Source organism: Aquimarina pacifica, assembly GCF_000520955.1.
GTDB classification, from domain to species: domain Bacteria; phylum Bacteroidota; class Bacteroidia; order Flavobacteriales; family Flavobacteriaceae; genus Aquimarina; species Aquimarina pacifica.
Genome location: NZ_JACC01000043.1, coordinates 1 through 57671 on the forward strand (window position 1 = coordinate 1; position 57671 = coordinate 57671).

At 32.6% G+C, this 57671-nt stretch carries 52 protein-coding genes (1 of these 52 running past the window's edge); 3 read left to right on the forward strand and 49 right to left on the reverse strand.

Annotated elements, in window-relative coordinates:
* Nucleotides 1-299 precede the first annotated feature (299 nt).
* From DZ60_RS0118415 to DZ60_RS24455, 7 genes are all read right to left on the reverse strand, one after another.
* A complete protein-coding gene (locus tag DZ60_RS0118415; protein WP_034230130.1) occupies nucleotides 300-908 on the reverse strand; it encodes a hypothetical protein in 609 nt (202 codons plus the stop codon).
* 253 nt (nucleotides 909-1161) lie between these two features.
* Nucleotides 1162-1695 (reverse strand): OmpH family outer membrane protein, encoded by a 534-nt coding sequence (locus DZ60_RS0118420; protein ID WP_025743493.1) that lies wholly within the window; start codon nucleotides 1693-1695, stop codon nucleotides 1162-1164.
* Nucleotides 1696-2129: 434 nt separating this feature from the next.
* A complete protein-coding gene (locus tag DZ60_RS0118425) occupies nucleotides 2130-6029 on the reverse strand; it encodes an RHS repeat domain-containing protein (RefSeq protein ID WP_025743494.1) in 3900 nt (1299 codons plus the stop codon).
* A gap of 2 nt (nucleotides 6030-6031) precedes the next feature.
* Nucleotides 6032-10999: a hypothetical protein gene (locus DZ60_RS0118430; RefSeq protein ID WP_025743495.1), complete on the reverse strand. Its 4968-nt coding sequence runs from the start codon at nucleotides 10997-10999 to the stop codon at nucleotides 6032-6034.
* Between the two features lie 106 nt (nucleotides 11000-11105).
* The gene (locus DZ60_RS24445; RefSeq protein WP_025743496.1) at nucleotides 11106-12353 is read right to left on the reverse strand and encodes a pyocin knob domain-containing protein; all 1248 of its coding nucleotides are present in this window, start codon (nucleotides 12351-12353) and stop codon (nucleotides 11106-11108) included.
* Between the two features lie 12 nt (nucleotides 12354-12365).
* Nucleotides 12366-13631 carry a hypothetical protein gene (locus tag DZ60_RS25480; RefSeq protein WP_025743497.1) on the reverse strand — a complete coding sequence of 422 codons (1266 nt, stop codon included), beginning with the start codon at nucleotides 13629-13631 and terminating at the stop codon, nucleotides 12366-12368.
* Between the two features lie 18 nt (nucleotides 13632-13649).
* The gene (locus DZ60_RS24455; RefSeq protein ID WP_025743498.1) at nucleotides 13650-15347 is read right to left on the reverse strand and encodes a hypothetical protein; all 1698 of its coding nucleotides are present in this window, start codon (nucleotides 15345-15347) and stop codon (nucleotides 13650-13652) included.
* 419 nt (nucleotides 15348-15766) lie between these two features.
* On the opposite strand from DZ60_RS24455, the gene DZ60_RS0118450 reads away from it, so the two are divergent.
* Together DZ60_RS0118450 and DZ60_RS0118455 are read left to right on the forward strand one after the other, a co-directional pair.
* Nucleotides 15767-16471, forward strand: coding sequence for a 16S rRNA (uracil(1498)-N(3))-methyltransferase (locus DZ60_RS0118450; RefSeq protein WP_025743499.1), 705 nt, complete (start codon nucleotides 15767-15769; stop codon nucleotides 16469-16471).
* A gap of 132 nt (nucleotides 16472-16603) precedes the next feature.
* Entirely contained in the window at nucleotides 16604-17776 is a 1173-nt protein-coding gene (locus DZ60_RS0118455; protein WP_025743500.1) for an esterase-like activity of phytase family protein, read from the forward strand.
* 194 nt (nucleotides 17777-17970) lie between these two features.
* On the opposite strand, the gene DZ60_RS25795 is transcribed toward DZ60_RS0118455, so the two are convergent.
* On the reverse strand, nucleotides 17971-18267 hold the full coding sequence (locus tag DZ60_RS25795; protein WP_394332034.1) for a hypothetical protein: 297 nt from the start codon (nucleotides 18265-18267) through the stop codon (nucleotides 17971-17973).
* Between the two features lie 109 nt (nucleotides 18268-18376).
* Between DZ60_RS25795 and DZ60_RS0118465 the strand changes: the two genes are divergently transcribed.
* Nucleotides 18377-19240 carry a DMP19 family protein gene (locus tag DZ60_RS0118465; RefSeq protein WP_025743501.1) on the forward strand — a complete coding sequence of 288 codons (864 nt, stop codon included), beginning with the start codon at nucleotides 18377-18379 and terminating at the stop codon, nucleotides 19238-19240.
* Here DZ60_RS0118465 and DZ60_RS0118470 read toward each other — a convergent pair.
* The 41 genes from DZ60_RS0118470 to DZ60_RS0118670 form a co-directional block, all read right to left on the reverse strand.
* Nucleotides 19237-19776 (reverse strand): pyridoxamine 5'-phosphate oxidase family protein, encoded by a 540-nt coding sequence (locus DZ60_RS0118470; protein ID WP_025743502.1) that lies wholly within the window; start codon nucleotides 19774-19776, stop codon nucleotides 19237-19239. The genes DZ60_RS0118465 and DZ60_RS0118470 overlap by 4 nt on opposite strands.
* Nucleotides 19777-20079: 303 nt before the next feature.
* Nucleotides 20080-22410 (reverse strand): chondroitinase-B domain-containing protein, encoded by a 2331-nt coding sequence (locus tag DZ60_RS0118475; RefSeq protein ID WP_025743503.1) that lies wholly within the window; start codon nucleotides 22408-22410, stop codon nucleotides 20080-20082.
* 102 nt (nucleotides 22411-22512) lie between these two features.
* Nucleotides 22513-23463, reverse strand: coding sequence for a sugar phosphate isomerase/epimerase family protein (locus DZ60_RS0118480; RefSeq protein WP_025743504.1), 951 nt, complete (start codon nucleotides 23461-23463; stop codon nucleotides 22513-22515).
* A gap of 321 nt (nucleotides 23464-23784) precedes the next feature.
* Nucleotides 23785-24879, reverse strand: coding sequence for a serine hydrolase domain-containing protein (locus DZ60_RS23440; protein ID WP_025743505.1), 1095 nt, complete (start codon nucleotides 24877-24879; stop codon nucleotides 23785-23787).
* A 167-nt stretch (nucleotides 24880-25046) separates the two neighbouring features.
* Nucleotides 25047-25733, reverse strand: coding sequence for an aquaporin Z (aqpZ, locus tag DZ60_RS0118490; RefSeq protein ID WP_025743506.1), 687 nt, complete (start codon nucleotides 25731-25733; stop codon nucleotides 25047-25049).
* A gap of 166 nt (nucleotides 25734-25899) precedes the next feature.
* A complete protein-coding gene (locus tag DZ60_RS0118495; RefSeq protein ID WP_025743507.1) occupies nucleotides 25900-26244 on the reverse strand; it encodes a hypothetical protein in 345 nt (114 codons plus the stop codon).
* Nucleotides 26245-26577: 333 nt separating this feature from the next.
* Nucleotides 26578-26928 (reverse strand): YciI family protein, encoded by a 351-nt coding sequence (locus tag DZ60_RS0118500; RefSeq protein ID WP_025743508.1) that lies wholly within the window; start codon nucleotides 26926-26928, stop codon nucleotides 26578-26580.
* Between the two features lie 149 nt (nucleotides 26929-27077).
* A complete protein-coding gene (locus DZ60_RS0118505) occupies nucleotides 27078-28358 on the reverse strand; it encodes an RNA polymerase sigma factor (protein ID WP_025743509.1) in 1281 nt (426 codons plus the stop codon).
* A 191-nt stretch (nucleotides 28359-28549) separates the two neighbouring features.
* The gene (locus DZ60_RS0118510; RefSeq protein ID WP_025743510.1) at nucleotides 28550-30394 is read right to left on the reverse strand and encodes a glycoside hydrolase family 2 protein; all 1845 of its coding nucleotides are present in this window, start codon (nucleotides 30392-30394) and stop codon (nucleotides 28550-28552) included.
* Nucleotides 30395-30747: 353 nt separating this feature from the next.
* Complete coding sequence (locus DZ60_RS0118515) at nucleotides 30748-31224, reverse strand: DinB family protein (protein ID WP_025743511.1); 477 nt, start codon at nucleotides 31222-31224, stop codon at nucleotides 30748-30750.
* Between the two features lie 90 nt (nucleotides 31225-31314).
* Nucleotides 31315-32457 carry an FAD-dependent monooxygenase gene (locus DZ60_RS0118520; protein ID WP_025743512.1) on the reverse strand — a complete coding sequence of 381 codons (1143 nt, stop codon included), beginning with the start codon at nucleotides 32455-32457 and terminating at the stop codon, nucleotides 31315-31317.
* Nucleotides 32458-32597: 140 nt separating this feature from the next.
* Nucleotides 32598-33053: a hypothetical protein gene (locus DZ60_RS0118525; RefSeq protein WP_025743513.1), complete on the reverse strand. Its 456-nt coding sequence runs from the start codon at nucleotides 33051-33053 to the stop codon at nucleotides 32598-32600.
* Between the two features lie 199 nt (nucleotides 33054-33252).
* Nucleotides 33253-33777, reverse strand: a complete 525-nt coding sequence (locus DZ60_RS0118530; RefSeq protein WP_025743514.1) for a hypothetical protein — start codon at nucleotides 33775-33777, stop codon at nucleotides 33253-33255.
* Between the two features lie 139 nt (nucleotides 33778-33916).
* Nucleotides 33917-34147 (reverse strand): hypothetical protein, encoded by a 231-nt coding sequence (locus DZ60_RS0118535; RefSeq protein ID WP_025743515.1) that lies wholly within the window; start codon nucleotides 34145-34147, stop codon nucleotides 33917-33919.
* A 22-nt stretch (nucleotides 34148-34169) separates the two neighbouring features.
* Nucleotides 34170-34616: an SRPBCC family protein gene (locus DZ60_RS0118540; RefSeq protein WP_025743516.1), complete on the reverse strand. Its 447-nt coding sequence runs from the start codon at nucleotides 34614-34616 to the stop codon at nucleotides 34170-34172.
* Nucleotides 34609-34938, reverse strand: coding sequence for an ArsR/SmtB family transcription factor (locus DZ60_RS0118545; protein ID WP_025743517.1), 330 nt, complete (start codon nucleotides 34936-34938; stop codon nucleotides 34609-34611). Before DZ60_RS0118545 ends, DZ60_RS0118540 begins: the two co-directional genes overlap by 8 nt.
* Before the next feature lie 217 nt (nucleotides 34939-35155).
* Nucleotides 35156-35827 (reverse strand): DUF4386 domain-containing protein, encoded by a 672-nt coding sequence (locus DZ60_RS0118550; RefSeq protein ID WP_025743518.1) that lies wholly within the window; start codon nucleotides 35825-35827, stop codon nucleotides 35156-35158.
* 168 nt (nucleotides 35828-35995) lie between these two features.
* Nucleotides 35996-36493 carry a hypothetical protein gene (locus DZ60_RS0118555; protein ID WP_152537470.1) on the reverse strand — a complete coding sequence of 166 codons (498 nt, stop codon included), beginning with the start codon at nucleotides 36491-36493 and terminating at the stop codon, nucleotides 35996-35998.
* Between the two features lie 11 nt (nucleotides 36494-36504).
* Nucleotides 36505-37719 (reverse strand): C10 family peptidase, encoded by a 1215-nt coding sequence (locus tag DZ60_RS0118560; RefSeq protein WP_025743520.1) that lies wholly within the window; start codon nucleotides 37717-37719, stop codon nucleotides 36505-36507.
* A gap of 277 nt (nucleotides 37720-37996) precedes the next feature.
* Nucleotides 37997-39094 carry an adenylate/guanylate cyclase domain-containing protein gene (locus DZ60_RS0118565; protein WP_025743521.1) on the reverse strand — a complete coding sequence of 366 codons (1098 nt, stop codon included), beginning with the start codon at nucleotides 39092-39094 and terminating at the stop codon, nucleotides 37997-37999.
* A gap of 312 nt (nucleotides 39095-39406) precedes the next feature.
* Nucleotides 39407-39727 carry a hypothetical protein gene (locus DZ60_RS0118570; protein ID WP_025743522.1) on the reverse strand — a complete coding sequence of 107 codons (321 nt, stop codon included), beginning with the start codon at nucleotides 39725-39727 and terminating at the stop codon, nucleotides 39407-39409.
* Between the two features lie 401 nt (nucleotides 39728-40128).
* Entirely contained in the window at nucleotides 40129-40653 is a 525-nt protein-coding gene (locus DZ60_RS0118575; RefSeq protein WP_025743523.1) for a GNAT family N-acetyltransferase, read from the reverse strand.
* A 414-nt stretch (nucleotides 40654-41067) separates the two neighbouring features.
* The gene (locus DZ60_RS0118580) at nucleotides 41068-41706 is read right to left on the reverse strand and encodes a toxin-antitoxin system YwqK family antitoxin (RefSeq protein ID WP_025743524.1); all 639 of its coding nucleotides are present in this window, start codon (nucleotides 41704-41706) and stop codon (nucleotides 41068-41070) included.
* A gap of 86 nt (nucleotides 41707-41792) precedes the next feature.
* Complete coding sequence (locus DZ60_RS0118585) at nucleotides 41793-42716, reverse strand: YHYH protein (protein WP_025743525.1); 924 nt, start codon at nucleotides 42714-42716, stop codon at nucleotides 41793-41795.
* Between the two features lie 534 nt (nucleotides 42717-43250).
* Complete coding sequence (locus DZ60_RS0118590) at nucleotides 43251-43856, reverse strand: hypothetical protein (RefSeq protein ID WP_025743526.1); 606 nt, start codon at nucleotides 43854-43856, stop codon at nucleotides 43251-43253.
* A gap of 136 nt (nucleotides 43857-43992) precedes the next feature.
* Nucleotides 43993-44502, reverse strand: coding sequence for a GNAT family N-acetyltransferase (locus DZ60_RS0118595; protein ID WP_025743527.1), 510 nt, complete (start codon nucleotides 44500-44502; stop codon nucleotides 43993-43995).
* Nucleotides 44503-44583: 81 nt separating this feature from the next.
* The gene (locus DZ60_RS0118600; protein ID WP_081740533.1) at nucleotides 44584-46011 is read right to left on the reverse strand and encodes a S41 family peptidase; all 1428 of its coding nucleotides are present in this window, start codon (nucleotides 46009-46011) and stop codon (nucleotides 44584-44586) included.
* A 109-nt stretch (nucleotides 46012-46120) separates the two neighbouring features.
* A complete protein-coding gene (locus DZ60_RS0118605; RefSeq protein WP_025743529.1) occupies nucleotides 46121-47083 on the reverse strand; it encodes a hypothetical protein in 963 nt (320 codons plus the stop codon).
* Between the two features lie 400 nt (nucleotides 47084-47483).
* Nucleotides 47484-48149 (reverse strand): DUF4386 family protein, encoded by a 666-nt coding sequence (locus DZ60_RS0118610; RefSeq protein WP_025743530.1) that lies wholly within the window; start codon nucleotides 48147-48149, stop codon nucleotides 47484-47486.
* A gap of 194 nt (nucleotides 48150-48343) precedes the next feature.
* A complete protein-coding gene (locus tag DZ60_RS0118615; protein ID WP_025743531.1) occupies nucleotides 48344-48757 on the reverse strand; it encodes a hypothetical protein in 414 nt (137 codons plus the stop codon).
* A gap of 133 nt (nucleotides 48758-48890) precedes the next feature.
* Nucleotides 48891-49568, reverse strand: coding sequence for a hypothetical protein (locus DZ60_RS0118620; protein WP_025743532.1), 678 nt, complete (start codon nucleotides 49566-49568; stop codon nucleotides 48891-48893).
* A 219-nt stretch (nucleotides 49569-49787) separates the two neighbouring features.
* Nucleotides 49788-50477, reverse strand: coding sequence for a hypothetical protein (locus DZ60_RS0118625; RefSeq protein WP_025743533.1), 690 nt, complete (start codon nucleotides 50475-50477; stop codon nucleotides 49788-49790).
* A gap of 192 nt (nucleotides 50478-50669) precedes the next feature.
* Entirely contained in the window at nucleotides 50670-51437 is a 768-nt protein-coding gene (locus DZ60_RS0118630) for a YwqG family protein (RefSeq protein ID WP_025743534.1), read from the reverse strand.
* Between the two features lie 170 nt (nucleotides 51438-51607).
* A complete protein-coding gene (locus DZ60_RS24460; RefSeq protein WP_025743535.1) occupies nucleotides 51608-52228 on the reverse strand; it encodes an HAD family hydrolase in 621 nt (206 codons plus the stop codon).
* Between the two features lie 111 nt (nucleotides 52229-52339).
* The gene (gene bla / locus DZ60_RS0118640) at nucleotides 52340-53251 is read right to left on the reverse strand and encodes a class A beta-lactamase, subclass A2 (RefSeq protein ID WP_025743536.1); all 912 of its coding nucleotides are present in this window, start codon (nucleotides 53249-53251) and stop codon (nucleotides 52340-52342) included.
* Nucleotides 53252-53384: 133 nt separating this feature from the next.
* The gene (locus DZ60_RS0118645) at nucleotides 53385-53846 is read right to left on the reverse strand and encodes a RidA family protein (RefSeq protein ID WP_025743537.1); all 462 of its coding nucleotides are present in this window, start codon (nucleotides 53844-53846) and stop codon (nucleotides 53385-53387) included.
* 114 nt (nucleotides 53847-53960) lie between these two features.
* Nucleotides 53961-54416 (reverse strand): GNAT family N-acetyltransferase, encoded by a 456-nt coding sequence (locus DZ60_RS0118650; protein WP_025743538.1) that lies wholly within the window; start codon nucleotides 54414-54416, stop codon nucleotides 53961-53963.
* Between the two features lie 328 nt (nucleotides 54417-54744).
* A complete protein-coding gene (locus tag DZ60_RS23450; RefSeq protein WP_025743539.1) occupies nucleotides 54745-55644 on the reverse strand; it encodes a YHYH protein in 900 nt (299 codons plus the stop codon).
* 237 nt (nucleotides 55645-55881) lie between these two features.
* Nucleotides 55882-56547 (reverse strand): leucine-rich repeat domain-containing protein, encoded by a 666-nt coding sequence (locus tag DZ60_RS0118660; protein ID WP_025743540.1) that lies wholly within the window; start codon nucleotides 56545-56547, stop codon nucleotides 55882-55884.
* 34 nt (nucleotides 56548-56581) lie between these two features.
* Nucleotides 56582-57187, reverse strand: coding sequence for a hypothetical protein (locus tag DZ60_RS0118665; protein WP_025743541.1), 606 nt, complete (start codon nucleotides 57185-57187; stop codon nucleotides 56582-56584).
* Between the two features lie 172 nt (nucleotides 57188-57359).
* Nucleotides 57360-57671 carry the 3' portion of a hypothetical protein gene (locus tag DZ60_RS0118670; RefSeq protein WP_025743542.1) on the reverse strand. It continues 309 nt past the right edge of the window, so 312 of the gene's 621 nt are visible here — the last part of the coding sequence; its start codon lies off the right edge, out of view; it ends in the stop codon at nucleotides 57360-57362.

The following is a 57671-nucleotide window of genomic DNA, read 5'->3' on the forward strand; positions in this document are numbered from 1 at the left end:
ACTTACACAGTTAATGAGATACTACCATAATTAATCAAATAATAGCTCTACGGGCCAACTAACTTATCTGTCTTTTTATTCAGAACTTCTAGATTAGAATCAATATTCTAATCTAGAAGTATTTGCTATTTTTATTTAGGTAATCTTTTTAGAAAATTGCTATAAAAATCAATATATAAATCACTTCTTTTTGTGAGAAAAAATTACTAACAATTTATAATTAAAACAATAAATAGAGCTATCACTTTGTAAAACCACTTGAATTTAAATAATCAGACGAATGCAATACCAAAAAACTATCAATTATTAAACTTCAGTTGCGGTTCATTATTTATAATCTTTGTCGGAATCTTAAACTTGACCTCTCCTGTATAAAACCCTAAATCCTCTATAGTCAAATTAAAATGGTCTGCATCTACTAGCTTTTCTTCTTTAGGATACACCAACAATATTGTTGTAGCACCACTCATTCCATACATACGTGGGTATATATAATCTGCCATGGCTATAGTATCTTTCTTAGGCGTATATAGATGTATCTTTTGCTTCATCCCAAAAGCCAATTCATTGACCATAGCACCGAACTGCTGCTTATTTCCTGCTACATTACTTAAGAGTTCCTGATTATTTTTGGACATCGATACATTAAAATACATGTATTTTCCATACTTATTACGTAAACTATCGATTTTGGATATGGATCTTTCCTTACCCAATTCCTGCTCGACTAACAAATCTGTGGGTTTATATACTATAGAAAAATTCACCCCATTGATGGTTTTGGTCTGAAGATATTCATGCTCAGGATCTCTTAGGTATTCCCATAATTCTTCTGTCGTACCAAAAATCGTATTATTACAAGAGATTAAAAGTAAAAATCCGGTAAATATTAATATTAGTTTTTTCAAGTCTGTGTTCTTTAGTTGGAAGTCCGATGTAGGATGTCTGAAGTTTTTCATTAATCAATTGTAGGATTCCCAAAGTCGGTTGTCAGATGTCAGAGGTTCGAAGTCTGAGATTCTAGACGGCTAGGTGTCAGAACACGGAAGTCCGAGATCGAATAATGGAAGTTATTATTTTAGAAACTTGTTATTTCACTTCTTCTTTTTAACTTCCGTCTTCCGTCTTCCGTCTTCCGTCTTCCGTCTTCAACCTTTCACTTTATTTACCTTCAAACTCGGCATTTAATTCTTCAAGGACTTCATCAGTTAGATCAGAGGATTCTTCTCCGTACATAATCGTACCACTACCAGTCGCTCCAAAAATAACTTTATAGCCTTTCTTTTTGCCATACTCCTTTACAAAATCATTGATATCATTAATAACCGTTTGAGTTACCTTTTTATCCTCCTCTTGCAATTGTTTTTGTACTGCTTGTTGGTAATTATTGATTTGTTGTTGTTTAGTCCCCAGTAACTCTTGTTTAAGCTCTAATTCTTTCTTACTTAAACTTACACGTTCCTTTTCATAGGTTTTAAGTTCTTTCTGCCAATCAGACATCAGACTGTCCACATTGGCTTTCATGGTTTTGGCTTTTTTGTCAAATTCTGTTTTTACAATTTTTGTTCGTTTATAGCCATCTAATAATTTATTTACATCTACATACACTAAGTCTGATGATGATTGTAAGTAGAAAAACGATCCTAGAGATGCGATCAATGCGATAAGGGCGATGGGTAATGCTAATTTATTCATAGTGTATTGTTTGAAGCCTTATAACAAAGACCTAAAATTGTTTTAATTTTTTGATGATTATATACTCGTAATCAGCAAAGTTACCAACTTCCTTGATTCCAGTATAATTATTCCTTTTCCGAGGTCGAAGATAGAAAATCAATAGGTAGCATATCTCCCTGTTTTCAGGGGGTTTTTGGCAACCCTTGGAAATTGTTTAGAGCATAGAAATAATTCAAAAAAATAACTTTGCAAGAATTAAAAAAGCTACTCCGTATTGAGGTAGCTTTTGCTTTTTCATAGTGAAGTTGTTTACTACTCTCATGGAAAGTACGGAAAATATTTCCTCACTATCATATTCTGAAGTATTTGAGCGGTTTAATCAACTTTTTATTGTTGGTATATTTTGCATCTGTAATAACTCCGAAGTTTGCAACTTCGGAGAGCCCTTAGATTTAAAACCTTGTAAACCAATTATAAGATCCAAAAAAACCAACTTGAGATTTAATTTCATTATTTAAAAACCGAAATCTTTGAGGATCTATAAGAGCATGTTGTATCGAGTTTAATTTCCAAACGTTTAATCTATTATTAACCAACCAATCAGGTAAATTATAAGTCCTTTGCCATCGTTGAGGAATAAATACGTGATGAAATTCAGTACTAATTCTTTGCGTCCCTGTTGATGTTCGAATATAAGCTAGAGTTTCTGTTCCTCCTTTAAGAGCTTTATAATCCTTAAACACTAATCCTCCTTTAAAAATATTAGCACTTAAAATTTTTGCCGAAAGTCTACCTGTCCAGGTTATGCCTTTTTTCAACCCATTTGTACCTATACTGCCTGTACCTAGGGAAACAACAGTATTAAACTGATTATCAAATAATAATGTTGCTGCTAAGGTACCTCCTAACCAGTTTCCTGTTTCTATATAATGATCAACGGCATTTGAGGCCAAATAATCGATCTGATCTCTTCGTAAATTCCAGGTAAACATAAATGAATCCCAATAACTTACACTATAATCCTCTTGGTTAGCAGTAACTACAACCTCCTCTGTACGAGATTCCTCATCCATCCCCCCGTCTGGATCAATACGACTGATAGGGTTATTCCCCATCCCTAGGTATGGCGATGCATATTGCCCAGCAGGATCGGTAGTTAACCAACGTCCGATACGCCCATCCCACAAACGTAGTTCAAAAGCTTCTTTGCCTGTTTCAGTATCTTTTTCTTGTCCCTGATAGGCATATCGGTAATCTCCCTGGATATTTCTATTAGGCATCGGCATCCCAAACGGATAATAGTCGGTACCTGCCAAAGCATTATCCCCGGTATCTCTATCTATTAAGGCACGTACATTGCCAATATGATCTGTAAGTTCATATATGGTTTGATTCCCAGATCGCTTATACACTCCCAAACGACCCGATCCATAAATCGTATGTTCTACCAATTGCCCATCTCTATAAATTGCCATTGGTGTTCCTGAAGCATCACGAACATAGATATCTGTATATGATACATTTCCATTCGTGGGATTATATGCTTCTTTTCGTACCCGATGCCCTTTATCGTTGTAATAGAATTTTACATACGTGTTCCCTTGATGAGTTACTTCACTGACCTGACCACTGACGTCATAAACATACCCTACTTGTTCTTCATTATTTTCAATCAGTTCTCCAATACTATTGTATAGATAGTTACTACCACTTTGTGTCTTGATATCGTCTGCATTTGTAGGCGTCGTTACATCATCTTCTACCCGCAATAATTGATTGGGTTTATCTCCTCTATATACATAAGAGAGATCATCCATCTGATTACTCCCTGCTTCGGTATTCTTAGTACGTTTCAGGCTTTGAATATTTCCATTGGCATCATAAGTAATTCCTGACACTTCATAATCCTGAGATGCATCCGCTACAAAGCCAGCAATAGTAAGAGTGATTTCGGTAGCGCTACCTACAATATCTACGCCTTCTTCTAAAGCAATTTCTTCTGAAGCAGCAATATCGGTTGTCACCTCTTCATTTCGCTTAATTACTATTTCGCCTTCAACATTTCCTCCTAAATTTTGTCCGAATGTTGCATCGGTTAACCAATTATCTCGGTTATAACTATATGCATAGGTTTTTTCGCCATCAATCCTTGTATCTACCGCTTTATTGTTCCAACGAATAGCCTTGATATTTCCATTATACTGATTGGTTCCAGCAACACCTGACCCCATATGGACTCCAGAGCGTTTATAATCTCCTGAGTAATAATCTATAATCATCCCAAACTGGTCGTTACTATCTCCTCCCGGATCCTGACTCGCTTGCAGACTTGGGTGATTGATCGCTTTTAAGGCTCCATTAAGGTTATACACATAATCCATTCCCTGTAAGCCTTCTGCCAATTCCAAACGCTTTAGCTCTCCTGTCTCATAATAAGTATAGTCCGCATGGACCATATATGGACCGCTATCACTAGTTGCCGTTTCTACTTTAACTAAACTCAAATCATCGGGATCATAGGTATATCGATGAACAAACTCTTCTCCAGAGACTCCTTTTTGGTAATACATTTTTGTAATAGCTCCTGTAATATCATCATATGTGTAATCGATAGTTTTTACCTCAGGGAGCCCTTCTATCTCTTGTACGACCCAAACCACTCTACCATAGATATCATAACTATACCAAGTAGTTGTCGTCGAAGGGTTTTGCGTAAAGGTTTTAGACACATTCCCTTGTACAAAGCTTTGACGAGCATAGTTCGATTTTCTACTATCTGAACCAAATGCATTACTGCGAGCAAGATCATCATTGCGATCATATATTATAAAATGCTGTTCCTTGCAATACTGATTTTTTAACGCATCTTCATCATTGGCATATCCTATATCTTGCAAAGTTTCTTCTAGAATCCCATCTAAGGCATTGGCATTTGAAAAATTAAAATTATAAGTACTGTTCTCTGTATACACTCCACTTTCTACCGGTCGTCCTTTGAGGTCATAGTTCGCATAAGAGAATTCATTATTTTCTTCTTGTTTGGTGTTTTGCGAAAAACGAAGCTGACCGTCTGCACGATACTTAAACCATGCATCTGCACGATCTACATCGTGACTGTAAACTAACTGCCCCGAACTATCATACGTATAGCTTGATGCCAGATCATAATTGATATGAGATACCGGACCTGTTAAATTATATTGCGCATAGGCGTCCTCATCAAAACCAATAGGAGGTACACTTTGTTTTAGTCGGCCCGTTTCATCATAGTAGTTCAGGGTATAATCGTAATAATTAATATGATACGTCACCCCTTGTGCCGTTGACACTAATGGGTAAAAATTCCCATTCTCATCAATCGTAATACTATTTTCAGAAGGGGCTTCTCTTAAGGATACAATCCTATAAACACCAGACGGAAGGTTATCCTTATTAATCACTTCTACCCCCGTTTGTAAATCAAATACACGGTAGTTTGCAGAACCATCCCAAAAAACTATATCTCCATCACAACCTTTAGGTAAATGGATATCTACAAATTTTTGATCGCCCATTATTGAGACCACCTGCTTTTTAGGTCCTTCGCCAGCACGTGCACTGGCTAACACCGCTCCCTCAAGAGTAGTGAAAATTATATTCTCTGCGCCATGGGCATCAATGGTCACCGTTTTAAGAATCGTAGGAACATAATGGGTTTTGCTATTAATAATCTCAAAAAATCGGTCTTTCCCAAAAGCATAAAACAATTCCTGGGCTGCCGAAACGGTATAACTAAATCCTTGTGGATATCCATCTGGAGTACCATCTCCGGTAGTATCTACTTTATTCCCTCCAACGGTCTTGAGGCTGTTCCCCGGGTTTAATTCATCATATAAAGTTCTGGAATACGGTCGATCTGTAACATCCTGATAAGCTTCGCCTCCATTGTTACTATAGTATGCTCCTAGAGTATTTGCTGAAGTACTTACCATAGCAGGATCCACGGTACTACTTCCTAAATCAGAACGACTAAATATCGCCCCCCCTGCATCTAATACGAAATTACTTTTATACCCAAAATTGTTTCCAATAGGGGCTATAAATGTTTGCAATGCGGCTCTTCCTTGTTCATCATACAAGGTTTGAGAAGCCCATACTTTTTCTGTTTTTACATCCCATGCTTGACTCTGGATTTGTTTCCCAAAATCATCAAAGTAAGCTCGGCTTTTTACTAAAGCTTTACCAGTAATATCATACACCTCAGAAGTTACATAATTACTATTCTCATCGGTAAAACTACCACTAGTTTGCGCATAAAGGGACGAAATTCCAATACACCAAAGCATTAAAAATTTATATATAGGAAATCGCATCGTTATTGATTTTTATAGTTATAATCGGTTTTATTAATTAATTTGAAACCTCCATTTGTGGAAGCATTCTTTGCCACCTCGGTATACATCTTATGTAAACGACTGGCATCATCATACTCATATTGAGTACCCATATTATTGGATCCTAAAATATGAGTTAGTTCATCCCATTCATTATAAACATAACTGGTCATGGAAGCATCTACTGGATGTAATCGAAAATCGTCAAAATATGTAGTTCCAGAAGTAGAATACAAAGAAATTTTGGTAGACATGATAGTCGTAACATCAAAATTTAATTGTACCCAATCTCCTGCTTCTATTACTTCATTAGGGTTATAATTAAAAGTATAACCTCCGTCTTTGCCAAATGTATGGACATAAACAACAGTGTTTTCATAATTACTGTTATGTACCCAAACCGAAGCCTTATAACTACCATAGCCATCTACTTCTGTTACGATAGCCTCACCTTCTTCGGAAGCTCGAAAAGACTGATTTCCTGTATGTGCTGTACCTGATACAATGATTCCTTCTGTTAAGGTGATTCCTCCTGATCGGTTCGTATTCTTAAAATCACCAGAATACTCAAAACCAGTATAGAACATCTTATCAAATGCTGCATCAGCTGTTGCTATAACTTTTGCATAGTTATCCCCTAATTTGGTTGCTACTTTATTCCCATTGATATCAGCTACTTCTAGAGCTTTTGAATACTCACTGTATTTGGTCACTTCAGAAAGTTTAGACCATTCTTCAACCTGATTACCAGTGCTCCAATCAAAAGCTATAAAATCTTTATAACTACCATTGGTATTCAATGCCCCTTTCCAAGTATATGCTTGATGCTTACGCCAGATATCATTCCCCCAATTCTTCCAGGTATCAACAGCTGCTCCATATAATTGCCATATATTCGAATCATATTCCTTAAAATAGGACAATGTTTGGGTCGCCTGACTTACCATATTTTTATTATCAACACCATCAGCCTTACTTCCCATATCTGGATATTTATAAAAAGCCGGAGTACTGACGGTTTTCATAGCTAAACCGAGACTAGAAGTAGAAGTTACTTCTTTTGCTTGTCCTGAAATCGGATCAAAATCTCCATAAGTCGTGGTATAGGCAACACCCCCCTTAAGCTCTGTACTCGACTTCAACAGGTTAGGGTACTTTACCCGAGTCGAGCTATTAACTTTCCAGTGCACTTCTCCCTCATACTCACCCTCATGATAGCTTATTTGTTTATAGGTCTGGTAAGATTCTTGTACAACTCCCATACTTTCTGGCAATTCGTCTCTGTCATAGTATTCATTAGACAACTTTGATAGTAATTGCTCCTCAGAATTATAAGATGATACTGATAATAATTGTCCAATAGAATTTAGGTTATCTTCGATCTCATACTCATCGATATACACACTTTTACCCGATGTATTGGAGGCAGATTCGCTCCGATTGATACTTAACTCATAAAAATCATCAAATTGTATATGATCCTCAGCCTTATTTGTTAGTACGTTAAACTCATATACCATCTTACCGGTGTTATTGTTATTGGCATCTTTAGAGGTTAAGGTTACATACTCGTACATGGGTCTGGAAGGGGGTAGCTCACTACTATAAGGCACATCTTCATCGGCAAAAGGTGCAAAAGGCACATAGGTCACCCAACCGATGCCATCTTCATTTTCTCCATAGGTATATTCTGATACAAACTCATCAATCCCATCCGTGATCGTAATACTTTTAGCCCGAATCCCTGCTTGAGCAGAAAGAAAATTGTCATTGGATTCTGTATTAAATATAAGGATTTGCTTAGATTGAGCAGATGCATTGGCTTCTTCCTCTATTACATGTTGATCCAACTCATTGAGCATAGAAACGGCACCTCCTCGATTTTCTGTGACCGTTGGTGCTCCATTTAAACGTACCGTAACCATCCTAGAATCTCCTGAACTTATCACCTCTTCTACTGTTACATCTCCTGTATATTCTACATGATCATAGGAATAATACACATCATATCCTCCTACCTCTTCATCCCAAACCCAGGATGTCATCTCTATATTAATTTGAAAATCGCACTCTATCTGCAATATATTCCCCACTTGGATATCAAATACATCATCCACTTCAAAATCAAATGTCAAATCCCCTCTAAGTTCATAATCCTCAATTCTATAGGTATACTCATGGGATATAACGGATCTAAAATCATGAGGTTCATACCCCACTTTTATCTGTGCTCCTTGTGGCGTCGTAATCTCATCCATAGACCATAACTTGGGATTCTCCTTATAATACCCCCAATTATTGGCGTCTTCTTTATCATAAACATATTGATCATCTTCTATATACGAAAAGCGATAGGGAGGTAAAAGATTGGCTCCCCTTTTTCCGTTAAACGTTACAGCATCTAAAGTAAGTTGCTCATTAGATAATCGATTACTCTGACTCAATACCACTTCTTTTAATGCATGAGGTTGTAGCGATTCCCAATCATCGGTATTGTCATATACATTATGATTAAGATGATACCTTGCCTCATATTCCCCTTTGTCAGAATCATTAAAGGCAACTGTTACTTCTCCAGAAATATCAGTCCCACCATCTTTTTCTAAGTTTAGGTCTTCATTTTTAAGCAAAAGTATTCTCTCTAATTTTAAACGATTATGTGTCGGAATCGTAAACTTTTCTGTATAATCACTACAAAATTGTCTTGATCCATTATGTGGTACCGATACATATTCCCATTCCAGAGAGGGATTGCTCTTCACTTGTCTTTTTATAAATAAGGCAGTATGTGTTCTTGTTGTAATTTTATCTAAATAGTAGAGCTGTTTACGCCCTTTTGTCCAGGTCTTAATTCTAGATGTGCTCTCACTTTCGACATAAGGTTCATCAGGATGTGCACTCCAGACAAAAGCATCTGACCACAAGCCATAGTCAAAATTGACCCAATATCCTAAATCTCCATCTCCGGCAATACCATCTCCATTGTCTACAAAATCGGGTCCGGTTACTGCGGTTAACAGCCAATGGGTAGCATAGGGTTCTAATTGTCGTTTTTCTAAATAAGATTCGCATTCCTCTGGTCTTTGACGAACCATCCCAAAACTACGGGATACCGTTTCGTGATTATAGACGGGTAATGAATAATGATACGTTTTACCATCAGCAGCGGTTACTTTATAGGCACCGATCCCATTTTGGGGTAATGTGGATCTGTCAAGCGTTGTGCTCACGGCTAAGAAATTTTCTTGAGCATTATCGTCTAACAATTCCCCATTGGTGGCATAAGCGATATGGTTGGATTTCGCAAAACGATTGGTCGTTAATTCATTGCCACTTAGAGTTAAAAAAACATCCTTTAATGTTTCGGCAGACAATACCAAATTTGCACTTAAAAACTTTGCTTTCGGAGTTGCCAAATAAGTTGATATTTCATTATCAAAATAAAACTCTGGTCTTTTTCTAAAAGAAAAATCAGAACTAAGTTCTCCTTCATCTGTTTGTAAACCGTCAAACAAATACTTTACTTCAAAATCTTCGGTATCTTTTGATAAACCAAATAATCGCCCATTGTCTACCAGAGTAGGATGTATACTACCAGAAAGTCCTTGGGCCTGTACATTGTACTTATCATAGGCCGGAAATGCTGGGTTATTTTGTTGAATATGAAAATCCTTAGCAAAATTACCCCCATCTTCTAATGGTATTTCGTAGGTATCCATAAAAGCTTCTCCAGAAATTACAACTTGCAATTCACATTCATAACAGTTTCCACTAAAACAATCATCTTCTATTGACGGAATAGCTTCCTCAGCTTCTTCTAAAGTAGCATAACTTCTAAGTATTTGCTTTCTTTTCCATGGTGCACTATGCCAACGTTGGCAAAAAACTAAATAATACCTATCAGAATCAATCACTTCTCCAAAATTCACAGGTCCCGTAATTAAGGTATTTGTATCTTTTCCTGCAAAATAAGTGACTTTCTGTTTACTATACCCAAAACTAAATACTCCTACATTCGTTGGAATTACTAAATTAACCCCAGACCTACGTTGATTTGTTGTGTAATCTCCTTGTGTAAGAGTTTTGTTAGAAAAATCATTGGGACCAATTCCTACAGTTGTGGTTCCTGTATAAGTTTTCCCTTTGAAATCCGTAATTTCTCTAGATACACCTACGGTTAACCCAACTCCCTCTGATGAAAATGTGGTTCCCATCGAGATGCCTCCATCTGTATCAGAAACACTCATTGAATAAGTTCCGTCTGAAGAAGCCCCTACTTTGTATCCTGCACCGTTACTATCAAAACTATACCCTATATTCCCTCTAACTTTTCCGTTAGAGGACAAAGTAGCACCTAATGATAGTCCTCCTGAAAAAGCATAACCAATCCCAATAGAAGACCCATATTGACCTGTCCCAAATTGTGCTTGTACTGGTCCATACCCCACGCTTATATACCCCGCAGAACTTTGATGGCTCCCCCAAGAATAGCCAATTCCTATAGAATAGGCTCCAGCCCCCCAACCAAAGGATACATTATAAGAAACACTTGTCTCTCCTGTATCATAGAAATAATTTTCTATTTTTGCATGATTATAATCATCTGCATAGCCATTAATGGATCGATTGATAGCCCCGGGGTTGAGGTTCCACCCCAATCCTACCCAGCTTGATTGTAAATCCATGGGAATCCCTCCATGATAGGATAATGCTATAGGATATCCTCCCTCTGGAGAAGGAACATTCATTACCGGCAATACATAAGTAAAATCCCCTGTTAAAAGACTTACCATGTCTTTGGCATCTACCGGTTCAAAACTAGCGGCTTCGGGTGCATTGGGACCATTATTATTTGCCCATACCTGATTCACCGAAGTAAAAACAGGTAAAAGCACGGTAAATATTAAAAACAATGCTATTGCTCTATGTATAAAACTTTTCTTTTGCATGTGTCGTGATATGTAGTATTTGACAAATTATATTCTTGGTTCAGAGGGAGGATGTTTGAATCTATTCGCCTATGATCCATTCATTTATATTTAAAAAAAATCAATTCTATTTTGGTGTAGCTTCTAACTTGGTTAAACGAATTTCTAAAGCTTCCATTCTTTTTAGTTTTTCTTCTAGAGCATTTAATTTCCCCTCTTGTTGAATCGTATATAAGGTGAGTTCTTCTATCTTTTGTAAGAGTTTAATATTCATTTCAGCTAACTCCAACCCTTCTGCTTCCATAAGAGTTGCCGGGGCAATTTCTGGTAAATGCTTGTGTTGTTTTACAAACGAGGCTACATCTTCTAGTTTTGGTAAATCATAATTATTTTCAAATACAAAATCGGCTCCTGCATCAATCCTCACTCTTACTTTTTGACTATACACTTCTCCTGCCACGGTAAGCCCCCCATTAATTTTTTGATCTCCATTATCATGTACTACTTTGACCCAGGTACCTTCTCCATCCCTGTTGGTACTTCTAAAATACATTTTGGGACTACTTGATGTATTAGTAATAGCCAATTGACCATTATACTTATAGGTTTCGCTATTCGAGGTATGATTCATATTTATTCCCCATAACCATCCCGTATGTGGCGAATTAGCAGCATTATTTCCTTGATAAAAACCACTTTGCCATAATGTATTCCAGTCTGTTGTAGTATTTGAATCATTAATAAGTAAGGTATTGGCCTTGATTACCGAAGCACTAGAAGACACTTCGGTTCCTTCCTGTTTCCAAATTCCCATACCTAAATTTGCATACGGGGTCGTTGCTTCCGGATGTATATAAAATAATTCGGAGATTCCTAATCTGCCATCTGTCCCTCTTGCTGTATAAAACGTAAATCTTAATTTTGTATACGAACCACTTTGAGTAATTTTAATATTAAAATCTCTAGATCCACTGGGATAATCTGTAGTCGAATAATCTGCAAGGGTTACCCATTCATCAAGATACTGATCATCATACCCCTCAATCTTAAAGTTTTTGGTTTCCCAATACCGTGTAGACCAACCTACCCATGCTCCTCTTTGTCTATTGACTTGTGGTAACCCTTCTATGGTAATCACGGTAGGGCTTTCTATCGTGGGGCCTGTAGCGGTGTAAGAAGGCTGAAATGCGCCATCAAATAGTCTTGGTAAATTTAACAGAGCAGTTCCTGTTTGTGTAACTGTATAGTGGCTTGTTGCATTAAACAATATGTTATGTTCTAACCCTACTGGGGTGGCATTGGTACTAAAAGTTTGTGAAAATAAAACATTTGTCACTAAGGCAAAAAATATAATAAAACAGAGTTGATTTTTCATAAAAAATACATGTTACTTATTTAATAAAATGGCTTCTAATCTTCTTAGACGTTTTTCTAATTTTATATTGATATTTTTTTGATCTATCAATGCCATATTTTGATCTATTAATACTTCTTCTTGAGAGGCTAGCACCTGATTTTGCTGTTCTAGTTTTTCTTGTTGTGCTATGGTATAAAGCGTAAGTTCTTCTATCTTTTGAAGGAGCTTATTGGTCATTTCTGACACCTCCATATCATTGGCTCTAAATTCTGACGCCGAAGGAATTTCTGGTAAGTGTTTATTCTCATCTATAAAGGATTGCACCTCAGCTAAAGAGCGTAATTTATAATTATCTTCGAATACCCAATCCGCAGCATCTGTCAATCGAATTTTTACTTTTTTTGCCCAAATAGTACCATTTACAGATAATTTGTTTTTGGGTGTCGAAGTTCCTATACCTACATGACCAGTTTCGGCAATAGTAATTCCTTTATCGGGACTGCTTCCTTTGGTAATATGAAACGTTTTTAATGTATTATCAATCCAGATTCTAGATGTCAATATTCCAGAATTTGTCCATAGATTTATACCTTGGTCCGATCCAGTACCATATATTTGAAGTTTTCCATGTTGAGGATTAGGTGTACCAATACCTATATTCCCACTTTCTGTTATTGTAATACCATTGGCAGGGCTACCCCCTTTGGTTAAATGAAATGTACCTAATTCATTATCGATCCAAATTCTAGACGTCATTGCTCCTGTATCTGTCCACAAATTAATCCCTTGATCTGATCCATTTCCGTACACTTGAAGTTTACCATATTTAGGTGCAGTCGTACCAATACCAACACTACCGTTTACAGCTAAATGTGCTCCTAAAGAAATATGTTCATTGGCATTATACCCAATGGCAATTCCTCTATATATAGATTTATCACCTGTATCAGGTTGCAAGTGTAATGTATTGTAATATTTGCCATACGCACCACTTAAATCGCTATGTCTAGACAATATCCAGGATCGTCTTGTGTTACTGCCTCCTGCCAAACCAAATTCAAGTGAATTATTAGCGTTGGTAAATACCTGAAATGAATCACCTCTTGATGTTTGAGTTGGATAAGATGCCAAACTTTGGTTTTTACGTAAATGCAATAAGGACTCTGGACTTTCGGTACCAATCCCAACATTATCTAAGGTGGTCGTATTGATTCCTGAAGTTGTAAACTGGGCATGAATACTCGAAGTACTGAAAACGAAAAAAGCAAGCACAATGAATCTATATGATTTTTTCATATATGTATTTTTTTATTTTTATTTGATTGATGATTTTATCACCGCTTCTATTTTTTGCAAGCGTGATTCTAATGTGCTATTGATTTCTTTTTGAGTCTTTAACTTTTCTTCTTGTTGTATTGTGTATAAAGTCAACTCCTCTATCTTCTGAAGTAACTTATTTGTCATTTCTGACACTTCCATATCATTGGCTCTAAACTCTGCTGCAGAGGGGATTTCGGGTAGGTGCTTATTCTTTGACACAAAAGACTTCACCTCTGAAAGAGGGCGTAATTCATAATCATCTTCAAATACCCAATCCGCAGCATCCGTTAATCGAACCTTTACTTTTTTTGCCCAAATAGTACCATTTACAGATAGTTTGTTTTTGGGTATCGAAGTTCCTATACCTACATTACCTCCGCTCTTAATAACCACCCATTCTTTTGCTACTTGATCTGTTGGAGTATATCCTCTAAAAACAAAACCACCATCCGTAGTTCCGTTAGAACTATTCACATCTTGCATTTCGAAGATGATTCCATCTAGATGGGTTCCGAAGTAATTTGAATCGCCATGGATTCTGAACCCTTCACCAGCATTTATTTTAACATCTCCGGATACATGCAGTTTTGAGGTAGGAATACTTACTCCTATACCCACTTTACCACCATTTCTGATCGTCATCCATTCTTGTGCTACTTGATCTGTTGGGGTATAACCTCTAAAAACAAAACCACCATCTACAACACCATTGGACCCATTACTATCTTGTGCTTCAAAAATAATCCCGTCTAAATTGGTCCCGAAATAATTACCATCGCCATGTATTTTGAAGCCTTCACCAGCATTTATTTTAACATCGCCTGATACATGTAGTTTTGAGGTAGGAATGCTTACTCCTATACCCACTTTACCACCATTTCTGATCGTCATCCATTCTTGTGCCACTTGATCTGTTGGGGTATAACCTCTAAAAACAAAACCACCATCTACAACACCATTAGACCCATTACTATCTTGTGCTTCAAAAATAATCCCATCTAAATTGGTCCCGAAATAATTACCATCGCCATGTATTTTGAAGCCTTCACCAGCATTTATTTTAACATCGCCTGATACATGTAGTTTTGAGGTAGGAATGCTTACTCCTATACCCACTTTACCACCATTTCTGATCGTCATCCATTCTTGTGCCACTTGATCTGTTGGGGTATAACCTCTAAAAACAAAACCACCATCTACAACACCATTGGACCCATTACTATCTTGTGCTTCAAAAATAATCCCATCTAAATTAGCCCCAAAATAATTACTATTGCCATGTACTCTAAAACCTTCTCCTATTTCAATTTTCATATCACCCCTTAGGTGTAATTTAGAAGATGGGCTTGTTACTCCAATCCCAAGATTACCTCCATAGGGTTGTATCAAGGTACTTTTCCACCCTGTTCCGGTATCTACAGAAGCTAGTACACCTACATCCAGAATTTTATCATATCCTAAGGATATTGTTTTTGTTACATCTGAAGGATCCGAAACGGCCAATACTTTTGGAATACTTGGGCCTTCAGTCTGATTTTCTCCAGAAATAAATAAAGGACTTAAAGGTGCAGATGTTCCGATCCCAACATTGTTTGTCGTTGTTGTATTAATTCCCGAAGTAGTAAATTGCGCTCTGGTTTGAGTCAAAAAAAAAGTTAAAATAACTAGTGATACTACATATGATTTTTTCATCAGTCTCTCCTTTATTTATTAGTGTTTGTGTTTGTGCAAAAATTTTAAAAAAACAGCATCAAAAAACACCCAGTATCTAGTCAAAAAACACCCCCTATTTTAAGGGGGTTTTTGACATCTTTAAAAACCCTGTTAACAGGGGAAACAGGAACTATATTTAAAAGATAACCAGCCAAAAGTCATTTTTAATTAATAAAAGAAGATTAAAACCTAAAAAAATTAGAATACGATTATTTAGATCTTACCGTTTACGCTTATGCAAAAAATTCAAATTTCAAAAGTCTTACTCCTGCTTTTTATTTGAATCTCCTTATACAACAAACTATTTCTTATTGAATTTGGATTTATGAACACTGAATTACCCCATATACCCTATATTTGAGAACTACAACTAAAAATTAGGAACAGGACAAATAACAATGCAATTATTCTATAATCAAACCTTAACCGAAACCAGCAAAGAAATTAACTTTTCAAGGGAAGAAAGCAAGCATATTTCTAAAGTCCTAAGAAAACGAGAAAACGACCTATTGCATATTACCAATGGATCAGGCATGCTCTTTACCGCCAAAATCACGTTTTCTAATCCTTCTCAATGCATTGCTCAAATTGTTTCGTTTACAGAGGCCAAAAAAAGAAACTATCGATTACACCTAGCTGTTGCACCCACAAAAATGAATGATCGCTACGAATGGTTTTTAGAAAAAGCAACAGAAATAGGTATTGATGAAATCACTCCTATTATTTGTGATCATAGTGAACGAAAAGTTATCAAATTAGAACGCTATGAACGTATCATTCTAAGTGCTGTAAAACAATCACTGCAATCATATGTGCCAAAAATAAATCCGGCGGTTTCATTTTCTTATTTTATAAATAAAACTCGTAACGATCAATTGCTAATTGCACATTGCGAGGACACAAAAAAGAATAGTCTTAAAAATACGCTTACCCTTCAGGGGAATACAACGCTCCTTATTGGTCCCGAAGGCGACTTTTCTTCTAAAGAAATTGAAACAGCCTTATCTGCAGGGTATGCGCCTATTACATTAGGAAAAACAAGATTACGAACAGAAACAGCAGCCATTGTTGCCGCGCACAGTGTAGCATTCCTTAATTCCTAATAAATTTTATAGTTTTAAAAAATTGATCAAAATTATGTTGGGCTTATATTTATCCTTTAAATTAAGGTTAAACTATATACTTTCTTATCTTCTGTATTATTAAATCAATATATTTATAATTAAATTGATATTATGATTCTAAATAACATCAACTGTATTTTTTATCTCCTCTTAACACTATGCTTTGGTTGTTCGTCAAACAACTCTGATCCAGAAACGAATCCACAGAATACCGATGATGAGACCGTTGTAGTAGTTGATCAAAATACAATTACTTCGCTTGAGTTTATAGACGAGTTTATTATTGAAGAGCAAGAAATTAAAGGAGTACCTATTGGTGGATTATCTGGTATTGACTATCAAAATAATACTTGGTATCTTATCTGTGATACCTCAACACCTCCGATCAGATTTTATAAGGCAAATCTTAATTATACAAAAGATGGGTTTACGAATGTCACTATCGATGATATGATAGAAATAAAAAGTGTTGCTGGCACTACATTTGAAAAAACTCCTGTTGACCCAGAATCTATAAGATTTGATTCTAGTTCTGGAAATATACTCTATACCAGTGAAGGTTCTATCAATAACGGAATTGATCCTGCTCTTATTGAGATATCAATACAAGGTGATCATATAAAAAATTATACATTACCTACTAATTTTAAAGCTAATAGTAGTGATGATACCTCTGGCCCAAGACATAATGGAGTTTTGGAAGGGTTATCAATAAGTTTTGACAAAAAAGGGTATTGGGTTTCTTTTGAGTTGCCTCTTATAGAAGACGGCCCAGAACCTGATATAACAGATACCGAATCTCCGGTTCGAATTACTAAAATAGATAAAACATCTGGTACTCCCGAGAGTCAATTTGCTTATGAACTAGATCCCGTTAGTCGAGAACCTGCATTAGGAACAGAATTTAAAGTCAATGGATTGGTAGAAATTCTAGAGTATGATGACCAGCAATTTCTTGCCTTAGAACGCTCTTTTTCATCTGGATATATCGACGGCGGAAATACGGTAAAAATCTATAAGGTAGATGCTACCAATGCTACCAATACATTATCAATAGATACATTTGTAGCTGCGACCTATACCAAAGCCACCAAAACCCTACTTTTTGATTTTGACACCATACGCAAAGACCTTACCAATGGTACTATTGATAATCTCGAAGGTATCACATTTGGCCCAACACTAGAAGATGGAAGCAGAACGATTGTTGTCATTTCTGATAACAATTTTAATTCATTTTTCCCTCAATACAATCAAATAATTGCCTTAAAGGTAGTTCCCTAAGTTTTTTAGATATTTTTTACTTTCAACAAGATTTATACAGATCCAAATTGTGTTAAATGATGATCTAAATGCTTGTAAAACATAGTATTCCACTCTTTTACTGTTAACTTACCAAATGAATGAGACTCTTTACCATCAAAATGATCCGCTCCCAATTCTTGCGTTTTCTGAATATAATCAAGTAACCTCGTTTTTTAGACTTCAAAATCTTTAGACGATGTCACTACAAATTGTGGAGCCGTTCGACCATTTTTTGCATAGGGTTTATCCGATACGACTTTTCCCTTTACAAAAGCTTTGAGCATAAATTTAACAAAGCCATTAGGTTTGGGATGTATATTATCATAAACCATTTCGTAAGTAACATTACAATGGGCTAGCATTTGACCTACATTCATTTTCCCCCACTCTGCTTGGGTGTCTGGAGTTAGATGATTAATCCTAGAGATGATTGCTTGAACCGTATCTTCTGAAAATATATTATTCTTCATTTGATATATTTTTTTAAAGGAGAAATTAGTTAAAAATATTATAAATATAAAATAAAAAAAACTGTTATTTAATAGATTGCCTCCTGATATTCAAGCTTAAGATATTTCTATGGAGACCCTTATTGAAAAAATTGTTCTAGAACACTCAAGAGCCATCAAAAAGAGAAAATTTTCATGTTTTATAACCATTAAAGATGGTGGAATTAGTGGGAATTATTACTACAATAGTATGCTTAAAAAAAGAAAAAAAGGAGATGTCTCAGAGTTGGGCATAGAAAATAATACACTCTATGATTTACCTCATAAATTGGGTTCTCTTAAAAACGAATTGGGTTTATCACCGCATAAGTTTACTTTGGAGTTTGATGAGACCAAACAATATGATTATCAAATTTATTACCCGGATCTAAAAGATTTGGATGTGTCTACGACAAAGTCTGAATCAGATTATTTTTACCCGCATTATATCTATATCAATATCACCAAAGATCTTATTACACAATTGGATGGGTTTGATCTGGACCGAATGATCCCCCTTCATATAGACCAAGCAAAAAAAATTCTTCAATTTGAATCAGATATAGCATATACAAAATCTATTAGTGAGGAGTTTTATTTATTTATGCTTAATCATAGAATACAAGGGGAACTTGAAAGTGGAGGATTCGATCATCTATATGCTGTTTTCAAAGATGATCCATCGGATCTTATCATTGATATGCATTCCTCATTTCGTTTACTAAAAAACACATCTTTATTAGATATTTTTTCAGAATCTATTCAACTATATGCTCATTTTCATGAAAATGTTGAAAAAGCAAGATTAGAACTTGATATTCCAGCTATAGAAAAACAAACGGGAAGCGATATTCAAAATCGCTATTATCAATTAGAATCGAGCCTGAAAGAATTAAGAATTTCTTTTATTAAAGGCAATCCAGAAAAGTTTGAAAAAATAGTGGTGAATGTCTAGGGTAAATTTGTCTCAAAACCATCAATACTATGACTGTTTTTCTCTTTTCTGTACGCTATCAGACGGTCTTTTCCTTGCTTTTTTGCCCAAGATTGCAATTGTCCTCTTTCTTCTTTGAAATCCATAAACGGGACTGCAAACCCACAAGAGGTTTGTACCAAATCAACGTTCATTTCGATGATTTGTCGTGCTCCAGCTAACTCAGGGAAAAGCTGTATGTGTTCTTGATAGTTTTTGTCTTTTTCGTGAAAAATAGCAGCAGTACCATAAAGTCTTAAAATAAGAGGTTTATCACTAAAAGAGCAAAACATAATGGTCATTCTATTATTTTTTATCAAATGTGCGGCAGTTTCATTTCCGCTGCCTGTAAGGTTAAGCCAAACTATTCTATTTTTATCTAGCACCCTAAAAGTATCCATCCCTTTGGGCGAAATGTTAACGCTGCCCTCATTGGCTGCTGTACCCACAAAGAAAATTTTTTGATTTCTGATGAATTCTTGGAGTTCTTCGGTAATTTCTGTTCCCCTTTTTGCCATTGTATCTTACTATTTTGATTTTTAATCATAACTAAAATACAATTTCTTAATGAATCCTCTTATAGTTTGGTAATGAATGAAAAAACAAATTTGAGAAACGACTAACTCTATACATCTACATAAATAAACTTCTAAATCCAGTTAAATTTTTAAAGCAATTTTCTAAATAATATACCCGTCAACCATCATTTTACTTTTAATTAAATTCTAAATTGAGTAGTATAACACTTAAAAAAAAAATGCCCAATACATACGGTATCAGGCAATTTCTATAAGTATAAAGAAAGTTTGATGTTTAAAAAATTAGTACATCAACTTAAGTTTTATATTTTCTTCTACGATCAGTTTTCCTGAGTTCACTATTTCATTATCGGCATGCGTATTATTTTTTGCTCCCCATAACATAGCTACTAGTTTTACTCTATTATTCTTGAATGTATTTTTGGCGATATTTACATTGACAATACCTCTATGGTTTAATAAGATCCCATTAGTTTCTTTGCTTCCGCTATTAGTAAATGTACTGTTCGTTACTGACAGATTACCTCCGATTGTTGACTCATCATATCCTCCTCTATAATAATCAATGACATTACTTGCAATATTATCAAACTGACAATTGTCAATTGTCAAAAATTCTACGTTGTAATCTCCTTTATCATTCGTCTCTTGAGACAACTCAATACCATTTGCACAATCTTTTAGAGTTGAGTTTTTGAATATTATATCATCAGAAAAAGTTTGTTTATATGCTTTTAGCACATAATCAAAATTACTTATCTCTGCGCCATCAACAGTTACATTGTATAAGCTAGACATGTTTTCTTTGAGACTTGCAAAGGCGTATTGTGTATTTTGCCCTTTGATCACTACATTATTAAGGAAAAGATTACCTTTAGGATTCATCTCAAAAGCAGGAGTTCCTTCTTTACCAACATATAACAACTGTGCTTTTTCGTCTGCATTTTTAGATTGAATGGTAATTGTTTTATTAATTACCAATGATGAATCAAACGTATACTCACCAGGACTTAATGAGATAATATCACCATCAGAGGCTCCAGCAATCTTGGCTGCTAAGTCTCCAGCCGCCGTAGTAGCTTCAATGGTTTTTGCTTTTGTTTCTGGTTTTTCGTTAGAGAACCAATCTGTACCATATTTCTTTTTATCCAAAATAAATGGATCAGTTGTCGTTGCAACACTTACTGCTCCTATTGCATTACTCTCTTCTCTAGAATTACCAAAAAGATCTGTTTTTATCTCGTCAAAACCAAACCCATTATACACCTCCTCTTTTCCTTCTAATTTGGGAATTAGCAAATAGTCATTTATCTTAGAAACTGCTATTGTTTGTTCTTTTAACCCTTTTGGACCTTCAAAAGAAACCCCTTGATTATTGATGATATTATTTTTAAACTTTACTCCATTAATAGAATCATGAGCAACTACTGGCGTGGCATCTCCCTTCTCATTATAAATAATGTTATTTGCAACCACTGTTCTTATAGGTTTTGCAGAACGTATTTCTGAAAGTGGTAACACATCTTTTTGACTTACATTCGTTCCTACACCAAATTGTAAAGGAGAATCACAATTAACCCAAGTATTATAGGCTACGGTAACATCTGTTACTTGATTATATCTATTTAAAGGTGACTTAGGAATTCCATTCATTACAGCCAAAGGGCTTCTAAAGTTTTTTCCTTTGATATTATAAAAATAGTTATTGATTACTGTATGTCCTGTATTTATTAATCGAATTCCTCCGTAATTTTCTGAAACACCGTCTCCAATAAAGTAGTTACCATCTATAGTTGCGTAGTTACCATGTCGCGTAACCAAAGATCCTTCTGACTTATAGAAAACGTTATTTTTGAAAATATTAAAATTAGTTTTACTAGAAATGATTTCAACTTCTCCGTTACATTCTTCGAACAGGTTATTAGCAATTGTAGTATTACTAGGAGACATTGAACTAAAACTATCTCCTAATTGAATTGTTTCTCCTCTTGGACCACCCTTTCTTGGTCTTGGACCAAAGTGATTATTTACAATCTGATGAAAATTCTTGATATTTCTATTTCCTTTGATTTCTACTCGTACCGTTGGTCCTTCGTTAGACTTTCCGGCAATGTAGCAATGATCTAATTGATTGTGTCTACCCCAAAACTCTACCCAGTGATCTTTTATGTCTCTTTTTAATTGGTTAAAATCTTCAATAACGCAATTTGTAACTCTACAGTAGTTTCCTACTTGATCTTTTTTAACCTTAAAATCAATTACTGCATTAGATGGTGTGTATCCATTTCTAAAATAAAGTCCACTTACAACTAGATGTTCTCCTCCGAACTTTAGATACGATTTTCCTTCTATAAATACTTTACCAGCTGTTTCTGCTCGAAGTGTAATTGGCTTATCCTCTGTACCCTTACTAGTGAACTTAATCTCTACATCTTTCCATACTCCATTTGCCAAAACAAGTTCATCACCAGGTTTAGCTTCCTTGATTGCATTTTTAAGTTCTTCAGCATTATTTAAAGTAGTTACAGAACCTACAATAGTTTCTTGAGTATCCCCTTTCTTGCAGCTAAACAAAGTTGTTATTATGGTTAAAAAAATAAAAATCCGTTTCATAGTCGAATATTTTGTTGAAAAATTAAAAATAGTATCCTTGGTATTTAAATTCATTATAAAAAAATTGATTATTGTCTATATAGTTTTGTTTTTGATTGTTCGTTAGGCTTCTGCCCAATATGTCTTTAGTGTTTCAATATCTTTCTTCATAGCATCAAAAACTACTTTCTGGTCTACCGAAATGGTTTCTTTTCCTTTTTCTGCACCACCCAAAGGATATTCAAAATGCATTGAAATGGGTACCTGTATTTTGTGTTTTTTTAACAAAGAAAAGAATTTTTTAAAATCAACCATTCCTTCGCCAATAGGTGCGTACACTGATTTCCATTTACCATTTACCTTTTCCCACTTAAAGTCCTTAATCACCAGACTATTAATATGATCTTTTATCAATTCGAATCCTAGCTCCCAATTACGTCCTCCCTCTACAGTAGCATGAGTAATATCGTACTGGCATCCCATATGATCTTTTGATATACCTTCTAGCACTTGATCAAGATCCCAAATAGAGGATCCCATGTAATATCCAGCATGATTCTGATAGGTCCCTTTTATCCCTAATTCTTGGTTAAGATGTGCCAATTTTTTGACTTGATCTTTAAAAACGTTAACGCTTTCTATGATATTTTTTGATTTAGCATATTTAAGCCACCCCATTCTATAATACATAAACTGTTGCTGACTTGCTACTTCTAAGATGTTTGAATCTATTGGATTGTTGGCATTTTTGATACTTGTAGTAATCATTTGATTTTTAAAACCAAATGACTTCATTGCTTCTGTTGCTTTCGGGAGATCATCAGCAACTTTTTCTGGCAAGACATGTCCCTTAGGCCTCACTGTCAAATCAATCCCATCAAAACCAATTTCTCTTGCAGCTTCACTCATATCTTTATAATTAAGAAACTGAAGGTGTTTAGAAAACACAAACAGCTCTAATTCTTTTATATCTGATATGGTATTAGTAAGAATAGAGCTTGCAGAACTCGCTAACGGAATACTTCCTATCGCTCCCAACACTGAATGTTTAACAAATTTTCTCCTAGAGTACATTTAAAAAACTTATTTATATCTTTAACGTAAGATTAGTAATTAAATAATATTGTATCAACGGTGTGGTTAAAAATAGTCGTTATTGGTGAGGAAAGATATGACTTTTTTAGCTACTGTTATATTTTTTCGTTTTTTTATTAATTCTTCGGTTTATTTATAAATTTGCTCTTTTTTTTATAAATTTTAATGTTTTTCACCACTTAAAGTAACACATTATCAATAGACTGTTTTTAACAGCATCCCATTATAGGCTCTAATACCTTATTCACTTTACCCTTTATTCAATGAAAAACGAATATTTCAGTACTTCTGTGCCACAGATTAGTTGTTCTTGGTATTCACGAAGGTTGGTAAATAAATATCATTAACAATCGCATAGGGCAATTTTCCTTCTTGAGAATTATATGCTCCACCTGTAAAAACAGCGATCATATTGAGCTCCTTGAAAATCATAATATATTGACCACCATTTCCTGAAGCGATTGTAGCCATAATTTTATTTTGGGCAACTTTAAACGGTATTTTCCACCACAGAAAACCATATTCAATGCCCTTTAACTTTGTATGAATTGCTGTCGAATTCTCAATCCATTGTTGGGATACAATTTGATTCGAGTTCCACTGGCCATTTTGTACTATTAATTTCCCTATTTTGGCCATATCTCTCGAGGTCATATACAATCGCTTTGCAGATGAAATAATTTCTTTTCTCTTGCTTGTATGTCCCCAGTGCACATTTTTAATACCTAGAGGAGTAAATAAATACATGTTAACAAAATCTTCAAACGACATTCCTGAAGCTTGACTTATTACTTCTGCTGCCAAAACTGTCCCCATTGAGCAATACAACGGAGTAGTTCCTGGTTCATTTATTACTGGTAAATCTAGTGTATACTGAAGCCAATTGTTTTTTTTATAGACCTTATCTTCTTGACCTTTTGATTGTTTATCCCAATCATTACAGTCTAGGCCAGGACTCATTGTTAGTAAATGCCGTATCGTTATTTTTTCTTTTCTTTTATCTATATTTTTATTGGGACTTATATCATGTAAATACTTCAGTATAGGATCATCGATACTGGCAATAATTCCTTTATCAATTGCAATCCCTATGGCAATAGAAATAACACTTTTTGTAGCGGACCTCATATCATGCTTAGTTTCTATAGTATTTTTGTCAAAATACTCCTCTAATATGATTTTGTCATCTTTTACTATTAGTGTACTATGAAGCTTATGCTTACCATTATTTAATTGATTAAATAACCTATATAACAATGTAGCATCCGATGTTTTTGTCATAATATCTTCGGTATCCCAACCATCATTGATTTTAGAAGGTATAGAATACGTATATTTATTTTGCGACATTAAAAATGTACTACTGAAAACGGCAAGTAACAAAAATATCTTCATGTACTATGTAGGATTTTTTCTCATTCAAATCTTATAACGGAAACTATCAAAAATTGTGCCTTATACATAATAAAAGCGACCATAAGTCGCTTTTATATACTTCTCTATTAATTATATGTTATATTTATATTTTTCTAATTAATAAATGATAATATCATTTTAGTAATTTATTCTTCTTCGGGCGAAATAAATTTATAGATCAAACCAGCCAAAATTGCTCCTACTATAGGGGCTACCCAAAACAACCATAACTGACCTAATGCCCAATCACCAGCAAATAATGCCTGACTTGTACTTCTTGCCGGATTTACTGAAGTATTCGTTACGGGAATACTTATTAAGTGAATCAGCGTAAGTCCTAGTCCTATTGCTATACCTGCAAATCCTTTTGGAGCTTTAGAATGGGTCGTTCCTAAAATAATAATCAAAAACATAAAAGTCATTACCACTTCTGTTACTAGAGCTGACACCATACTATATCCCCCTGGCGAATGTTCGGCATATCCATTTGCTGCAAAACCACCTACTTCAAATCCTGCTTTACCAGTTGCAATAAGATATAAAATACCTGCTCCCGCAATGCCTCCTAGAACCTGTGCAATGATGTAAGGAATCAATTCTTTTTTATCAAACCTTCCTCCCATCCATAATCCTATAGATACTGCTGGATTGAGATGGCACCCAGAAATGTGCCCGATAGCATATGCCATAGTTAGCACTGTTAAACCAAAGGCAAATGATACTCCTACGAATCCAATTCCTAACTCTGGAAATGCCGCGGCCAAAACCGCACTACCACATCCACCTAGGACCAACCAAAGGGTACCAATAAATTCTGCAACTAATTTTTTCATTTGTTTATTTTTAAGTTAATACGAAAAATTACTAATGTCTGAGTATTCACTATCATACAACTATCTGTTTATGTTCGCATTCTATTTTTTTACTATCTATCTTTAACTCTATCTACAAATTTATAACCACTCTAATTTTGATTAATTACAGCTACCTTTGTATCTACTAAACCATGAATCCTTTGCATGTTTCATAATCATAAACTTGTCTAATTCTATCTAAATTTTTGAGGATTTTTTTTGGTAAGCTTATCCAAAATATTTCGTCTTTTTTCATCTTCGATTTTCCTAAATCAAAGTAAAAAGATAATGCTTCGTTTGTCTTTACAAACAAATGCATAAACCCAATATTTTCATCAGGCAAAGAAGTTTGATCCAAAATAATAACATTAGCAGGAAACCCAAAAAAGAAGTCTGTATACCTATTAGGAACATTCAGAATTAGATTTTCTGAATTTGGTTTTATTCCCAATTTTTTGCTAAGTGATGTAACTACACTATTTTCTTTCATTATGAATCAAAAAATAATTACTAAACCAGTTGCTTTCGTTACAACTATTTACAAAAAAGGGGTATGATTGAAAAAACAAGAATAGGTATTGTTCTTGTTTTATAAAACTCTAATTTAATAAATTAATCAAGAATAGTAGATGAAGATTATAGATTATATTGCGAATACATCAAAAATATACCATCCCAACCACGAATTCAAACATAAAATAGTATTATTAATTTTGAATTATAGGAAACCCCATTTCTCACATGAAATAGTTTAACAAAATAGTTCTTGTTGTTGACTATGAGAAATGGGATCAAAAGATAATTAATTAAGTTTTTCTTACCCCTACCCAATTGGCATTAAAGGATGCACCTCTATCTTGGTAGAGATATCATTGAAAATTGGGTTTTTCTTAGCCAAACTAACCGCTTCCTCTATATTTTCTGCAGTGATATGAAAAAAACCCGCAACGACTTCCTTACTTTCATTAAAAGGACCATCTTTTAATGTGCCATTATTTTCTGTGATAATCCTGCTTCCAGATTTTTCTACGGGATTGGCATTCTTTAGTTTTCCTTCTTTTATTAAATTTCCGATATAAGCCCCACCGTGTTCCATATGTTTTTGTAGTTCCTCTGTAGATAAGTCAGTCCATACACATCCGTCTGTCTTGATAATCAATAAATAATCAGTCATAAGTTTCTATTTTTAAATTTTATACTAATGAATTTACCTTACTAACAATCGAGTTCGTCATATTAGGACATTCTTTGTTTTATTTTTTTAAAATAATTATGACCCTCAATACAACATTGAAGTACATTTTATCCTAATACTCTTTTATTTTATTTTAATGTTTGAAGGATATTCAATCTATTTTCCAGCATTTTTTTTTCTACAGAAAGCGGTGCAAGTTCTATTGCCTTTTTTAAAGTATTTTTTGCTTTTGAATATTCTTTTAATTGTTGATAAAACTCTGCTTTAGCAGCATAAAATAAATGATTAGACACTAATACCTTTTCATTCTTAATTATTTCTAATTCTCTAAGAGCCTTTTTGATATTGCCTGTTTCAGAAATAACAATAGCTCTATTGAGTAGGACAATTGGTGAACTATCTATTGTTATTAACTTATCATAAAGAATGAGTATACTGTCCCAATCTGTTGAATTAAAATCTTTTGCAGAACAATGATATGCAGAAATAGTCGCGAGAATATGATACTTTGAAATATATTTTCCTTTTGTTGATCGTTTTAGATTAGAAAACCCTTGCTCCATAATATGAAAATCCCAAAGTGACCTATCTTGCTTATCAAGAGTAATGATATTGCCTTTCTTATCTTTTCGGGCATTAAACCTCGATATATTTAGTTGCATTAGTGCTACCAAAGCATATACTCTCGATTTATCATTAATATAACTATGATCAATAAGTATTTTTGTTAGCCTTATTGCTTCTTTACAAAGGTCTTCACGAATTATCTCAACACCGGTAGAAGCGCTGTATCCTTCATTAAAAAGTAAATAAATAGCCTCTAATACGGTATCTACTTTACTATCTAATTGATCTAGCGCAGGCACTTCGAAAGGAATATTAGCTTCTCTTATTTTTTTTCTGGCTCTTACTAACCGCTTATTAATATTCTCTGTATTGGTTAGGAAACATTTTGCGATCTCATTACTATTAAAACCGCACAAAGTCTTAAGAATAAGGGCAATTTGAGAATCTTTAGAAATTGATATATGACAACACATAAACATCATTCGCAATTGATCGTCTATAATTCTACTTTCAGTAAAAAAGTCTTCGGTGATATCCTGAGAAATATCTTTTTCTTTGGCCTCTCTAAGTGCATCTGCTATATAAGTTCGCTTATAGCCCTCTCTTTTTATGGTATTTAATGCCTTATTTTTTGCAACTGTATATAACCAGGCTACTGGTTTTTCTGGAATACCGTTGTAGGTCCAATTACTCATTGCAGTCATAAGAGTATCTTGCACAATATCCTCTGCTAAAAAAAGTTTATCAGCACCAAAAAAACCCGTAAGTACAGCTACCATTTTTCCTGATTCATGTCTAAAAAAATGTGCTACCAGGTCATGTATTTCGGATGAATTATTCAATCAGAGAGGGATAACGGCTATTTATAACAAATATAATTGAATTCCTTTTTTAACTCGAATTCTAACACAATGTGTATCTGTAACATTACACTTTTTATTAAGAACTAAAAGTAAAGATCCCACAGGTAATTAGAACTTGTGAGATCTGTTCAGAGTATCTTGATACAAAATGAGAAAATTACTCGTTAGAATTAGTTCTTAACGGCTTTTTCTTTATTCTCATAAAAACTCTTTAAGACAAAAAATGCTTTCTTCTTTTTTCCTTTTTCTGATACTAATCCTTTCCGGTTCCATCCATCCTGTATTTCTGGCAATACTCTCCTAGGAGAACGAAAATCGACTAAAACCCATGGTGAAAATCCCTGTAACTGATCAATTTGATCAATCATCTTTAAGGTTTCTGTATATAAATGTTCCTGAAACTCTTCTGTCCAACGCTCTTCCTTACTACCATATAGTCCTTTCTTTGCGCCAGCTCCAAATTCCGAAATTAATATGGGTTTATCCTGTTCAATTTTCCAACTTATGGTTTCACATTTTTCGGGTAATCCATCATACCAACCGATATATTGGTTAAAACTTAGAATATCTACCTGATCTGCAAAAGGGTCATTAATTGTTCGAACAAATTTGTTTTCTTTATAATCACTTTGTTCTAATGCGGCACTAATGAGTCGTGTAGGATCTTTTTCTCGTGTATACTTTGCTAGTTTCGTTAAAAACACATTTCGTGCATCACTAGTTGGGGTCTCATTAGCCATTGACCATATAATAACACTTGCTCTATTTTTATCCCTATTAATTACTTCGGATAACTGATTCTGAGCGTTTGCATATGTTTCTTGATTTTCCCACATAATAGTCCAATATACAGGATTTTCTTCCCATACTAACATCCCCATCTTGTCTGCTAATCTCACCATATGTTCATTATGTGGATAATGTGCTAGTCGCACATAATTACACCCTAATTCTTTTGCCAAAAGTAATAACTGTTCTGCATCTTCTTTGGTAGATCCTCTTCCTCCATGCAATAGGCTTTCTTCATGAATAGAAATTCCTCTAAGAAATATATTTTCTCCATTCAGTTCTATTTTGGATCCATTAGTTTTAATAGTTCTAAACCCAATTTGATCTATTATTTCTTCATCATTACTTTTGATCGTTACCTTATACAGATTTGGGTTTTTAACAGACCAATATTGTATTTTGTCTGATACAATTTCAAAAGAGCCAACTCCTTCTTTATTTGTTTCGAGTGATTTATTAATATTTAATTCAGGAATTATAACTTCTACTTTTTGAGTAGTCTTTGGTATTGCGTTTATAGTAACTTGCCCCAAAATCTTTGTATTGTCATTAGGGTCAAGGTGAATAAAATAATCCTGAATATAATTAGAAGGTGTCTCGACTAATTTTACATCTCTGGTTATTCCGCCATAGTTCCACCAATCAGTATTAAGTGTTGGTACTCCTTCTTTTTTTCTTTTATTATCAACTTTGATTACTAAGAAATTGTCTTTCTCTTTTAGAAGATCTGTAATCTCAAAATTAAAAGGAGTAAACCCGCCTCTATGCACTCCTAATTTTTTACCATTAAAATACACATCTGTTTGATAATTTGATGCTTCAAAATAGACAAACACACGGTTTTCTTTTTTAGAGACTTGATAATCGAATGACTTTTTATACCAAATTGTACCTTCGTAATAAAAGAGTTTCTCTTTTTGGGTATTCCAATCTCCTGGCACCCTTATACTATCACTTTTATCAAAATCGTATTCGACGAGATCGGCTTTATTTTCTGGTTTTGAGTTTGTAAAAAACGCCCCTTTACCGGGTACTTTTTGATTCTCAAAAGGTTCATATCTGTAATTATAAAACCCATTTTCGTAGGGATCCACTATATAGTGCCAATATCCATTTAGTGATTTTGTTTCTCGATTATATGTATTAATTAATAAGTTTTCTTGGGCATAAGGTAATGTGTTAATTCCAATACATAGAATTAAAATTAGTGTGATATGTTTTTTCATTAATTGGTTTTATTGGCTCCTAAAATTAGAGTTTAATAGGAACAAGGTTTTTGATTAATAAATAAGCTAAATAGAAGATGAATCTTGAACTAATATCAACTATTAAAACTTTTAAAAGAGGATGTGATTCGCCATCTTTTTTTCTTTATGTATTTAATTTAAGGCTCTAATAAATTATAGTTCGTATAAAATCAGCTTAAAGAACTATAAAAAAATTCATTAACCTTGAATATTAAGGTAACAAAATACGCATGTTCCTACTAATAAACAATTTCGGTACTCAAAATTTATTAAGCATCATTTAAAGTCCGAGACTACAATATATGACACCTCATTATCCTATAAGACATGTATTATTTCTTGTCCTTGTGAATCATTTTCTTAATCAATGAAATTTGTCCTAGATGATAATAACAATGTTCGATTACACCTTCGAGATTGCGCTGATAGGTTCCATATTTTTCATCAACAAAAGGCGCATACAGCATAGACTCTTCCATTTTTTTTACTTGTGAAACAAACTCCTTTGCATTTGCCATAAACTGGTTAACAAGATCTCGCCATATTCTCTCTGAATGAATCGGTGGCACATCATAACTATATTTATCCCTAATTTCGAGTGTACCGTTAACGAATACATTAATAAGCCCGTCTAAATAATAGTTAATATGAAAGGTAAGAGCAGCAATAGTGTTAAGCTCTCCTACTTTTTGAGTTGCTTGTACATAAGTTATACTTTCTATTTGTTCTTTGTAGTTTGTATTTGCTATCCAATGCCCATCTAGTAATACTTCTTGTAATCTATTAGCAATGAATTCTACTTGGTTCATCTGTTCTGTAATTTTATCTTCTTACTTATTTTCTATTTCGATAATTTGGTTAGAAAAACAGTATTTTTTTTACTTCGTTATACACAAATGCTACATTGGCTTATCAATTTGATAAAGTTTCATCATCTTTTTTTCTAATACTTTCTTGGGCATATTTTTTAATAAAAAATTCCTGAGTCCCTGACCATATTTCCAATGTGCCATTTTCCCTGTAGTCCAGGACTGCTGGACAATAGTACTTACCTTTTCTTTTCTCTTTTCCTGAAACAAATTAAAAACATTGGTATTGGGTTGTTTCTTTATCAAATCACTTAAGTAATAAGCATCTTCTATTGCCTGTGCACCTCCTTGTCCCATATTTGGTGTAGTCGCATGCCCAGCATCTCCTATCAAACAAATAGAACCATTGTACCAATTATCAAGAGGTTTTAAATCAATTATGTCGTTTCTCAAAATTTTATCCACTGGTGTAGAAGAAATTAACTCACCTACTATTGGGTGAAAGTCAGCATACAATCTTAATAATTTTTGATGAATACGGTCCTTATTATCTTTAAGGTGAGGCGCATCCAACACTACTGCAAACCAATAGACTTTATTTTTGGCTATTTTAGAAATTCCGAATCTAATTTGATCTCCCCAAAGTTCTATTCCTCTATTTTTGTATTCCTTATCTAATTCGATAGCTGCTACTCCTCGCCAACAGGTTTGACCAGAATATCGAATACTACTTTCTGGAAAAAGTTGTTTTCGAACCTTAGAATGAATACCATCAGCTCCAATCAAGAAATCTGCTTCTGTTGCTGTGTTATCCGCAAATTTTATTTTTACTTTTCCGGTATCTAGTCTTTCAAATGAGTTAAATTCTTTACCCATATGAATCTTTTCTGGGGGTATTTTTTCTAGTAGTAGCTTCTGCAGTTCTGCTCTATGTATGGCAATAGTAGCATATTCTAAAGTATCTTTAACATAGTTTTGACGTGTATCATACAATGGTGACAGGTCTGATTTACCCAATGTTATTTGATCAATGGTATTTCCTTTTCTTTTTACTTCCTCAAATAGACCTAAGTATTCTAAAACCTGTAAAGCATTAGGTGCCAACCAGATTCCCGCTCCGACTTCATTTAATTTTGGAGCTTTTTCAAACAATTGATAGGCTATATTATTTTTTTCAAAAGCTAAAGCGGTGATGAGTCCGCCGATTCCTGCACCAACTATTGCATGCTTCATTTGTATATTTTATAAACTAAAGTGTTTTGCATTATACGTATCTCAAAACCTTTGAGATATACCCTCCTTAAAAATGAACATTTGCTTTGATCGCATTAGACATGTACATTATTTTGGCCAAGTTAAAGTCATGATTATTTTTATCGGCTATACTTGTATTCGCTTCGTGTAAGCCAAGTTATTGAATTATCAAACTTGACTTCTTTTCGGATTACTAATTGAGTTTTTCCAATAATATATACCTTCTTGATTAAGGCATTCTTATCATTATCCTTTCCTTTGTATTCTACAATAATTTTTACTTGTCCTTCTGGTAGTTCCTCTCTTGATTTTATATCAACTTTATTTATTTGCATACCGTTTTTAGCAATAGTAATCTTCTCCTTACTATTTGCGCTTGATTCATTCGGGTATTTATTGGTTAATTGTAGTTGATATTCATCTTTTCCTTGATCAACAATTAAATCTGCAGGCATTGAGAAGGGTTTATTACTACTATAATCTATATATGTTAACGTACCTGACCATTCTCCCAAAAGGACTCTCAAATCATCTGGTGTAACCTTATCTTGTGCAGCACTCCGAAAAGAAAACATTATAATACATACGAGCAAAATTTGTGTAAAAGTGACCTTCATTTTATCTGTTATTTTTTAAGTTACTAGCGGTTTTGATGTTTTTAAAACAATTCCTCATTACTCAAGCGTTTATTTTTAATAAACTCCTAGAAGTACACTCCTAGAAATACATCCTATGTAATTTTCAATACTAAAAAGAGTGTAACGATTGACTTACTTATTTCTTTACTTTTTTATAGATCATTCTAAAAACAGGAAACATTAATAAAACTAAAACAATCAGAGAAATGTAAAAAAACTTCTTTCTTGATTTAAGATATGCTATTGATGTTTCTTCATAAGAAAGTAAGATTTCTCCATTTGCCTCTATTTGATATAGAAGCCATCCCTCACCAAAAATGCGAACTTCATCATGCTCTACATAGATTTTATATTTTTCGGATTGGTTCTTATTACTAATATACTTAGAGTTTATTCCTAAAACGCTTAAGCACTTTTTTGTACCCAGATCATATGTCTTGATCTCTTTAGAATCAAGCACACCGATTATTTTAGTATAATTGGGATTTTTTTTAGCACTTTCTACACAACTAATATCCCCTTTATCAACTTCAAAAACTTCTAATTCTTCAAATTTCGGAACCGTTTGGGGAGTTCGAAAAACAAAATTAATTGCAAGAAATCCATAAATGATAAAAAGAAGAGATCCCTTAATAATTAAGATGGGTGATATTTTACTCATTTCTTAAACATGTTGGTAAGAAGAACTCATTAGAAAAATAGATGTATGCGCTTCTTATTCTATTAGTAAATAAGGACATCAAGATAGTATTTTTATCATTATTACTTTAAAAATAGTCTTACAATCTATTTACAGGAACTTAATCAAGATCTTCAAATTCTTTTCTTTTACTTTCGAACCAATTTTTCATAGCATCGGGAGATTTCATTAATTCCTGCATTTTATTCATGGCTTCTAAATGGATTGCATCTTGTTTTTGAAACATCTCCATACCATGTTTTTTACTCATTTCTGCAATTTCTTCAAACGTGTTTGCGGTAAACTCTTTTTCGCAAGCTCCTCCCAGTTGTTTGCATGTCATTGTTTTCATACTATCATTTCTTTTAAGTGGTTTAAATTTCTTTTAAAAACTCTTCTAATCGATTAAAAACAGAACCCCAACCGTTGAGAATACCCATTTTTTCTTGCTGAATTTTATATTCTTCTGTAGGATGAATGACATTAAAGATAAAATCAGTCTGATTTCCTTTTTTTATGAATATTGATTCTATTTCTACTCCCTCTGTCATTGGTCTAAAATTAGCCATTGACACTATTTTTTCTAGTTCAACGATTTCAGTATATTGACCTTCTGCTATAAACTCTTGACCATTAGGCATTGGCATTGCATATTTCCATTTTCCGCCTACCGTAAAGGAATGTTCGATTATTTTTGTGTCACTTCCTTTGGGATTCCACCATTTGACAATATGTTCGGCTTTTGTCCATGCTTCCCAAACCAATTCTATAGGAGCATTAAATGTTCTTTTAATGGTGATTGTTCTGTTTGATTTATCCATTCTCGTTTTTTTTTGATTGTAATTGCATTAGATAGTTTTCGAAAGAATCTATTTTATCCTCCCATAAATTTTTATACTGTTCAATCCATAGGAAGGCAGGAAGTAAATTCTCAGGTTGAATTGTACAGAACCGTTCTCTTCCTTTTTGATGAATACCTATAATTCCACATTCCTTTAATATCTTAAGATGCTTTGATATGGCAGGCCTGCTTATCTCGAATTCGTCAGCTATATCATTAACTGTCAATTTTTTTTCGGATACAAGCTTAATAATATCTCGTCTTATTGGATCGGCAATCGCCTGAAAAACATCTCTTCTCATAAATTATGTAACCATTCAGTTACAAATATATGTGTAATCATTTGGTTACGCAAATTTATTACAAAAAAATGTGTTGCTAATTGTGAAATTCGCTATATCAATAAAGAATATTTATCAAGCAATTTTATTCGTCCTCGCACATTTTATAGACTTCTATTTTTAGCCAAGAATTTAGTACCACTTTGTGTTTCTATATGCCCTTTGATCTGTTGATCTGTTACCTTTTTTTTGTATTTATATGAAACCCTTTCAGTAATAACCAAAATCCTAAAAACAACTCGTTTAGCCCCATGGGCACGAAAATTAACATTCCTAAACCGATCCCAGAAAGTTGAGCAATATTGGCAATTAACACCAATAATACTCCTACCAGACCCCAGATAGATATACCTCTAGGGATAAGTTTTGATCGATATAACAAATAATAGAACATAGTTGCACCGATACAAAAGATAATCATAACCATACATACGGCTATAGTGTGTTCGCTGAGAATTGATGTTCCTAAAATGGTAAGATATTCATTTGGGACACCTTCTGTATTCATATACTCCTTGCTTAGCGGAATCAACGATAGCATCTTGATTTTACTAAAAATAATAATGGTAAACTCGCTGATTCTAAACCCTACATACCAGATTGCAATTCTCTCGCTATACCTCCTTAGGGTTGGGTATAATAACACCGAAATTGCTACAACTGCTATACCACAGACAATTTCGAGAATTGCGCCTATTAATAATTTATCTGCGGTTTGATAGATTGCCTCAAAAAAGTTAGGTGTATATAAAACAGGACTTACAAAAACCTGATTTCCTATTATATAGGTTATTATTTGAATTAAAAAAAGTAATCCTGCTATTCTTACACTTGTTTGTTTTCGATTCATTGTAGTAATTTTCTAGCCTTCAATCGAATGACGATTGAAGGCTAGAATTGTTACTTCACAAAAGACTATTTTGAAACCTAAGGTACTATATTTGCCAGAACAACAGTATTCACCGTAGTCTAAAAAAGTATATGGTAGTGATACTGTAAAAAAGCTTTTGGAGAGAGGTTAGTTTTTTTGAATCTGGAAATAGGGTATATCATCATTTTCATCTTTACTAAACACTTCTTGAGAATTGAATACTACTTTTGAAATATATTTGTAATTCCCCCCATTTTCAAAAAACACATTGAGTGTATCTTTAACTGTATTCTCTTCCCACTCAATCAATAATTCCCTTTCTAAATCACTATCCTCAAGTGCGCCTACAAATATTCTCATTCTAACCAAGTCAGTCTCTTCAATAATACTAAAGCCTTTCGGAGCATCACTATTTGCGATAAAAATTTCATTTTCTTCACTATTTATGAGTTCAAATATAGCAATTGAATTTTCTGTATACACGTTAGAACTCGGATCTAGTAGATCAACTCCTGTGCTAGAAATTACGGACATATCTAATACCTCATTATCAATTAGCACACAACAATCTTTAATACTGTCGCGGTCCTTACAAGATTGAAAGCTTATTAAAGTCATTAGTAAAACTAACATGCTTTTATTCATAGCGTAGTATTTTATGGTTTAATATCATACATCATCTCTGGCTCATAACTAAAATCATTACCTTCGACCGACCAATGGTTAAAATAACCATTTAGATCCGAACGTCCCCATCCCCAATTCATATGTAAAAAATTATTTTCGACAGTAATGTATATTGTTCTTCCCCTTGCGATGGTACGTTTAAGACGAAGTGTATATATCCTATACCCATCGGTAATCCACGCATGTCCATCTTTTCTAACCCTAAAAAAGAACCAATCATCATAATCTGCTCCACTAAGTATTAGTGGTAATCCTTGATCCAAATTGGCTTTTGCTGTATAAAAACTATAAGATCCATATTTTGCCGAACTATATCCAAACGTATTTTTCATAGCAGGAAGGCCATCATCTTTTGTGTTAGACCCTGAACCATCACAACCATAATCCATATTAACAGCGTCACCAATATCCTTAATCAGTGCTGCTGTACTAGAGGTGGCAAATGTATTGGGCATGTTACTCCAATTATAATTAGAAGGATGTTCATGATATTTCATTATCTGTGCCATTGCTATTGCTACACAACCACTTGGGGGTCTTCCGTCTGAAGAGGAACAACCTATACTTGAAATCCCATCATTAAACCCTCCTTGTTGAGACCAGTTGGTACTTAAAAGTATAGGACTATCAAAAATACTAATTATTTCTACAACTTCTGTATCTGTCTTTTGAGCACGCTCTTGATCTATGATAGCGGTATTTAAGACTTCCTCATTCCATAACTCTTCGACCCCTTCTTTTGGTGTAATTTCTCCATTTTGTATACCTGTTATGTACTCATCACCTGATTTCAGCCAACTTACCAGACCTGAAGGATAATTGTCAAGATCAGTAGGAAAATTGCCCTCATCAGAAAAAGCTAAAATAGGATTAACTCTCTTATCAGAAGATAAAAGTACAAAACCACCCTCATCATAATTAGCTAGGTAGAATTTTGTCTTTGTATCTTGTCCAGATAGAGGAATAACACTTTTAGGGTTTCTACTTTTATAAGAGTTACTCTTCCCTTTTTCCTTGTGTAAAATAGTAGACAATATTGTCTTAGCTTCTTTTTCATTAAGCTGACTTGTTACTTCTACAGTATTCTCTAATTCTGTATTAATTTCTTTTTCCTGAAACTCTTCTTTTTCGCAAGATGCAAAAAAAGTAAAAGCAAATAGCCCAATTACAATGTAATTTTTCATTAAATGTGATTTGTTTGAATGTTATTTATTTTCTTGTACCTCTTCTATTTTATAAGCATGAAGTAGTATTCTATAGACTAGATGCTGGATACTAAAAAAATAACAATTCTTTCAAGAACAAATACCTTTATAAATGCTTTCAAATATTATTAAAAGTTGTTGATTTACTGACTAAAATACGGGAGTCATTTCATCAAACTAACCCTTTCAAAATATTAGTATAAGAATAACACTTTATCTTATTTGCCAATCTAAATAAAGTAAGTGAATCCAAATTTTAGGACTCACTAAGGTTTGTCGTATATAATTCGATTAATGTAGATTTTCCTCGCAGTTCTGTTTTACCTAACGGTTTTACTTTAAAATCCGGTCCTAGTTTCAGGATTTTATACAAATCTCCTGAAATTAAAATATCAACTTGATATTGATTACAGAGCCCTTGAATTCTTGCTGTGGCGTTCAAAACATCACCTGTAAATATGATTTCTTTCTTAACACTTCCGATTTCGCCAGTTGTTACTGCACCGTAGTGAAAACCTGCTTTAAAGGTTGGACAGATTCCGAAGTTTTTTATGAACTCATCTTCTTTTCTTTTCAATGCCTCTTTCATAGCGAAAAAACAGTGTAAACAGTTCGTATTTTTGATTCCTTTTTTTTGTTTCCATGAAACAACCATTTCGTCACCGACATATTGATAAATTTCTCCAGAATATTCTATCATAGCATCAGATAAACTATAATAATACTCTTTTAGAAATTCGAAATATTTGATATGTCCAAGTTTTTCGGCAATTGCAGTAGATGACTTCATATCCAAAAACATAAAAATCCTGTTTTCTTCTTTGGGTCTATGATACTTTCCACTCACGAAATTTATTAGAATTCCGTGACCAATATTTTCACTAATCTCTGCGTACAAAAGTGTAACCCCCAAAGATACTGACATTTGAAATGCCGTACTCAAAAATGTAATACTGTTGAGATAGTACAAAAATTTATCCCACACTACCTTATCAAATACACTTGTTTCTAGCTCTATACTGGCTGCTATTGGATACGCAATACAAACAATCAAAAATAAAAATGCTGCGTAGATTATAAGCTTTCCTATAATTTTTTGTGAAAAACTGCTTTTAGAAAAAAAACGGTGTAAAAATAATAGCTCGATGACTCCAATCAAAAGTCCTACAATAGTGATTGCCCAAACCGCAAAAATAAATACTTTATAATCTACTTTAATAACGCCCTCGGCTGTGTATCCAAAATTCTTTGTGGCCGCGTATTCTACTGCCAAAAATATCAATCCAAATAAGAGCCAAATGATTCCGAAAGGAAGTATTCTGCCTATATTTCTTTTTTGTTTTGGAGAGAGCATGTATTTATCTTTTGCTATATCAATTAAGTTATAAATATAACACAATAAATTTGGCATAAAATTATTGAGATATATAAGATCCTTTTGTTGAATTTTGCATTTTTTTTAACATGAAACCGATGATATATTGATGAATCAGTAAGACTATAGTTATCAATATTCTTGGTTTAGATATTTTTTTTGCATTTTTCAAGTTAACTATGTCCTACAACTATGGTTTGAATAACGAAAAAACTAAATGGTACACTATTCTCCTCGCTCGATCCATAATAGAATAGCTACAAAGAAAACTAATCATAAGACGGAGTTATTTTATTCACCAATTTTGTCTATTGATTCATGTAAATCGGATCTATTTTTTTTCCAGATTTTCTCTAAATATTGATATAAGAGGTAACTACTTAACATACCAAAAGGAATCATTATTATACTAAGCAAGGTTTCATTAAAAGTATCTAGAAACCCTGGAGAGGTTATTTCAAAAATTATTCCTATTATTAGGCTGAAGAATATAATTCCTCCATAATACACTACAATTCCTAAAATTGCAAAACCCCATTTACTTTTATTATATTCTTCTGCCAATTTATAAAAATATTTCCCTATCCAATATAGTAGTAGTAATCCTAACATGCTTCTGTTTTTTTTAATGTTTCCAAAGACTATTTATGATTTTTTTTAGTTACTTCCTTGTTCAATTTGTTAATACTTCAATGTTTATAATTTCTAAATTGTAACTCTGGTATAATAGTAAGTGTCTCTAACAAACAAATTGTTACCAAGCAATTATCAATCTTTACCGAAATACTATGCTTTTTTGTCTCTGCACCCTTCTAATATCCTAAAACGCAATCTCAAATCGACCTCATTTTGAGCATTTGCAAATTAAATATTATTCAACACGTAATGTTTGTCGTCTTTATTTACTGAAGGTTATAAACTACTATTTGATGCAGATATCACAACTATACAAATAGGTCATTCAACTAAAAATCGCTTAATAAGGATTTTATATCTATTGTTAGTTTTTGGATCTAGATAGTTCGTTTCATTATATAATCTTTCTGAATTTCATTCCCCATTTTAAAAGGATGATTTCCTACAATTCTAAATCCATTTTTTTTATAAAAACGAATGGCTTCTGTATTTTTTTCCCAGACTCCGAGCCATACATATTTTATATTTCTATTTCTTGCTATCTCAAGGATATAATTCATTATGGCTTGACCATTTTTTTTTCCTTGAAATTTCTCTACTATGTAAATTCGCTCAAGTTCCATTCCTGTGGTTTCTCTCAGATCTGTTTGAGAGGTCCCAAAATTAATTTTAAAGTACCCAGTAGTCTCTTCGTTAAATTTTGAGAAATAAAATTCTGAATTAGTATCATTTAATTCCTTACAAAGTTTATCCCTATCAAAAGAAGAGTCCAAATAGGATTGCATATTTTCGTAGGTATTTACTTTTGAAAAGGAATTTTTATAGGTAGTTATGCTTATCTTAATCAACTCATTAAGATCTTCTATATTTAATCTTATAAAATTTAATTCAGGGTTCTGCATTTAGTTTTATGTATGTTTGATAATTCTTATTAAGACAGATAATTACATAGACTACGTTAAAGATAGGTCATTATTTAGCAACCATTAATTTGTGCCAGAATTTTCTATACAAGAAAGTTCTTTCATATTATTATTCAATAATTTAAAAGGAAAATTTAAATATAAAATATCGTGGAAATCAGGATCACCATACTAAATACTTGCTAGAACAACTTTAGTATATCTGGTGGGTTAAAGGTGCCCGTTTTTAATAATCATCCAGTATTGGGAAGCTAATAATTTTAAAAAAATAATCAGATTGATTTTAAAACACCGTTTATGAATCAAGGGTTTTCGTTTGATTTATTTATCAAAGTGGTCATTCTTTAGTATGCATTCTTATGAATAAAGCTAATACGATTATCTAGAAGCACGCTATTTCTTCCGATATTGAACATTTTCACCATTTAAGCTATAACAGAGACTGGCTTTCTTTAAACCAAAAATTCTACCTTTTCGGGCTTCATAATTAGCATACAAGTCCCCATTCTTTCTAAATGCTTGTTGCATCCCTTCTTCTTTTCCCATATTAAAATTCATTTTTTTAAATAACTCTCCTGTTGGGTACCATTTTTTTTGTTCTCCATGTACTTTTCCCGAAACATATTTGAAATGGGAGACCAAAACATGTAATGAATCAGGAGACCAGGTTTTCTTATCTCCATGGGGTTTTCCTTTATTATAATCTGTAATGCGTTTATAATGGCCATCAGAATACCACTCAATAGCTTGATTTTGCTTTTTCCCGTTTAGGATGCCAAACTTCTCTTTTACAGATGTACTATCTTCATAGAAAGTCACAGCATAACCAGAGTACAACTGATCATCTAGTGTCCAGATTGACTTTTTTCTGTTATAATAAAGTTCTGATTTATTAACTGTCTTATCTGGTATATCTGATAAAACATTAACCGCAACCGTATTTGCTGAAGATACAGTTTTGGGGGCTGTCTTTTTAGTACAACTTAGAATACATACTCCCAGTATGAATAGTATTAAGAATCTTTTATTCATTTTTTTTAAGTATTTAGGGAAACAAAACAGCTACAAATAATTTTAGATAATAAATATTTTCTCTTAATGTAAAATAAATATAGTAATTACAAAATAGTATTTGGAGTACCTTGCAAATCGGCTCCGAATAATACTATATTAGATCCTACATAAAATTCATTAATGATATGGTAATGATAGAACTCCTCTTCATCACTATGCTGTGTTGATCCAACATGTCCTCCTGAAACATCTAAGTCACTTGGATAATTTCCTGTCGTATCCTCTCTTCTTCCATAAAGTAAAAAACCATCAGCTAGGATACCTATTAATTCTCCATCGTCATGTGAAAGTGTCGTGTTTGCCTCTACATCGCTTGACTCAACATGATAGTGATATCCTCCCGGACCGTTATGCCCTCCTGCATAATCAAATCCTGTTGTTGTTTCTAGGTCTAGTGGTTCATTTGCTCTTTCTTGGTCATTATAAATAGGTACTCCGGTTACAGAAATACCTATAGCACCTAATCCTGTTGCAGAACTTGTGGCTGCTATTTTTGGATCATTAGAAACTGTTAGGATATAGCTACCACTTCGAATAGTACCCGGAGTAGAATGATCTCCCACTATTCGATCAATGTATAGGGGTTCTGTGGTAGCCCAATATGGAGATGTATGATTCGGAAGTCCGTTAGACTCTATTGTTATCTCATCCCCATCAAAAGAAATCGTCACAGAATCTGTATTAAATTCGTCAAAGGCAGACAAAGGTGTACTCCCAGTAGAAGGCGTACCTCCTGTATCACCATCTGTATCGGTGTCCTCTTCTCCTTCATCTGTATCTGTATTATCTGCTACATAACCTTCAGGTTGTTCGCAGGCAGATAAACTTTCCTCAGGGTTACCCAAACCATCACCATCGCTATCTTGATACCATGTAGTTTCGGTACAGGAATCTTCATCATCAGAGCATGATATAATTAATAAAAAAGCTCCTACAAAAATTGAAATTATAAAATTAGAACACTTCATTTAAAAAAAATTATTAGTTACTATTTTATTGTTTTTCTATGTGCAGAAATCATCTGGAGGTTTTTAATTTTACAGTAAATACTGATATCCTAAATAAAATGCTATTCCTACAAATCAAGTCTTAATGTCATATCAAAATTTCTTTTGATTGTCTATAAAAATATAAGTTGCGTAGTTTAATATAAACGTAAAATTAATAAAGAAATGATTTGTTAAGACACTTATTCGCGTTTTAATCACAACTTTTCACCGAGTGCCGGACCATATTCAGTGAATCACCATAGGTACACCTTCAAACTTTTTATCTCATCCCGTGATGTATACTGCCAAAAGTTACTACCAAAAGAATGTTATCTGTCAATACAGTACTTACCATCATTCGTAGCCTTAAGAATAAATACCCTAATGAATTCTCAATTAATGTATTTTTCAAAAAAAAAAAGGAAAACGGACTTAAGTGTTAGTACCAAATCTATGATGATCTGGAAAAATCTTTAAGAATGCTTTGAACGCATCACGATAAACAGTTTTAATTTAATGACATTTGATAGTCATATTGGCTGTCATAAGTTGACTCCAAATTTGATGTTCTTTTTCTTGAGGTGACAAATAAAACCAAACTAAATATTTGTTATTCATTGGGCAATAATCACTTTTAATTTTAGCATTCAGAACAATTAATTCTTTTTTAAAAAATTCGTCATAAAGCGCAATCGAACCTTCGAAGGTGTTTTTATCTTTCTGCTGCAAAGAGGAGGTAGTAGCAGGAATTTTTTTAAAGAAATTCAAGTTAGTTATTGCGCCAGTATTCATAAGTCCATCAAAATATATATTCATTACTCTCTCTAATTCAGAGGAGTTTACATTAGGATCTTCTTTAATCATCCATAAAAAAACATATGAGAAATAATCCTCACTATCTTTTTTACCCCAACCTGGTGCAAATAGAATGTGCTCTTCACCTTCATATTCTAAATCTCCTGCAAAAATTAGTGGAAACTCAAGAACTTCACTACGCCAATCATCTTTTGCTTCTAATACATTCTCTATATTATTATGTAATCTAAAATAAAGGTATATACCCGCTATTGCAATAATAACTATCAATACGAATACTATTTTAAGTAGCTTTTTAAACATTTTTTTGATTCGTTATTTATTCACTAAATCCAGATTATATTAAAGTAATAAAAGTAACACTTGAGTTGGTCAATTGAGCTAAAAAATTAACTGTCTGATGACATAAAAGTCTTCTACGTCTTTTAAATAATAGTTATTAGCTATCAGGTTCTCTATTTTTCAAACCATAGTAAGATAGTGTTTCTTTACCTTTTTGGTAATCTCCTATATGTTTAAGCCCCAGTTTCTGTAATAAACTAATTGATTTTTGATTTTCGGGAATTGTAATCGCAATTATATTATCATATTCGTTTAAACTTTTTACCTTATCAAGGTAGGAGTTGCTTGCCTCAAATGCATATCCGTTTTTCTCGAATTCTGGTAATAGAGCAAACCCAATGTCAGGGAATTTCTCATCTTCGCGTTTAAGAAATGTTACTATCCCTATCCTCTTCCTAGATTTTTTTAATTCGAAAACACTGTAATAAAAACCATGAGTATCAAGTATTTTTTGAATGTACTTTTTGGCATCATTCTTATCAGAAATATTTCTATCACCAATAAATTCGATCCAGCCCTTAGAATTAACCAAGTCAATTATAAATTCGGCATCCTTCAAGTGTATTGGTCTAATTGTTAACCTTTCTGTTTCTAGATGTATGTACATTCAAATTTACTTATTTAGCTTGTAGACAACCTCCCAGTATATCAAATAGCTGTTCTGTTTTCAGCTTATTGGTAATCCTTTTTATTCAGATTTTACTAGCTCAACCACTTTTTTAATCGCATCATCTCCATCTTCTAGATCTGTAATAAGATATTCATAAAATTCTTTTGATTTACTAGGATACTTAAGTTCATAATCAGCATTAATTCCTATTTCCTCATAACTAATACCTCCTAATGATTGGTAAACCATATTTGATAATCCATAGGTCCAACCATTTGGAAGTTTTTTATGCAAAATATCAGAAAACACACCTTCTGTAGTTGAACCGATACTTTTAGAATTAGGAATTTCTTTACTACCCAAAACTAATAATTCGGCAGCACTTGCTGTTTCATGACTAGTAAGAATATATAGTTTTCCTCTATAGGTATTCTTTGATGGTGTTAAACTCATCATCTCTTTTTCTGTAAACCCTTCTGCAAATCTTACTTTTTTAGTGCATATATCTGTTTTTACTTGCACAAAGTGATTTAATATTTCGATAGAAACATCATCAAACCCTCCTCCATTAAATCTTAAATCAATAATACAGGCTTTAGAATGTTCTATCGTTTTTATAATTGAGTCCATTATAAAACGTGTGCCGTTTGCAACATCTTCGTGATGATTGTCTGCTTTGTTCAAATATCCCCACCATTCTTTCCAAAATTGTTTTTTAGACAAACTATCGGCTATAGGGTAATTTGCCCAACTAATCATATTTGATGTTTGAATATATGAAATGTCGTCATTTATCATGCCCCATTTTAGTTCTCCTTGATTATAACTTTTTACACTTTCTACATGTTTTTCTAGTATCAAGTTTTTGACTTTTTTCTCTAAACCACCCGGAACATCTTCTTCATCCTCAGTAGTATTTGATGCTGTTTGATTTTCGTAATCCTCTTCTAATTCATCGGGTAAATTGATAGAAATATGACCATCATCTATTTCGCCTATCATCTTCTCAAAAATCAAAAATAATTCTATTGGTTTGGTATGCGCATGTATCTGAGGTTCATATTGTTTATAAATACTTTTCCAATCTATATTTCTTTCTTCAAAATAAACATATTGCTCGTTGAATGTATTCCATAAAATTTCAAAATTATATCTTGGATCATTTGCCAATTTCTCATTTACTTTTTCATCAAAATTGTTGTTACTCCTAACAAGCTTAAAGGTTTTTACTCCGTCTTTCAATAGTATCGTATCATTTGACAATGTATCGACCGTGTAATAATTAAAAAAATCTTCGGATGAATTATCAGAAGTCCGAACATTTCCTGCCGTTGAAATATGATAGCTTTTTACAATACTATCTCCAAAAGTCTTTGCTTTTCCGTATCCTAAATATTCCCAATTACCATTTAAATTGATTTTCTCTTTTTCGACAATTTTCATTTTATTCGTTTGGCAAGAAATGACCAAAACAAATATCAATAGTAATAAAATTAGCTTATTCATGTTGACTGGGCTTATATTAAAAAAAGAATTTTAATTATTGATAAATATGTGTCTCAGAAAGGCAAAATGTTAGCACAGTTTTCGCCCTTTTTGAGTATTGACTGCTATTCTATTCTTTGTCTTTTTTTAGACTGATAATAAGAGGGGAACCATTCATTAGAGTATACAAAGTAATTTTTTGATCATTGGTTTGTTTAATTTTGAAATTTTTTGGGCTTCGAAATATTGAAATATTCAATATATCCTCTTGCAAAAACCATTTCTCATTTGATTTTTTACCATTAGTAAGAATTTCACATTTCCCATTTTCATAAAATATCATCCAATCCTTGTTTCCATCTGTACTTCTTTTTTTATCACCTAACTCCATATAATCAATATTCCATTTTCCTGATGTGATTAATAATTCGAGATCACTTTTTATTTTAGGTTCTTTTCGTTTAGTAAGGTAACTACTTAGTTCAGACAAAGGAAATGATTTCTCATTTTTCATATTGATAACGTCTAAGTCTTTGGTAAAGATAAACTCGAAGTCATCAATATCCTCAGAGAATTTTTTTTCGCCTATTAAGTAATCAATGGTATTCATCCCGTAATTTTCTAAAAACCCCCTATCAATAGTATTAGATTTATTAGAAAAAACAAAAATTACAAATAAACCATAATCCATTTCTTGAGGAATAAAAGTCATTTCTTCTATGAGCAACTCTTTTCCTTCAATCTTAAAACCATGATATCCGGGAGTTTCTTGACGTAAAGCAATAAAGTTAAAAAACTCACTGTCTATACTTGAATCAACAATTTGATGTACTAATGAAAATAATGTTTTGTTCCCATCGGCCGAAATTACCAAGTTATCTTGTTCTACTTGGTTATTAAAAAATTCGATTAAAAGACCTGGAGAAATCTTTTTGACCATTTTATTAAGTCTAACTAATTGTTCTTCAGTTTTAAGTTTACTTATCTCTGTTTCATTTGTTTCAAATTCTTTCCAAAATACTTCGATTTTATTTTGTGCGAATGATTCTAAAAAAAAGAATACTAATAAGATCAAGATTGTATTTCTATACATTGAGTTTTAATTATTATCTATTAGAGCAGCTTAACTCTTGATTGGCCTTGTTTCTTTACAACAATAGTATATACCTCTTCAAGAATTAATGAGAAACCTCTAACAATATAGATAACATAATGATTTTGACCTACATTAAAAACTAAATTTATTTAGAAAAACGAAGAGTGTCCTAAATATAAAAGCTAATGCAGCTTCAATTTGAACTATTCGTGAAGATTTCTGCTATACATCGTCTATATTAAATTCTGAATCTGTTACGCAATTTTCACATGTCAACTTTCTTTATTCTACATATTGCTTCCCAAATTTTACTCTTGTATAATAGTTAGGTAAATTTAGTTATGAAGTATTCAACAATAAAATAAGGTGAGAAATTCCTAGAAAACTCAAGAATCAATTAATTCTCTACTAATGCTACTGGTTTACGGATCATAAATATCCCAATCCATAAAAACCAAATTATTTGACTAATTCCGAAAATCTCAGTAAAAAGATCTAATGGATAGACAGTTAACACTCCTGCTATTCCTACTATAATACCAAGAAAAACAAGAGGTTTTGAAAATAAGTTTCCTTTGATAGCTATACCACTTAGTAATAAAACCCAAATTCCTCCTACAATTTCATTTCCACCACCAAGTCCTTCTGAAATTACGCTAATAGTTGACCAAATTTGCATGGCATTTTCTGGATGTTTAATTCCTGTTTCTATTACAGATTTGAGACCTATATTTGCTATCATTCCGCTTGCGATAACAAGTCCCACCCAAATAATTCCAAAAACAAATGCTAATTTTGAAAAACTAGATGAGTAGTTTTTTAATCTTTGATGTAATGCTAATACTAATACAGCTAATAGTATTCCGAATACCACATAACAAACAAGGTTTACTATAGATAAAATGATATAGTTATCAGCTAGAAAATTTAATTCCTCTTGTATACTTACGTCTGCATTTGGGTAGGATAAAACACTTCCATACACAATAAAAGCAGAGATATAAATGAAAGCTTCAAGAATTGCACAAACTCCACCTATTTTTTGTATTTTTTTGAATTCCATAATTTTAAACCTTTTCATTGATGACGATTCAAAATTGGTTTCGTTACTGGGTTTTTATTAGGTTTTGTATTAGGTTTGCTAATGTTTGGGCTATAATTAGTGTAGCGAAGAAATTTGGCAAATTTATCGCCAGTATAAGTAAAAGCTTCTGTCGTTTAGTATAGCTTATGTTTACACGTAGTTTTTATCCCTTTTTAGTCAAAAGGAACCAAATCTGGTTCTAAAAAATCTGTTTTAGCTTTTTCAGAGTTATAAATATCAAATCCATAATGACAATCCATTAACTCTTTGAAATTATATTTCAGACGTGGAAATTCTATTATAAAATCTTTAAAACTATCAGAATTCGATTTGAGCATAAAATGATATACCGCTTTTATAGCCGCCAAAGTTAAAGTAATATTGTATTTGTCTTTTGCTCCTACAGATTCGACAAATTTCTGCAACTGATTTTGAATGTTTTTTTCCGCTTGTTTAATTCCGTATTTGTCAATGTTTATCCAAGCGAATCTCAAGTGTGCTTCGTGAGTAAAGTCAGATGAATTTAATTCGCATAAAATGATTTTTTGTTCAAAATCAGCGTCAGAAAGTTCAAAATGTTTTTGCATAGTTCGTTTTTTTATAGCCAAATTATCTTATACAAATTTCAATTTTAGAAAAAGTAATTCTTAGATTATGGGAACGGATTTGTATATGTAAGTTTGCTTCCCGAAGAGAGCATATACACTCTACAAATAGTTATTATGGTCTTTTTTTTATTTCATTTTCTATTTCTTTATACATATTCATCATATACCATCCGCCACTACTTATAAAGTATAATCTATTTTCTTCTAAAAACATAGAATGTGGTTCTTTGGCTATCATTATCCAATATCTGTCATTTTTTTGTAGTTTTTTTAAAAACTCAAATATTTCAACCGCTTCATCTATGTTATTAAAAATATATTCTTCAACTTTTGCCCTTGGATAAGTATTTCCTTCTGGACTCATACTTTTGGTAGCTTTCAGAAAAGAAAATCTACTTTCATATATCAGGTTTTTTATTTTATCAACATTAATATTTTCAATTTCTTTTGGTTTCTCAAATTCAGATTGCACCAACCTTTCTAACCCACCAATTAATCTGGTTTTTTCAATTTTGATTAGTCCAATTTCTTTAAGCACGTAATTATTTTCTAGCTTAGATAACCTTTCTACTTTGCTTTTTAAATGTGACTTTAAATTTTTAGGAGTCTTGCTAATTTTCTGAACAGTATCTATTATTTGATTTTTAGTTTCTCTAATTTTAGATGAATCTGTTATCTCTTGATTAATAACTTTTTTAGAATCGCCATTTTCTGAAAGAACTTCTTTTTTCTTACAAGAAACAACTCCGAGAAGTGTTATTAATAGATATGTAATTAGGTTTTTTATCATTTTATTTTAATTAGCCATGAGAGACTTGTGTTTGGAATGTAATGTGCAAAAAGGCCCTAACTTTTCGAAGTAACACAAAGTTAAATTTTTATGTTTCGTTTTAATTTTCAGTTTTAAAGCCAAAGTAAAATTTGGCGATCATTGTTAATACATACAAATCTTTCTATTTAGCACTAAACTTTGTTATGATTTCATATATAATTCTGACTAACGTTATTTTTAGTAAGCAATTTCCGTTACTATTAATCTTTTAATGAAATAATCAGAAAAATCAACATTCATATTCAACATTTCGGCTGCAACTAGTCTTGGGTCTAATATACCAGCTAGTTCGGTCATATATAAGTACTTTTCAATAAATTTATGATGTTTTGAAACTGAATTTAGGGCATTTCGATATTTCCCAAAGTAATTTATAGCAACATATCTTTTTTGTGAATTAATAATTGAATCCTCATTTACGGAGTCAGGATATCTAAAAGAAGTTTCTGATGTACTAAATTCAAAAGTTCCGTCTGATTTTAATGATTTTCGTTTTATTATTATCGTCGGTCCGGTATTACTCAACGTCCTTTTTTTAGGACTCCTTTCTATCCATATCGAATCTGGTATGCTATAAATCTCTAATTTCAACTTACTGTTATCAAATATTTTTCTACTTTGCTCCGATTGTTTTTTCCAGTTAACTGCTACATTGTTTTCAAGTTTAGTCAAAAAATTACGATACGCTTGTTCGGTATTTAAGTTAGGGTAATTCTTCTTTAAGAAATCATTTTCAAAGTCAGAAACTAGATAAGTAAGGGTTTGACTATTTTCTTTTCCTAAAACATTCTCAAATTCAGAAATTTGCTTTTCATCAGAACAGCTAACTAGTAAAATGAGAATTAAGAATGGTTTTATGTATTTCATTATGAGCCTTCATGTTTACTAACATTATTAATATGTGTCTTAGCGGAGCAAAATGTTACCAAACCATCGACATTTTCTGTATATTGGTTGCTAACTTTTCTTTCTAGAAAATCTCTTACTTTACCAAAAACACAAGAACCTCTTGGTTCGTCACTTTGCTATCATCATATATATGTTATTGTGTACTGTTTTTCAACAACAATCCCAATAAAAATATGCTTTTGAAAAGTCTTTTTTAATTAAGTTTTCTCTACTTATGAAAATATGTCCAAGTCCACTATCTCCGAACATTATATGGTCATCGACATCTATTTGTAAAACCTGTATATCATCTTTTTGATCAGTATTGTTGTCTCTGGGGTCAGATTGGGTAAATTCGGCATATCCACCAATTTTATGTCCCACTGCATTAAAATACTCTCCAAATATCTTCTCTTGTTCATCAGTCAAGTATTCAGTAAAACCCCAGTAATCATTTTCATCAAAAAGATAGTCAAATTGAGAGTCCTCTGAACCACCTTTTTCAATTCCTTTTTCAAATGATAGTTGATGAAGTTTAAAGACAGGCATTTCCTCATAATCCTTTTCTGTAATAAATGAAAAGTCATTCAAAGGTTCTTTGCTTAATTCCTCTGCCGAATGATAAACAATAGCAAAATCATCTTGATACGAGTTTGAACTCGATAAAAAAAGTTGAAGAATTCCATTTTTTGGAAAAAAATCTAATTCAGGTATTTGCTCAAAGTTTAGTTGAGCAATCATTATCATTGGTTTTCCATTTTCATCCTTTGGGTACTCTTTGTAAATTGGAAAGAATGGTTTTCCAAGAAATTTGCTGTCTTTCAGATCCAAATTATCTTCTACGAGTTTTTCTTTTCTTGGTTTGGCTTTTATTCGAACAAATTCACGTTCGTATTTTTTTAGATCAGATTCAAATTTCTTTAAAAAGTCGGGAATCATTAATTTATATTTTTATTGTACACATAGTTTAATATATGTGTCTTAGCGGAGCAAAATGTTACCAAACCATCGACATTTTCCGTACAAGGGTTGCTAACTTTTCTTTCCGGCAAACCTCTTACTTTACCAAAAAAACAAGAACCGTTCGATCTAACTATAATTAGATATAATCATATATATGGTTTTATATGTTTTTTTATTTCGTTCAAGTTTTTTATTTCATACTCTTTTGCAACGGGAATATGTCGATTGATTTTCAAATAATTCCATTTCATATTTTTTGCTCCTACAATGTCAGATTTAAAAGAATCTCCAACCATCAATATTTCATCAGGTTTATTCTCGGTCAATTTCTCAATTTCGGTAAACACCTCTTTGTCAGGTTTTAAAAACCCAAAATCGCAAGAGAAAATCATTTTCTCAAAATATTCATCAAGATTATTCGAAAAAAAAGGTTCCTTATATGGTGATGCCAAATTAGAAATCAAGAAAATTCGGTAATCTTTTTTTAGATTTTCAAGTATTTGATAAACCTCTTTATAAACAATCACAGAATTTAATTCTAGTTCTAAATCTGGAAGTTTTTCATCATATAATATACTGAATTCATAAGGTAACAATGTTCTTAACTCATTAAGATCATTTTTCATTACACACTGTAGATACCCTGAGACATCCATTCCGAAACCATTTTGAGAATTTTTAAATAGCTCTAAAAAGAACTGATTTGATTCTGTTATTTCAATCAAAGTATTGTATAAATCAAAAACTATTGTTTTTATATTATTCATTTCTTATTGTTCTTTAAGACACATGGTTTATACAAGTTAAAGATTAGGTGTTTACATTAAACTAGTATCTATGCTAGTGCTTTTCATATGATACTGGATTGGAACCGTTTATTATTTCGTTTGGATAGTGTAAAAGTCATAAGTAGCTTTTGCAATATCTGCTATAATTTTATCGTTCATTTTGTTATTTTCATGCGAGTTTGTCACAAAAACACTAATGTAAAAATACTCCCCATCTGGTAAAAAGACAATTCCAATATTGTTCACAGCATCCATAATTCCAGTTTCCTTATTTGTGCCAGAAGATCCTGACTTATGGGCGACAACAACTTCTTTAGGTAGTTGTCCTCTAATTCTGCCCAATGCTGTAGTTGTTTCTATGTTCGTTTTCCAAAAAAAATCATAACTTCTTTTTGAAAGTAAGTTATTTTTATTTTCAAAAAATATTTTCAAGGTTTTGTTTGCAGCATTCGGGGTTGTCCAATTTTGGAACATATTTTCCCATTTTTCCTGCATTTCTTTTTCATCAAAAGTAATTTGTATATCCTCTATACCACTCTTTTTCATGTATCCTTCAACAGTTTTAGGAGTTCCGATAAGTCGTATCAAAACATCACAGGCCGTATTATCGCTTTGAGAAATGGTGTATTGAATTAATTTTTCAATAGTAAAACTACCTCCATTAGGGTTTTCATCTCTAAGTGGACTCCAAAATCCTTTCCAAAGTTCATCTTTATCTATTTTTACTATTTGGTCCAATGATAAGGCACCCTTATCAATCTCTGATAATACTGCTAATGCAATATGAAATTTAAACACACTCTGCATAGGAAATTGTTTATCTCCGTTTACTGAAAGTGTGTCCTTTCCATTATTTCCAATTATTGAAACTCCAACCACTGCGTTTTTGTCAGAAATGATTTTCTCAATTTCGTTTCGAAGTAAATAAGTTTTGGTATTTGGAGTTTTACCGCTTGTTAAAACTAATAATAGTAAAGTCGTCAATTGAAATAGCCTATTCATTCTATATTTTCTTTCAGTATTTTTATGTTTTATCGTCAAATTATTCTCAACGTCAGTTTGTGTATGGAATGTAGTTTTGGCAATCATTCGTTACGTTTTACAAACCACATTGTGAGCAGTTTTTATTCTGCTATTATTTCGTTTTTATTGTAAATGTAGTTGTCAATCCAACACTAAAATTTCTTGGTAATTTTTCAACTCCAAAAATAGCTCTAGAATGCTTTCCTTTTTCTTCTAATACTTTTGTAAATAAATCTGAGGCTCCGTTTGCAACCATTGGTGAGTTGTCCCAATTATCTCCTGACTGGAAATAAGCATCCATATGATTCAAACCGACAATTTTATCTAATCCAATTTTATTCTCTACTTGAGCCAAAACATTCAAGGCACACAATTCCATTGCTTTATATCCTTGTTCATTCGAAATTTCATTTCCTAATCGTCCTTGATAGAGATATTCTTCATTTAATATTGGAAACTGAATGGCTATATAGGCTATATTTTCTCGAACATTAACAGAAATATAACTCCCTCCAGGTGTTGATATCTTAGGAAGTTCGAGGTTTAGTTTTTGAAGATTTTCTTTTGGATTCATATTTTCAGATTCCGTTTTATTTGTTTTATGTACTGTTTTGTTAGGTTATCTATTTTCCTTTCGGTTTAGTACTTATTAACTACATTTTACACCCTGTTTTAGTCACTGAATTTTTCATTTAAAATGCATTTTCATTCCTTCATGAGTTGCTTTAAACCCTAAATCTTCATAGAATTTAATTGCTTTAGGTCGCTTTTTGTCAGTTGTTAATTGTAGTAAATGTGCTTTTCTTTCTTGGGCTCTATTTATAGCCCATTCAAACATTGTTTTTCCGATTCCGAGTCCTCTTTTGTCTTTTCTGATTCTTACCGCTTCAATTTGTGCTCGAATTCCACCACGATAAGTAAGATATTGAATAAATGACAATTGTAGAGTTCCTATGATTTCAGAATTCTCGTTTTCTAAAACAATTAGTTCCTGATTTGGGTCAGCACAGATATTTTCAAATGCGACAAGATATTCAGTTGGCAATGGTATTTGATAATTCTCTCTTGTTTTTCCGAGTTCATCATCCGCAATCATTCCCACAATTTTGTCAACGTCATTTTTTGTTGCTTTTCTAAATTTCATTTTCAGTTCGGTTTTTCGGACTTGTTGTTAACAGCTCATTGCATGAAACATAGCGCGTAAAAAGACGCTGATTGTTTGAATAAACCCAGAGACTAATTTTTATATTTTGTTTTTAACTTATCTACTTTGAAAGCCAAATTTAAAAATTTGACAGTTTTCACAAATAAGTACAAACCTTCTGATCTAGTACTTTATAGCTATGTTTTACACACGGTATTGGCAATAGTTATTTTTCTGTATTCGAGGTTATACTGTTTCTAATCAATTGTTTTGTAAGCATTATAAATCCATCTAATGTGCTATTTGCGCATTTTTATGGTGTATTGTTTTACAGAATATTGTTTGGAGAACCCTTAAAATCACCACCGAAGAGTACGATTAAATTCCCAAAATAATATTCATTTATTATATGGTAATGATAAAATTCTTCGCCATTACTGTGCTGTGTAGCTCCTGTGTGTCCTCCTGATTCATCTAAATCCGAAGGATAAGAGTCATCCATTTCTCTTCTTCCGTAGATTAAAAATCCATCTGCCATAATCCCTACCAGTTTTTTATCATCATGAGAAAGTAACGTATTTTCTGGAACGTCCATTGATTCTGAATGATAGTGATAACCAGAAGGACCCACATGTCCTCCCGCATAATCAAAGGTTTCTGCGATTTTTTCTTCTAATGCTCTACCAGGCCCCTCAGAATCATTAAAAATAGGCACACCAGTAACAGAAATACCAATAGGACCTAAACCTGTACTTGTGCTTTTTACTGCTAATCCTGGAGAAGCAGATACGGTAAGTGAAATACTACGATCTCTATGGCTACCAATACGACCAGGTGTTTGAGCAATAGCAACTACTGGTTTAATATATAAAGAGTCTGATTCTTGCCAGTATGGAGTGGTATGATTAGGATGACCATCTGAATCAATTGTAATTTCATCACCATCAAATGAAATGGTTACAGAATTGGGATTAAACTCATCAAATGCGGATAAAGGCGTTGCTTTACCTGGAGCTGTTGGAATAACTTCATATTTTCTCTTTTCACCCCTTTCTGGTCTTTCTCCTCTATCTGGTCTTTCATCTCTGTCAGTTTTATCATCTCCATCTATTTTTTTAATTTCATCTGATTTCTCAGTTTTATCTTGATTGTTGTTTTTACTTGATTGCCCGCAAGAAAATAATAATAATGCGCTCAATACGATGAATGTTATTTTTTTAAAATTCATATTGTTTTGATTTTATATTTTAATTAAAAAATTACAGGTTTTTTTAGCACAGCACCTATGATTAATGTAGCTTAGAAATTCAGAGAATTTCAGGCCAGCATAGGTAAAAACTTTGGGGTGTTTTTTAGTTTGTTAGGATAAAAATAGGGAAAAAGCTTTTGCGATAATGCAAATCAGCTAACATTTCGACTAGCGCTTGCCCACCATAATTATACGAGACATTGTTGTTGCTAGTTTTTAATTCCCACGATTTTGAATGAGCAATTTCTTAATTTTTTCTATTTCACTATCAGAAAAGTCATGAAAGGCGTAATATATTTTTTTTAATTTAGTGAGCTTTTTTATTGATTCAGGAAGTGTTTTCATGGGGTTTAAATCTAAATCAAGAGTTTCTAATTTGGTTAAATTTCCAATAGATTCAGGTAATGTTTTTAAACCATTAGCACTAAGACTTAGGTATTCAAGCTCTGTCATTCTTCCTATTTCTTCAGGAATTTCTACTAATTCATTTCCTTCTATTCCTTCTATTTCTAGATGCTTTATTTTTTTCAAATCGAAAATAAAACTAGGGATTTCTTCAATATTATCAGAACGAATTATTAGAGTTTCGAGATTGATTAGTTTAGAAATATCAGGTACCTTTTTAAGGTTTTTATCTACAATTTTTAAAGACTTTACATCATTTGGTATTTTTAAAGCTTTTTCAAATGAATAAAAAATAGTTGTTTTATTTTTTTGATTTTCTGTAGATAGAATTTTATTATTGTTATTCTCTTTTTCAACGACTCCTTCAGTACTTTCAAGGATATATTCTCTATCCTCACTTTCAGTTGTTTGTAAAGTTTGAGAAAAAGTATAATTTAAGAATAGTAAAAGGAAGTATGATAGAATATATTTTTTCAAAATCAGTCTCTTTAAAATTTGTAAATGGTCTTAGCTAATGTTTTTTATTTTTTTTCTCAATACTCTTTATTATTCCACTGATTGGGGTTATTTGAACTGTTTTATTTTCTTTTTCTAAATAAAATATATAAGCACTATTTATTCCAACTATTTCAACTTTAGATTCGTCTCCGTTTATAAATTTTATTCGGTCACTATACGCTACTTCTTCTTTTTCTATTTTCTTCAATAATCTTTCTCCTTTTCCGATTCCAGAACCAATATAAAAACCAAATAAACCTATAGAAATCATAAACAGGAAACTTTTTAAGAGTGAAGATTTTACTTGCTCATTTGTTAACCCTAAATCTATTTTTTTAAATAATCTCTTAAACCAATTCTTGTCTTTATGTTTTACCAAAATACTTGGTGATTTAAACACAAAAAAGAGTGTAATAATAAAAATAGTTAAAAAAACAATGTTAGAAGTTAATCTAGCAATTGGGCTAATTAAAACATCTAATATGCTGGAATAATTTAAAATATCAATTCCTATTTGGTTATAATATAGCGTCTCATTCAAAATTCCCATTACAATTAGATAAATATAACCTACAGATAAAAACCCCTGAATTTCTTGAAAAAATTTTATTTTATTCATTTTCTTTTTTTAGTTATTTTTTCATTTGCATGCATCCTAATTCCAAATTGCAAGTCCAGCATATAAAACAATTTCTTTAATTGTGAAATGTCACGTTCTTAAACGCGAAATTTAGCAAACACAAACCCGAATAGAAAATTTGACAAAACACCCATAAACAATTCATGAATAATTAATTATAATTTTTATTGTGCGACGTTTTTAATTCAGTTATTGTTTTATCTAATTTTGTTGCTAATTGTTTTTCTATGCCAAGCAAATCCGATGTCATTAATTTAATTAATCCTAAAAAGTCAATGACCTTTGTTGACGAACTTGTTTCAATTGCCTTATCTAATATAGATTTTCCAAAATCAATATATAAATCCTGAAAATAATATATACTTGATAATTCTTGTATTAATTCAATATCGAACTCTTTTATTATTCCGATAGTTTTGGTAGTCTCGAATGCTGTTTTTTGAAGTCTTGCAAAATTAAACCC

Coding starts and splice junctions, on each gene's coding strand:
- DZ60_RS0118420 (WP_025743493.1), bottom strand. CDS start 1,695: ATGAATAAATTAGCATTACCCATCGCCCTTATCGCATTGATCGCATCT.
- DZ60_RS0118425 (WP_025743494.1), bottom strand. CDS start 6,029: ATGCGATTTCCTATATATAAATTTTTAATGCTTTGGTGTATTGGAATT.
- DZ60_RS0118430 (WP_025743495.1), bottom strand. CDS start 10,999: ATGCAAAAGAAAAGTTTTATACATAGAGCAATAGCATTGTTTTTAATA.
- DZ60_RS24445 (WP_025743496.1), bottom strand. CDS start 12,353: ATGAAAAATCAACTCTGTTTTATTATATTTTTTGCCTTAGTGACAAAT.
- DZ60_RS25480 (WP_025743497.1), bottom strand. CDS start 13,631: ATGAAAAAATCATATAGATTCATTGTGCTTGCTTTTTTCGTTTTCAGT.
- DZ60_RS24455 (WP_025743498.1), bottom strand. CDS start 15,347: ATGAAAAAATCATATGTAGTATCACTAGTTATTTTAACTTTTTTTTTG.
- DZ60_RS0118450 (WP_025743499.1), top strand. CDS start 15,767: ATGCAATTATTCTATAATCAAACCTTAACCGAAACCAGCAAAGAAATT.
- DZ60_RS0118455 (WP_025743500.1), top strand. CDS start 16,604: ATGATTCTAAATAACATCAACTGTATTTTTTATCTCCTCTTAACACTA.
- DZ60_RS25795 (WP_394332034.1), bottom strand. CDS start 18,267: ATGAAGAATAATATATTTTCAGAAGATACGGTTCAAGCAATCATCTCT.
- DZ60_RS0118465 (WP_025743501.1), top strand. CDS start 18,377: ATGGAGACCCTTATTGAAAAAATTGTTCTAGAACACTCAAGAGCCATC.
- DZ60_RS0118470 (WP_025743502.1), bottom strand. CDS start 19,776: ATGGCAAAAAGGGGAACAGAAATTACCGAAGAACTCCAAGAATTCATC.
- DZ60_RS0118475 (WP_025743503.1), bottom strand. CDS start 22,410: ATGAAACGGATTTTTATTTTTTTAACCATAATAACAACTTTGTTTAGC.
- DZ60_RS0118480 (WP_025743504.1), bottom strand. CDS start 23,463: ATGTACTCTAGGAGAAAATTTGTTAAACATTCAGTGTTGGGAGCGATA.
- DZ60_RS23440 (WP_025743505.1), bottom strand. CDS start 24,879: ATGAAGATATTTTTGTTACTTGCCGTTTTCAGTAGTACATTTTTAATG.
- aqpZ (WP_025743506.1), bottom strand. CDS start 25,733: ATGAAAAAATTAGTTGCAGAATTTATTGGTACCCTTTGGTTGGTCCTA.
- DZ60_RS0118495 (WP_025743507.1), bottom strand. CDS start 26,244: ATGAAAGAAAATAGTGTAGTTACATCACTTAGCAAAAAATTGGGAATA.
- DZ60_RS0118500 (WP_025743508.1), bottom strand. CDS start 26,928: ATGACTGATTATTTATTGATTATCAAGACAGACGGATGTGTATGGACT.
- DZ60_RS0118510 (WP_025743510.1), bottom strand. CDS start 30,394: ATGAAAAAACATATCACACTAATTTTAATTCTATGTATTGGAATTAAC.
- DZ60_RS0118515 (WP_025743511.1), bottom strand. CDS start 31,224: ATGAACCAAGTAGAATTCATTGCTAATAGATTACAAGAAGTATTACTA.
- DZ60_RS0118520 (WP_025743512.1), bottom strand. CDS start 32,457: ATGAAGCATGCAATAGTTGGTGCAGGAATCGGCGGACTCATCACCGCT.
- DZ60_RS0118525 (WP_025743513.1), bottom strand. CDS start 33,053: ATGTTTTCTTTTCGGAGTGCTGCACAAGATAAGGTTACACCAGATGAT.
- DZ60_RS0118530 (WP_025743514.1), bottom strand. CDS start 33,777: ATGAGTAAAATATCACCCATCTTAATTATTAAGGGATCTCTTCTTTTT.
- DZ60_RS0118535 (WP_025743515.1), bottom strand. CDS start 34,147: ATGAAAACAATGACATGCAAACAACTGGGAGGAGCTTGCGAAAAAGAG.
- DZ60_RS0118540 (WP_025743516.1), bottom strand. CDS start 34,616: ATGGATAAATCAAACAGAACAATCACCATTAAAAGAACATTTAATGCT.
- DZ60_RS0118545 (WP_025743517.1), bottom strand. CDS start 34,938: ATGAGAAGAGATGTTTTTCAGGCGATTGCCGATCCAATAAGACGAGAT.
- DZ60_RS0118550 (WP_025743518.1), bottom strand. CDS start 35,827: ATGAATCGAAAACAAACAAGTGTAAGAATAGCAGGATTACTTTTTTTA.
- DZ60_RS0118555 (WP_152537470.1), bottom strand. CDS start 36,493: ATGAATAAAAGCATGTTAGTTTTACTAATGACTTTAATAAGCTTTCAA.
- DZ60_RS0118560 (WP_025743520.1), bottom strand. CDS start 37,719: ATGAAAAATTACATTGTAATTGGGCTATTTGCTTTTACTTTTTTTGCA.
- DZ60_RS0118565 (WP_025743521.1), bottom strand. CDS start 39,094: ATGCTCTCTCCAAAACAAAAAAGAAATATAGGCAGAATACTTCCTTTC.
- DZ60_RS0118570 (WP_025743522.1), bottom strand. CDS start 39,727: ATGTTAGGATTACTACTACTATATTGGATAGGGAAATATTTTTATAAA.
- DZ60_RS0118575 (WP_025743523.1), bottom strand. CDS start 40,653: ATGCAGAACCCTGAATTAAATTTTATAAGATTAAATATAGAAGATCTT.
- DZ60_RS0118580 (WP_025743524.1), bottom strand. CDS start 41,706: ATGAATAAAAGATTCTTAATACTATTCATACTGGGAGTATGTATTCTA.
- DZ60_RS0118585 (WP_025743525.1), bottom strand. CDS start 42,716: ATGAAGTGTTCTAATTTTATAATTTCAATTTTTGTAGGAGCTTTTTTA.
- DZ60_RS0118590 (WP_025743526.1), bottom strand. CDS start 43,856: ATGTTTAAAAAGCTACTTAAAATAGTATTCGTATTGATAGTTATTATT.
- DZ60_RS0118595 (WP_025743527.1), bottom strand. CDS start 44,502: ATGTACATACATCTAGAAACAGAAAGGTTAACAATTAGACCAATACAC.
- DZ60_RS0118600 (WP_081740533.1), bottom strand. CDS start 46,011: ATGAATAAGCTAATTTTATTACTATTGATATTTGTTTTGGTCATTTCT.
- DZ60_RS0118605 (WP_025743529.1), bottom strand. CDS start 47,083: ATGTATAGAAATACAATCTTGATCTTATTAGTATTCTTTTTTTTAGAA.
- DZ60_RS0118610 (WP_025743530.1), bottom strand. CDS start 48,149: ATGGAATTCAAAAAAATACAAAAAATAGGTGGAGTTTGTGCAATTCTT.
- DZ60_RS0118615 (WP_025743531.1), bottom strand. CDS start 48,757: ATGCAAAAACATTTTGAACTTTCTGACGCTGATTTTGAACAAAAAATC.
- DZ60_RS0118620 (WP_025743532.1), bottom strand. CDS start 49,568: ATGATAAAAAACCTAATTACATATCTATTAATAACACTTCTCGGAGTT.
- DZ60_RS0118625 (WP_025743533.1), bottom strand. CDS start 50,477: ATGAAATACATAAAACCATTCTTAATTCTCATTTTACTAGTTAGCTGT.
- DZ60_RS0118630 (WP_025743534.1), bottom strand. CDS start 51,437: ATGATTCCCGACTTTTTAAAGAAATTTGAATCTGATCTAAAAAAATAC.
- DZ60_RS24460 (WP_025743535.1), bottom strand. CDS start 52,228: ATGAATAATATAAAAACAATAGTTTTTGATTTATACAATACTTTGATT.
- bla (WP_025743536.1), bottom strand. CDS start 53,251: ATGAATAGGCTATTTCAATTGACGACTTTACTATTATTAGTTTTAACA.
- DZ60_RS0118645 (WP_025743537.1), bottom strand. CDS start 53,846: ATGAATCCAAAAGAAAATCTTCAAAAACTAAACCTCGAACTTCCTAAG.
- DZ60_RS0118650 (WP_025743538.1), bottom strand. CDS start 54,416: ATGAAATTTAGAAAAGCAACAAAAAATGACGTTGACAAAATTGTGGGA.
- DZ60_RS23450 (WP_025743539.1), bottom strand. CDS start 55,644: ATGAATTTTAAAAAAATAACATTCATCGTATTGAGCGCATTATTATTA.
- DZ60_RS0118665 (WP_025743541.1), bottom strand. CDS start 57,187: ATGAATAAAATAAAATTTTTTCAAGAAATTCAGGGGTTTTTATCTGTA.